Origin of the sequence: Pseudomonas sp. PARCl1 (assembly GCF_947311875.1) — a bacterium.
In the GTDB taxonomy this organism is placed as follows: domain Bacteria; phylum Pseudomonadota; class Gammaproteobacteria; order Pseudomonadales; family Pseudomonadaceae; genus Aquipseudomonas; species Aquipseudomonas juntendi.
Map to the genome: position 1 here is coordinate 1 of NZ_CAMZMX010000030.1, position 57,671 is coordinate 57,671.

Annotated in this window: 49 protein-coding genes (1 of these 49 running past the window's edge); 35 read left to right on the forward strand and 14 right to left on the reverse strand. The window is 64.3% G+C overall.

The genetic code is table 11. The features are described from left to right. Positions 1–138: 138 nt before the first annotated feature. Positions 139–1,632 (reverse strand): CoA-acylating methylmalonate-semialdehyde dehydrogenase, encoded by a 1,494-nt coding sequence (locus QME24_RS16165; RefSeq protein WP_009685805.1) that lies wholly within the window; start codon positions 1,630–1,632, stop codon positions 139–141. 73 nt (positions 1,633–1,705) lie between these two features. Then, a complete protein-coding gene (locus QME24_RS16170; protein ID WP_009685804.1) occupies positions 1,706–3,052 on the reverse strand; it encodes an aspartate aminotransferase family protein in 1,347 nt (448 codons plus the stop codon). A 118-nt stretch (positions 3,053–3,170) separates the two neighbouring features. On the opposite strand from QME24_RS16170, the gene QME24_RS16175 reads away from it, so the two are divergent. The 5 genes from QME24_RS16175 (at position 3,171) to QME24_RS16195 (ending at position 7,476) form a co-directional block, all read left to right on the forward strand. Beyond that, positions 3,171–4,088 (forward strand): LysR family transcriptional regulator, encoded by a 918-nt coding sequence (locus tag QME24_RS16175; protein ID WP_009685803.1) that lies wholly within the window; start codon positions 3,171–3,173, stop codon positions 4,086–4,088. Positions 4,089–4,178: 90 nt separating this feature from the next. Further along, positions 4,179–4,841, forward strand: coding sequence for a TetR/AcrR family transcriptional regulator (locus QME24_RS16180; protein ID WP_009685802.1), 663 nt, complete (start codon positions 4,179–4,181; stop codon positions 4,839–4,841). 9 nt (positions 4,842–4,850) lie between these two features. Beyond that, a complete protein-coding gene (locus QME24_RS16185) occupies positions 4,851–5,435 on the forward strand; it encodes a YigZ family protein (protein WP_029885178.1) in 585 nt (194 codons plus the stop codon). A 320-nt stretch (positions 5,436–5,755) separates the two neighbouring features. Beyond that, entirely contained in the window at positions 5,756–6,442 is a 687-nt protein-coding gene (locus tag QME24_RS16190) for an SDR family oxidoreductase (RefSeq protein WP_192441600.1), read from the forward strand. Positions 6,443–6,528: 86 nt separating this feature from the next. Continuing rightward, positions 6,529–7,476, forward strand: coding sequence for an adenosine deaminase (locus tag QME24_RS16195; protein WP_154211895.1), 948 nt, complete (start codon positions 6,529–6,531; stop codon positions 7,474–7,476). Positions 7,477–7,484: 8 nt separating this feature from the next. Here the strand turns inward: QME24_RS16195 and QME24_RS16200 are convergent, their stop codons facing one another. Beyond that, complete coding sequence (locus tag QME24_RS16200) at positions 7,485–8,198, reverse strand: helix-turn-helix transcriptional regulator (RefSeq protein ID WP_054904330.1); 714 nt, start codon at positions 8,196–8,198, stop codon at positions 7,485–7,487. Between the two features lie 474 nt (positions 8,199–8,672). On the opposite strand from QME24_RS16200, the gene QME24_RS16205 reads away from it, so the two are divergent. Then, positions 8,673–8,870, forward strand: coding sequence for a hypothetical protein (locus QME24_RS16205; RefSeq protein ID WP_082414567.1), 198 nt, complete (start codon positions 8,673–8,675; stop codon positions 8,868–8,870). On the opposite strand, the gene QME24_RS16210 is transcribed toward QME24_RS16205, so the two are convergent. Both QME24_RS16210 and QME24_RS16215 read right to left on the reverse strand, forming a co-directional pair. Continuing rightward, positions 8,821–10,002, reverse strand: coding sequence for a multidrug effflux MFS transporter (locus QME24_RS16210; protein ID WP_280091673.1), 1,182 nt, complete (start codon positions 10,000–10,002; stop codon positions 8,821–8,823). The two genes, QME24_RS16205 and QME24_RS16210, sit on opposite strands and share 50 nt — an antisense overlap. A 155-nt stretch (positions 10,003–10,157) precedes the next feature. Beyond that, the gene (locus QME24_RS16215; protein WP_009685795.1) at positions 10,158–10,355 is read right to left on the reverse strand and encodes a cation transporter; all 198 of its coding nucleotides are present in this window, start codon (positions 10,353–10,355) and stop codon (positions 10,158–10,160) included. Between the two features lie 144 nt (positions 10,356–10,499). Here QME24_RS16215 and QME24_RS16220 point away from each other — a divergent pair, with 144 nt between their 5' ends. From QME24_RS16220 to QME24_RS16235, 4 genes are all read left to right on the forward strand, one after another. Then, a complete protein-coding gene (locus QME24_RS16220) occupies positions 10,500–10,886 on the forward strand; it encodes a hypothetical protein (protein WP_280091674.1) in 387 nt (128 codons plus the stop codon). A gap of 52 nt (positions 10,887–10,938) precedes the next feature. Beyond that, complete coding sequence (locus QME24_RS16225; RefSeq protein ID WP_280091675.1) at positions 10,939–13,338, forward strand: heavy metal translocating P-type ATPase; 2,400 nt, start codon at positions 10,939–10,941, stop codon at positions 13,336–13,338. Further along, positions 13,335–13,745, forward strand: coding sequence for a Cu(I)-responsive transcriptional regulator (gene cueR / locus QME24_RS16230; protein ID WP_009685791.1), 411 nt, complete (start codon positions 13,335–13,337; stop codon positions 13,743–13,745). The genes QME24_RS16225 and cueR overlap by 4 nt, the downstream gene beginning before the upstream one ends. A gap of 156 nt (positions 13,746–13,901) precedes the next feature. After that, entirely contained in the window at positions 13,902–15,845 is a 1,944-nt protein-coding gene (locus QME24_RS16235) for a methyl-accepting chemotaxis protein (RefSeq protein ID WP_115293333.1), read from the forward strand. A 73-nt stretch (positions 15,846–15,918) separates the two neighbouring features. Here QME24_RS16235 and QME24_RS16240 read toward each other — a convergent pair whose 3' ends face one another. Continuing rightward, positions 15,919–16,698 (reverse strand): helix-turn-helix transcriptional regulator, encoded by a 780-nt coding sequence (locus QME24_RS16240; protein WP_009685789.1) that lies wholly within the window; start codon positions 16,696–16,698, stop codon positions 15,919–15,921. 107 nt (positions 16,699–16,805) lie between these two features. After that, positions 16,806–18,083: an acetyl-CoA C-acetyltransferase gene (locus QME24_RS16245; RefSeq protein ID WP_280091676.1), complete on the reverse strand. Its 1,278-nt coding sequence runs from the start codon at positions 18,081–18,083 to the stop codon at positions 16,806–16,808. Between the two features lie 119 nt (positions 18,084–18,202). On the opposite strand from QME24_RS16245, the gene QME24_RS16250 reads away from it, so the two are divergent. The 8 genes from QME24_RS16250 to QME24_RS16285 all read left to right on the forward strand — a co-directional run bounded on the left by QME24_RS16250 (position 18,203) and on the right by QME24_RS16285 (position 24,334). Beyond that, positions 18,203–19,555, forward strand: a complete 1,353-nt coding sequence (locus QME24_RS16250) for a 3-oxoacyl-ACP reductase (protein ID WP_280091677.1) — start codon at positions 18,203–18,205, stop codon at positions 19,553–19,555. 2 nt (positions 19,556–19,557) lie between these two features. Then, positions 19,558–20,409 (forward strand): MaoC/PaaZ C-terminal domain-containing protein, encoded by an 852-nt coding sequence (locus tag QME24_RS16255; protein ID WP_054904338.1) that lies wholly within the window; start codon positions 19,558–19,560, stop codon positions 20,407–20,409. Between the two features lie 91 nt (positions 20,410–20,500). Then, positions 20,501–20,806 (forward strand): MazG-like family protein, encoded by a 306-nt coding sequence (locus tag QME24_RS16260; protein WP_009685784.1) that lies wholly within the window; start codon positions 20,501–20,503, stop codon positions 20,804–20,806. Then, on the forward strand, positions 20,803–21,552 hold the full coding sequence (locus tag QME24_RS16265; protein WP_054904339.1) for a methyltransferase domain-containing protein: 750 nt from the start codon (positions 20,803–20,805) through the stop codon (positions 21,550–21,552). The genes QME24_RS16260 and QME24_RS16265 overlap by 4 nt, the downstream gene beginning before the upstream one ends. Positions 21,553–21,573: 21 nt before the next feature. Then, positions 21,574–22,197: a DUF4136 domain-containing protein gene (locus QME24_RS16270; protein ID WP_054904340.1), complete on the forward strand. Its 624-nt coding sequence runs from the start codon at positions 21,574–21,576 to the stop codon at positions 22,195–22,197. Positions 22,198–22,216: 19 nt separating this feature from the next. Then, the gene (locus QME24_RS16275) at positions 22,217–22,786 is read left to right on the forward strand and encodes a DUF4136 domain-containing protein (protein WP_054904341.1); all 570 of its coding nucleotides are present in this window, start codon (positions 22,217–22,219) and stop codon (positions 22,784–22,786) included. Positions 22,787–22,966: 180 nt separating this feature from the next. Next, the gene (locus QME24_RS16280) at positions 22,967–23,437 is read left to right on the forward strand and encodes an A24 family peptidase (protein ID WP_054904342.1); all 471 of its coding nucleotides are present in this window, start codon (positions 22,967–22,969) and stop codon (positions 23,435–23,437) included. Positions 23,438–23,557: 120 nt separating this feature from the next. After that, complete coding sequence (locus QME24_RS16285) at positions 23,558–24,334, forward strand: response regulator transcription factor (protein WP_280091678.1); 777 nt, start codon at positions 23,558–23,560, stop codon at positions 24,332–24,334. A 54-nt stretch (positions 24,335–24,388) separates the two neighbouring features. Here the strand turns inward: QME24_RS16285 and pbpC are convergent, their stop codons facing one another. Then, positions 24,389–26,743 (reverse strand): peptidoglycan glycosyltransferase PbpC, encoded by a 2,355-nt coding sequence (pbpC, locus tag QME24_RS16290; protein ID WP_280091679.1) that lies wholly within the window; start codon positions 26,741–26,743, stop codon positions 24,389–24,391. 77 nt (positions 26,744–26,820) lie between these two features. Here pbpC and QME24_RS16295 point away from each other — a divergent pair, with 77 nt between their 5' ends. Continuing rightward, a complete protein-coding gene (locus tag QME24_RS16295) occupies positions 26,821–27,114 on the forward strand; it encodes a hypothetical protein (protein WP_009685776.1) in 294 nt (97 codons plus the stop codon). Between the two features lie 137 nt (positions 27,115–27,251). On the opposite strand, the gene QME24_RS16300 is transcribed toward QME24_RS16295, so the two are convergent. Beyond that, the gene (locus QME24_RS16300; protein ID WP_280091680.1) at positions 27,252–32,153 is read right to left on the reverse strand and encodes an alpha-2-macroglobulin; all 4,902 of its coding nucleotides are present in this window, start codon (positions 32,151–32,153) and stop codon (positions 27,252–27,254) included. Positions 32,154–32,354: 201 nt separating this feature from the next. On the opposite strand from QME24_RS16300, the gene QME24_RS16305 reads away from it, so the two are divergent. Next, a complete protein-coding gene (locus tag QME24_RS16305) occupies positions 32,355–33,692 on the forward strand; it encodes an MATE family efflux transporter (protein ID WP_192441584.1) in 1,338 nt (445 codons plus the stop codon). A 120-nt stretch (positions 33,693–33,812) separates the two neighbouring features. Further along, on the forward strand, positions 33,813–34,268 hold the full coding sequence (locus QME24_RS16310; protein ID WP_280091843.1) for a transposase: 456 nt from the start codon (positions 33,813–33,815) through the stop codon (positions 34,266–34,268). Between the two features lie 109 nt (positions 34,269–34,377). On the opposite strand, the gene speA is transcribed toward QME24_RS16310, so the two are convergent. From speA to QME24_RS16330, 4 genes are all read right to left on the reverse strand, one after another. Then, entirely contained in the window at positions 34,378–36,291 is a 1,914-nt protein-coding gene (gene speA, locus QME24_RS16315) for an arginine decarboxylase (protein ID WP_029885908.1), read from the reverse strand. A gap of 149 nt (positions 36,292–36,440) precedes the next feature. Further along, positions 36,441–36,812, reverse strand: coding sequence for a translation initiation factor Sui1 (locus tag QME24_RS16320; RefSeq protein WP_054904347.1), 372 nt, complete (start codon positions 36,810–36,812; stop codon positions 36,441–36,443). A 316-nt stretch (positions 36,813–37,128) separates the two neighbouring features. After that, positions 37,129–37,665, reverse strand: a complete 537-nt coding sequence (locus tag QME24_RS16325; protein WP_009685767.1) for an NUDIX hydrolase — start codon at positions 37,663–37,665, stop codon at positions 37,129–37,131. A gap of 2 nt (positions 37,666–37,667) precedes the next feature. Then, positions 37,668–38,735 (reverse strand): DUF2333 family protein, encoded by a 1,068-nt coding sequence (locus tag QME24_RS16330; RefSeq protein ID WP_009685766.1) that lies wholly within the window; start codon positions 38,733–38,735, stop codon positions 37,668–37,670. 248 nt (positions 38,736–38,983) lie between these two features. Between QME24_RS16330 and QME24_RS16335 the strand changes: the two genes are divergently transcribed. The 6 genes from QME24_RS16335 (at position 38,984) to accC (ending at position 46,902) form a co-directional block, all read left to right on the forward strand. Beyond that, positions 38,984–40,339, forward strand: coding sequence for a diguanylate cyclase (locus QME24_RS16335; RefSeq protein WP_054904349.1), 1,356 nt, complete (start codon positions 38,984–38,986; stop codon positions 40,337–40,339). A gap of 154 nt (positions 40,340–40,493) precedes the next feature. Then, positions 40,494–42,455 carry a methyl-accepting chemotaxis protein gene (locus QME24_RS16340; protein WP_280091842.1) on the forward strand — a complete coding sequence of 654 codons (1,962 nt, stop codon included), beginning with the start codon at positions 40,494–40,496 and terminating at the stop codon, positions 42,453–42,455. A 103-nt stretch (positions 42,456–42,558) separates the two neighbouring features. After that, the gene (locus tag QME24_RS16345; RefSeq protein ID WP_235768431.1) at positions 42,559–44,331 is read left to right on the forward strand and encodes a protein-disulfide reductase DsbD; all 1,773 of its coding nucleotides are present in this window, start codon (positions 42,559–42,561) and stop codon (positions 44,329–44,331) included. A 179-nt stretch (positions 44,332–44,510) separates the two neighbouring features. Then, positions 44,511–44,966, forward strand: a complete 456-nt coding sequence (gene aroQ, locus QME24_RS16350; RefSeq protein WP_003255330.1) for a type II 3-dehydroquinate dehydratase — start codon at positions 44,511–44,513, stop codon at positions 44,964–44,966. Positions 44,967–45,064: 98 nt separating this feature from the next. Continuing rightward, on the forward strand, positions 45,065–45,529 hold the full coding sequence (gene accB, locus QME24_RS16355) for an acetyl-CoA carboxylase biotin carboxyl carrier protein (RefSeq protein ID WP_029886935.1): 465 nt from the start codon (positions 45,065–45,067) through the stop codon (positions 45,527–45,529). 17 nt (positions 45,530–45,546) lie between these two features. Next, positions 45,547–46,902 (forward strand): acetyl-CoA carboxylase biotin carboxylase subunit, encoded by a 1,356-nt coding sequence (gene accC, locus QME24_RS16360; RefSeq protein ID WP_054904351.1) that lies wholly within the window; start codon positions 45,547–45,549, stop codon positions 46,900–46,902. Between the two features lie 201 nt (positions 46,903–47,103). Here the strand turns inward: accC and QME24_RS16365 are convergent, their stop codons facing one another. After that, positions 47,104–48,957, reverse strand: coding sequence for a sigma-54-dependent Fis family transcriptional regulator (locus tag QME24_RS16365; protein ID WP_280091902.1), 1,854 nt, complete (start codon positions 48,955–48,957; stop codon positions 47,104–47,106). Between the two features lie 283 nt (positions 48,958–49,240). Here QME24_RS16365 and QME24_RS16370 point away from each other — a divergent pair, with 283 nt between their 5' ends. From QME24_RS16370 to QME24_RS16405, 8 genes are all read left to right on the forward strand, one after another. Beyond that, a complete protein-coding gene (locus QME24_RS16370) occupies positions 49,241–50,296 on the forward strand; it encodes an NAD(+)/NADH kinase (RefSeq protein WP_047149809.1) in 1,056 nt (351 codons plus the stop codon). A 22-nt stretch (positions 50,297–50,318) separates the two neighbouring features. Beyond that, positions 50,319–51,296, forward strand: a complete 978-nt coding sequence (locus QME24_RS16375) for a thiamine pyrophosphate-dependent dehydrogenase E1 component subunit alpha (protein WP_029886938.1) — start codon at positions 50,319–50,321, stop codon at positions 51,294–51,296. Between the two features lie 33 nt (positions 51,297–51,329). Continuing rightward, complete coding sequence (locus QME24_RS16380; RefSeq protein ID WP_009685756.1) at positions 51,330–52,352, forward strand: alpha-ketoacid dehydrogenase subunit beta; 1,023 nt, start codon at positions 51,330–51,332, stop codon at positions 52,350–52,352. After that, on the forward strand, positions 52,349–53,461 hold the full coding sequence (locus QME24_RS16385; RefSeq protein WP_054904353.1) for an acetoin dehydrogenase dihydrolipoyllysine-residue acetyltransferase subunit: 1,113 nt from the start codon (positions 52,349–52,351) through the stop codon (positions 53,459–53,461). The genes QME24_RS16380 and QME24_RS16385 overlap by 4 nt, the downstream gene beginning before the upstream one ends. Before the next feature lie 52 nt (positions 53,462–53,513). Next, positions 53,514–54,578 carry a 2,3-butanediol dehydrogenase gene (locus QME24_RS16390; RefSeq protein ID WP_223809663.1) on the forward strand — a complete coding sequence of 355 codons (1,065 nt, stop codon included), beginning with the start codon at positions 53,514–53,516 and terminating at the stop codon, positions 54,576–54,578. 444 nt (positions 54,579–55,022) lie between these two features. Then, positions 55,023–55,289 (forward strand): hypothetical protein, encoded by a 267-nt coding sequence (locus QME24_RS16395; RefSeq protein WP_235768429.1) that lies wholly within the window; start codon positions 55,023–55,025, stop codon positions 55,287–55,289. Positions 55,290–55,558: 269 nt separating this feature from the next. Continuing rightward, complete coding sequence (locus tag QME24_RS16400) at positions 55,559–57,292, forward strand: C13 family peptidase (protein ID WP_054904354.1); 1,734 nt, start codon at positions 55,559–55,561, stop codon at positions 57,290–57,292. Between the two features lie 27 nt (positions 57,293–57,319). Next, a protein-coding gene (locus QME24_RS16405; RefSeq protein ID WP_009685749.1) for an oxidoreductase crosses the window boundary here: on the forward strand, positions 57,320–57,671 show its 5' portion. Its footprint extends 293 nt past the window's final position; 352 of the gene's 645 nt are visible here — the first part of the coding sequence; it begins with the start codon at positions 57,320–57,322; the stop codon falls past the right edge of the window.

A 57,671-nucleotide genomic window follows, 5' to 3' on the forward strand; every position in this document is an offset into this window, starting at 1 on the left:
CAAGGAGTTTGTCGTTCCGTTGTCGCTGGAAGTGGGGCGCATTATAAGGGGATTCGAGAGGGCGTCAACCTTTAATTTCAAGAAAACCCTAAAAAGCAAAACGGGGAGGCCTATCGGCCTCCCCGCTCCCCTCACCCCTTACAAGCTTGGGAACGCAAACTGCGATGCTTCATGGCTGGCCCGCTGCGGCCAACGCTGGGTAATAGCCTTGCGACGGGTATAGAAGCGCACCCCGTCCGGCCCGTACGCATGCAGGTCACCGAACAACGAACGTTTCCAGCCACCAAAGCTGTGATACGCCACCGGCACCGGCAGCGGAACGTTGACCCCCACCATGCCCACTTCGATTTCGTCGCAGAACAAACGCGCGGCCTCACCGTCACGGGTGAAGATGCAGGTGCCGTTGCCATATTCATGATCGTTGATCAGTTGCATGGCCTGTTCCAGGCTGTTGACCCGCACGACGCACAATACCGGGCCGAAAATCTCTTCTTTATAGATACGCATCTCTGGCGTGACCTTGTCGAACAAGGTACCGCCCACGAAGTAGCCATCTTCATTCCCGGCCACTCGGAAGCCACGGCCATCCACCACCAGCTCGGCCCCCGCTGCAACGCCCTCATCGATGTAGCCCACCACCTTGTCACGCGCAGCGGCAGTGACCAATGGCCCCATGTCCAGACCGCACGAGGTGCCTGCACCGATCTTCAAGGCTTTGATCTGCGGTTGCAGCTTGGCGATCAGCGCATCAGCCACCTGGTCACCCACGCACACCGCCACCGAAATGGCCATGCAGCGCTCGCCACACGAACCGTAGGCCGCCCCCATCAGTGCGCTGACCGCGTTATCCAGGTCGGCGTCCGGCATCAGTACCGCATGGTTCTTGGCACCACCCAGGGCTTGCACACGCTTGCCGCGCTTGGTGCCCTCGGCATAGATGTACTCGGCAATCGGCGTAGAGCCCACAAAACTGAGCGCTTTTACTTCCGGCGCTTCGATCAACGCATCCACCGCTTCCTTGTCACCGTGCACCACGTTGAGGATGCCCTTCGGCAGACCGGCCTCCAGCAGCAACTGGGCGATGAACAGGGTTGAGCTAGGGTCACGTTCGGACGGCTTGAGAATGAAGGCGTTACCACAGGCAATCGCCAGCGGGTACATCCACAGCGGCACCATGGCCGGGAAGTTGAACGGCGTAATACCGGCAACCACACCCAAAGGCTGGAAATCAGACCAGGCATCGATGTTCGGGCCCACGTTGCGGCTGTACTCGCCTTTGAGCACCTCAGGCGCGGCGCAGGCAAACTCGACGTTCTCGATACCACGCTTCAGTTCGCCAGCGGCGTCTTCCAGCGTCTTGCCATGCTCTTCGCTGATCATTTGCGAAATGCGCGCTTCATTCTGCTCCAGCAGTTGCTTGAAGCGGAACATCACCTGAGCCCGCTTGGCCGGTGGCGTATTGCGCCAAGCTGGGAACGCCGCCTTGGCCGAATCGATTGCTTCCTGCACGGTCGCGCGGCTGGCCAGCTCGACTTTGCGCACGGCCTGGCCGGTGGATGGGTTGAAGACATCGGCGGTGCGCTCACCCTTGGTAACCAGCTCGCCGTGAATCAGGTGCTGAACAATGCTCATGCAAAACTCCAGATGAAGAAAAGTAGAGGCCGGCGCGCGTCTGCGCACGCGCCGCGCAGCAAAATCAGAAAGATCAGTCGATCAGGTTCAGGGTTTCGCCGACAGCGTCGAACAGGCGGTCCAGTTCATGCGGCTGGGTGTTGAAGGTTGGACCGAACTGCAAGGTGTCGCCACCAAAACGTACATAGAAGCCCGCGCGCCACAGTTTCATCGCCGCTTCGTAAGGGCGAACAATGGCATCACCGTCACGGGCGGCGATCTGGATCGCGCCAGCCAGGCCATAGTTACGGATATCGACGACGTTCTTGGTGCCCTTCACGCCGTGCAGCAGCTTTTCGAAGTGCGGTGCCAGCTCGGCGGAGGCCTGCACCAGGTTTTCCTTCTGCAGCAGGTCCAAGGCAGCGATACCCGCGGCACAGGCCACCGGGTGGGCCGAGTAGGTATAACCGTGCGGGAACTCCACTGCGTACTCTGGCGTTGGCTGGTCCATGAAGGTCTGGTAGATCTCGCTGCTGGCAATCACCGCGCCCATCGGAATGGCGCCGTTGGTCACCTGCTTGGCGATGCACATCAGGTCCGGGGTTACGCCGAAGGCCTGCGAGCCGGTCATGGCGCCCATGCGGCCGAAGCCGGTAATCACTTCGTCGAAGATCAGCAGAATGTTGTGCTGGGTGCAGATTTCACGCAGGCGCTTGAGGTAGCCCTTCGGCGGCGGCAGCACACCGGCGGAACCGGCCATGGGCTCGACGATCACCGCGGCGATATTGGACGCGTCGTGCAGCTCGATCAGTTTGAGCATTTCTTCGGCAAGGGCGATGCCACCCTCTTCGGGCATGCCTTTGGAGAACGCGTTCACCGGCAATACGGTATGAGGCAGGTGGTCGACATCCAGCAGTTGGCCGAACATCTTGCGGTTTCCATTGACCCCACCCAGGCTGGTGCCGGCGATGTTCACGCCGTGGTAGCCACGGGCACGGCCGATGATCTTGGTCTTGGTCGCCTGGCCTTTCAGGCGCCAGTAGGCCCGCACCATCTTCAGCGCCGTGTCGGCGCACTCGGAGCCCGAGTTGGTATAGAAGACGTGGTTCAGGTTACCTGGCACCAGGTCGGCGATCTTTTCCGCCAGCTGGAACGACAATGGGTGGCCGAACTGGAACGCCGGGGAGTAATCGAGCGTGCCCAACTGGCGGGTCACCGCGTCGGTGATTTCCTTGCGGGTGTGCCCGGCGCCGCAGGTCCACAGGCCGGAAAGCGCGTCAAAGATCCTGCGCCCCTGGTCATCGACCAGGTGGTTGCCATCGGCCGCCACGATCAGGCGCGGGTCCCGCTGGAAGTTGCGGTTGGCCGTGTACGGCATCCAGTGGGCGTCAAGCTTGAGCTGGCTGGCGATACCCACGGGGGCGGTTTCAGGCATGTTCATCGGTGGTTCCTCGAAAGACGATCAGGCAACGATGGATGTGGTTGCAGCTAAGTTGGCACGCGGATAGAGTCTGAAAAAGCCTACATTTCTAATCTTTACACAGGCCGCTACTAAACTAATGAGCCGACGCCCCGATCCACTTGCGCAGGTCAGCGACTTCGACATCCGCCTGCTGAAGATCTACCGCAGCGTAGTCGAATGCGGTGGTTTTTCGGCCGCCGAGAACGTGCTGGGCATCGGCCGCTCGGCCATCAGCCAGCAAATGAACGACCTCGAGCAACGCCTGGGGCTGCGCCTGTGCCAGCGCGGCCGCGCCGGTTTCTCGCTGACCGAGGAAGGCCGCGAGGTCTACCATTCAGCCCTGCAACTGCTCAGCGCACTGGAAAGCTTCCGTACCGAGGTCAATGGCCTGCACCAGCATCTGCGCGGCGAGCTGAACATCGGCCTGACCGATAACCTGGTCACCCTGCCGCACATGCGCATCACCCATGCCCTGGCCGAACTCAAGGACCGTGGCCCCGATGTGCGCATCCAGATCCGCATGATCGCGCCCAGCCAGGTCGAACACGGCGTGCTCGACGGCAGCCTGCATGTAGGCGTGGTGCCACAGACCAGCCCGCTTTCGGGCCTGGAATATCAACCGTTGTACAGCGAGCGTTCCTTGCTGTACTGCGCGGTCGGTCACCCACTGTTCTATGCCGACGACCAGCAGATCGACGACGAGCGCCTCAACAGCCAGGAAGCCATCACCCCCACGTTCCGCCTGCCGGCCGAAATCCAGGCGCATTACCAGGCGCTGCACTGCACGGCCAGTGCTTCGGACCGGGAGGGCATGGCGTTTCTCATCCTTACCGGGCGCTACATCGGTTACCTGCCCGACCACTACGCCACGTTCTGGGTCCAGCAGGGCCGCTTGCGGGCACTCAAACCGCGCGAGCGCTTCTACGACCTGAGCCTGAGCTGGGTGACACGCAAAGGCAGGCGACCCAACCTGGTTCTGGAAAGCTTTCTCGACAGCCTAGCTGCGACACGCTGATGCCTGTCTCTGCCGCAAACGCTTGTCACCTTGGCACAGGCAGGTAATCTTGTCCGACAGCCGCAGCCACTGACCCGTACGGAATCGTCCATGACCCTAGAAGTCCCTGCGCATCGCCTATCCGCCTCGGGCAAGCCCGCGGGCCGCATCCGCCAGAAGAACGAACAGGCCATTATCCAGGCCGCCGAAGACGAGTTTGCCCGCCATGGCTTCAAGGGCACCAGCATGAACACCATTGCGCTGAAGGCAGGCTTGCCCAAGGCCAACCTGCATTATTACTTTACCAACAAGCTGGGCCTCTACATTGCCGTGCTCAGCAACATCATCGAGCTGTGGGACAGCACCTTCAACGCCCTGAGCGTCGAGGACGACCCCGGTGCAGCACTGAGCCAGTACATTCGCACCAAGATGGAGTTCTCGCGGCGCAACCCCCAGGCATCGCGTATTTTCGCCATGGAAGTGATCAGCGGCGGCACCTGCCTGACCGAGTACTTCAGTGCCGACTACCGCGAATGGTTCCGTGGCCGCGCCGCCGTATTCGAGGCGTGGATGGATGCCGGCAAGATGGACCGGGTAGACCCCGTGCATCTGATATTCCTGCTATGGGGCAGCACCCAGCACTATGCCGATTTCGCCACCCAGATCTGCCAGGTTACCGGCCGTAGCCGCCTGACCAAGCAAGACATGGAAGAAGCGAGCAACAACCTTATCCACATCATTCTCAAGGGCTGCGGCATCAAGCCGGCTGCCTGACCCACATTTATGCCCTCTACCCTGCTCGACCTCTGCGAATACCGCGAGGAAATCCGTAAAAGCCGCTTCATCACCCTGGCCGGGCCGATCACCAGTGCCGCCGAAGCGATGAGCTTCATCGAACGCCACAGCGACCTGGCCGCCACCCATAACTGCTGGGCCTGGAAGCTCGGCGCGCAGTACCGCAGCAGCGACGACGGCGAACCCGGTGGCACTGCCGGGCGGCCCATCCTGGCCGCGATCGAGGCGCAGGACTGCGATCAGGTCGTGGTCCTGGTGATTCGCTGGTACGGTGGTATCCAGCTGGGTACGGGCGGCCTGGCCAGGGCCTACGGTGGGGGCGCCAACAAATGCCTGCAACAGGCCCCCAAGCGGCTGCTGGTGCAGCGCAGCGAGTTCGCCTGCAGTTGCAGCTTCAGCGAACTGGCACTGGTAAAACTGCGCCTGGCCGAGGTCGATGGGCTGGTGCTCGACGAGCAGTTCACAGCCAATGGCGTGGACCTGTTGATCGCTCTGGGTGAAGCCCACCTCGCAGCGTTGCAGCAGCAACTGGCCGACCTTAGCCGCGGGCGTATACTGCTGCAAGCGCGCTGAATCTGCCCACAACTGCTGTGGGCGTGCCTGTGGATAAGCTTGGGGCATCATGCTGCAAGCCAGAGCAGGCATGGCCTGTAGCGCTTTGATCATTATTTGATCGGCACTATCGGCAGGCTCAAGGCATTGAATGAATTCAGGTTATCCCCAGCCTCACACCCGCCACAACCGGCAGGGTCAGCCCGTGTTTCACACATTAACTGTGGAGCAGCCTGTGGATAACCCGTGCGCCACCGTGCAAAGCCCCCAGCGGCACGGGGTTTACCGCTGCTGCACATTTTTTAACCACCTCCATCCGAAAAACCAACAAGGAGCGCCCCATGGCTGACGCAAAGCACGCACTTATCATCGGCGCCTCGCGCGGGCTCGGCCTGGGCCTGGTGCAACGCCTGCAGGAAGACGGCTGGAGCATTACCGCCACCGTCCGCAACCCTCAGCAGCCCGGAGCCCTGGCAGCTGTGCCTGGTGTGCACATCAAGCAACTGGAAATGAACGACACCGCCCAGCTCGATGGCCTGAAGCAACGCCTGCAAGGCCAGGTATTCGACCTGGTATTCGTCAACGCCGGGGTCATGGGCCCACTGCCGCAAGACCTTGAAAGCGTGCACAAAGACGCCATCGGCGACCTGTTCATGACCAATGCCGTGGCCCCGATTCGCGTCGCCCGCCGTCTGGTCGGCCAAGTTCGCAACGGCAGTGGCGTGCTGGCCTTCATGAGTTCGGTCCTGGGCAGCGTCACTGTCCCCGACGGCGGCGAACTCTGCTTGTACAAAGCCAGCAAGGCGGCGTTGAATTCGATGATCAACAGCTTCGTCGTCGAACAACAACGCCCCGACCTGTGCGTTCTGGCCATGCACCCTGGCTGGGTGAAGACCGACATGGGTGGCGAGCACGCAGAGATCGACGTGCTCACCAGCACCCGCGGCATGCTTGAACAAATCAAGGCGCAAAGCGGTACAGGCGGCCTGCGCTTCATCAATTACAAAGGCGAAACCCTGACCTGGTGATTCATCAGGTCGCAGCCCGGCCGGGCGCAATACCCGGCCAGCCCCTGTAGAATGCCGGCAACCGTACCTGATCGAGATATGCCCTTATGTATGACTGGTTGAACGCCCTGCCCAAGGCGGAGCTGCACCTGCACCTCGAAGGCTCGCTGGAGCCTGAGCTGCTGTTCGCCCTGGCCGAGCGCAACAAGATCGCCCTGCCATGGGCCGATGTGGAAACCCTGCGCGGGGCCTATGCCTTCAACAACCTCCAGGAGTTCCTGGACCTGTATTACCAGGGCGCCGATGTATTGCGCACAGAGCAGGACTTCTATGACCTGACCTGGGCCTACCTGCAGCGCTGCAAGGCGCAGAACGTGATCCATACCGAGCCGTTCTACGACCCGCAAACCCACACCGACCGGGGTATCCCCTTTGAAGTGGTGCTCAACGGTATCAACCAGGCGCTCAAGGATGGCCGCGAGCAGTTGGGCATCAGCAGTGGCCTTATCCTGAGCTTCCTGCGCCACCTGAGTGAAGAGGAGGCGCAAAAAACCCTCGACCAGGCGCTGCCCTTCCGCGATGCGTTCATTGCCGTTGGCCTGGACAGCTCGGAAATGGGCCACCCACCCAGCAAGTTCCAGCGTGTATTCGACCGCGCGCGGAGCGAAGGCCTGGTTGCCGTCGCCCACGCTGGCGAAGAAGGCCCGCCCGAGTACATCTGGGAGGCGCTGGACCTGCTGCAGATCAAGCGAATCGACCACGGCGTACGCGCCATCGAAGACGAGCGGCTGATGCAGCGCATCATCGACGAACAGATCCCGTTGACCGTGTGCCCGCTGTCCAACATCAAGCTCTGCGTGTTCGACCACATGAGCCAGCACAACATCCTCGACATGCTCGAGCGTGGCGTGAAAGTCACGGTGAACTCGGACGACCCGGCGTACTTCGGCGGCTACGTCACGGAAAACTTCCACGCCCTGCACACTCACCTGGGCATGACCGAAGACCAGGCCCGCCGCCTGGCCCAGAACAGCCTGGACGCCAGGCTTGCCTGACGCGCGGCTCAACCCACCTGCAAGGTGGCAACGCGGGCTATGCGGTTGATCTGCTGGATGCCCAGCGCCGAGATATGCAATGCCCGCGTGTCCTCGGCCTCGCGCATCCAGCCAGATTGCAGGAACAGCCTGAACAGGGCCTGGCCCAACACGCCCCCCAGGTGCGGCGCCTGGTCGTTCCACTCGGTACAGCGGCAGATCACGCAGCCGCGCTGCTGGTGCGGCGCCAAGGCATCGATGTACACCCCTACCAGGGCCAGCTGCGCCCGCCCTTCATCGCTGACCATCAACAGGCGGCCACTGCCTTCCAGCCAGCCCGCGACCACCATGCGGTGGTATAGCTCACTGGCCAGCTCGCCCCCCAGGTGATCCCCACAGCGACGCGCCCGGCGCAGCGACATGGGCAGCGGTGACATCGGCGCCTTGGCCCGCTCCCCCCTGGCGCTTTCCAGTTGCACGCTGGCCAGCGCCTCTACCGCCGCCCCGACCTGCGGGGTAGCCAGGCGAAAATAGCGTTTGCGGCCACGGGCTTCATGCCTCAGCAGCCCAGCCGATGACAGCAACGACAAGTGCGCGCAAGCCGACGACGAGGTCAGGCCGGTCATCATCGCAAGCTCGTTGGCCAGGCGCGGCGTACCGTCGATCAATGCCCACAACATGGCACTGCGCTTGGGGTCTGCCATCAGGCTGGCGATCTGGCTGATACTGCTGACTGCGTTCATGTCCCTGTAACTCCCTGCAAGTTCACTGTGTGGATGCGATGGCCAACCCTGGCAGGGAAGCACCTCTCGCTGGCACTGGCCTGGATCGCCAGTATAAGCCGCAGAAATGCCCAATCTGGCAGCCCCACACCGCCCAGTCCTCGTAAAAAAGCCACTGGGTATACCTACCCATTGCAAGGCGGGAACAGGACCGACGCGACCGGCGAAAACCCTGCGCGTAGGCGTTTTCGGCCCGTTGAGACAGGGGGCTTGTTAACTCAGCAGGAAAAAAACCTTCGGCACGTTCGGACGTAGCCGACAGCCAGGTACTACAAGTAGCGCAAACTAAAGCGAACGTTTCCCGGCCTTGCAGGCATTGCAGCGCAACCGGCAAACACACAATCAGGCACCGCCAGTCAGGACACTGACCCAGCGCATGGCAGACGAGAACAGCAGCGCTAAACTGATGCCGCTCCCTTCTGGAGGTAAGCCGCGATGAAAATTGTCGTCAGCGCTTCACGCCGAAACCCCGCCTGCCCCTGGCAGGTCCAGCTCGATCAGCATGTGGTCGGGTTCCGCAGCGAGGCCGAGGCACGGGCCTTTGTCGCCACGCTGGAAACCCGCCTGCGCGCCCCGCACCCGCTCAAGTGCGAACCCTGGCCTGCAAACGGCGGGTCAGTACCGCGGCACTGACTGCCAATACACCGCAAAGGCAGATCACCAGGGCCATCGGCACGGCACTGCCATCGTGCAGCAGCCCCACCAGCGCCGCTGCGCCCGCCGCCACGCTGAACTGGACACAGCCCATCAGCGCCGAGGCACTGCCGGCACGCGCGCCCTGGCCGCTCATGGCGCAAGCCGAGGCATTGGGGATGATGCAACCGAGGCTGGCAATGCAGACGAACAACGGCACCAGCAGCGGCCACAACGCGGTCGGCCGCCACGCCGCCACCGCGAGCAGCGCCAGCCCGGCCCCCAGGTACAACCACACGGCACGGGCCAGCAGGAAGGCCGGCCCGCGCTTGGCCAGCAAGCGGGCGTTCACCTGCGCCACCAGGATAAAGCCCGCTGCGTTGGCACCAAACAGCCAGCCATAGTGCTCGGCTGGCACGCCATACAGTTTGATGAACACGAAAGGTGAACCGGCGATATAGGCGAACATGCCGGCAATGGCGATACCGCCCGTCACCGCATGGCCGAGGAACACCCGGTCTGCCAGCAGGCGCAGGTACTGGCGCAAAGCGCCGGACAAGGGCTGGCGCGGCATGTCCTCAGGCATGCTCTCCGGCAACCCCAGGCTTACCGCCAACAGGCAAGCGGCACTGAACAGGCCCAGGGTAAGGAAAATCGATTGCCAGCCGGCCACATTCACCAGCACCCCACCCAGCATCGGCGCCAGGATCGGGGCCAGGCCCATGACCAGCATCAACTGCGAGAACACCTTGGCCGAGGCGACCGGGTCGCACTTGTCGCTGACGATGGCCCGCGACAGCACCATGCCCGCACAACCGCCAAGGGCCTGGACGAAGCGTGCCAGCACCAGGGTGTCGAGGTTGGGGGCATAGGCACAGGCCAGCGACGCCAGGGTGAACACGGTCACGCCAAACATCAGCGGTTTGCGCCGGCCGAAACGGTCAGCCACTGGGCCGTAAGCCAACTGGCCGATGGACAAGCCAAGGAAATAGGCGGCCAATGTGGCCTGGACGTGTTTTTCGTCGGTGGCGAACGCCTGCGCCATGGCCGGGAAGGCCGGCAGGTAGAAGTCGATCGCCAAGGGCCCGAACGCACTGAGTGCGCCCAGGATGAGCACCATTCGCAGGTTCATCAGGAATCCATAGCAGGCTAAGCAAGTAGATGATTCTACCTGCTGTCGCCCCTAGGAATGTGAAAACATTTGCAACAAACCTAGGCCCTGTCGCGATGGGCCGCACAGCGGCACCACCGTCAGGGCCTCAACCCTGAACCCGGGTCGACACCCTGTTACCCCACCTCAGCCTGATACCCTTCCTCGCGGATGGCCGCCAGAACCTGCTCCTGCACCAACTCACTCTGCACTCGCACCTGCTTGGCCGCCAGGTCGACTTCTACCTTGGCGGACGCATCCAGCTGCTGCACTGCCCGCGTCACGGCCTTTACACAGTGGCCACAGGTCATGCCTTGTACATTGAACACTTGCATAGGGTTGCCTCCTTCAGGTTTTCCACAAGTTTCAAGCTTGCCATCAGGGCAAGGTCAAGTGCCGTGTGGAACAGCTGGGGTGGAAATCCGCACGCGCGTCGGCCAAGCTGCGCCTTTGACGATCAGCCAAGCAGGAGATTTTTCATGTTCAGGGCATCATTGGGCGTCGTCGGGTTGGTCAGCGCACTGGCTGTGGTGCCACCGGCCAGCGCAGAGGACAACTCGGCCTACAGCGTACTGATCATTTCCCGGGAGCGCCTGGAAGTGGCTACCAGCTGTGAAATCGGGGTGTACCTCAATGATCAGCTTTCCGGGCGGGTGTTTCAGGAGCAATCCACCTCGTTCAACCTGCCGCCTGGCCCGGTCGATGTGCGCCTGCGCCGGTTGCCTGGGCAAACCCCGGGTTGCGCGCCAGGCATCGAGGACCAACGCAGCACACGTTTGAACCTGCAGGCGGGCCAGATCAACAAATATCGCATCACCATGGGTCAATATGGGCTGGAATTGAAGCGCGCCGATCTAGGCTATTGACCTTCCCTGCATGGCAAGGTTGATGCTGGAGCCCTGTCCAAGGAGGAGAGCCATGCCCGCAGCCACCACCTATGACCTGCCGATCTCCGGCATGACCTGCGCCAGCTGTGCTGGCCGGGTCGAGCGCGCACTGCGCAAGGTCAGCGGCGCTGAACACGTCAGCGTCAACCTCACCACTGAAAAAGCCCGTGTCCAGGCCCCGGCCGACCGCCTGCCAGCCTTGGTCGATGCGGTACGCGAAGCCGGCTACGGCGTGCCCACGCGCACGCTGGAACTGCAGATCGGCGGCATGACCTGCGCCAGTTGCGTGGGCCGCGTGGAGCGGGCCCTTGGCAAAGTGCCCGGGGTGGAGCGGGTTAGTGTCAACCTGGCCAATGAACGTGCCCACCTTGAAGTGCTGGCCGCCCTCGACGACAACCTGCTGATCGAAACGGTACACAAGGCCGGCTACAGCGCCAGCGTGCCGCAAGCCGCCATAGACGAGCAGGCCACCGCCCAGCGCCGCCTGCGTAATGAACGCCTGGCAGTGGCTGCAGCATTGCTGCTGGCGCTGCCTTTAGTGCTGCCCATGCTGGTGCAGCCATTCGGCCTGCACTGGATGCTGCCCGCCTGGGCGCAATTCCTGCTGGCCACCCCTGTGCAGTTCATTCTCGGCGCCCGCTTTTATATCGCCGCCTGGAAAGCCGTGCGTGCCGGCGCCGGCAACATGGACCTGCTGGTTGCCCTGGGGACCAGCGCTGGTTACGGCCTGAGCCTCTACGAATGGGCCCAGGCCCCCGCCGGCATGGCCCCGCACCTGTACTTCGAGGCCTCGGCGGTGGTAATCGCCCTGGTGCTGCTGGGCAAGTACCTGGAAAGCCGTGCCAAACGCCAGACCGCCAGCGCCATTCGCGCGCTCGAGGCACTGCGCCCGGAGCGCGCAGTGCGCGTGGTTGGCGACCGGGAAGAAGATGTGGCGATCGCCCAGCTGCGCCTGGGCGACCTGGTGCTGGTCAAGCCCGGCGAGCGCTTTCCGGTCGATGGCGTGGTCGAGGATGGCAGCAGCCATGCCGATGAAGCCCTGATCAGCGGCGAGAGCCTGCCAGTGCCCAAACAACCCGGCGACAGCGTCACCGGTGGCGCCATCAATGGCGAAGGCCGGTTGCTGGTACGTACCGAAGCCCTGGGCACCGAGACTGTGCTGGCGCGCATCATCCGCCTGGTGGAAGACGCGCAGGCCGCCAAGGCGCCGATCCAGAAGCTGGTCGACCGGGTCAGCCAGGTATTCGTCCCCGCCGTGCTGGTACTGGCGCTGCTGACCCTGCTCGGCTGGTGGCTGGCTGGCGCGGCGCTGGAAACCGCCCTGATCAACGCCGTGGCCGTGCTGGTCATCGCCTGCCCTTGCGCCCTTGGCCTGGCCACACCCGCAGCGATCATGGCCGGCACCGGCGTCGCCGCCCGCCACGGCATCCTCATCAAGGATGCCGAGGCGCTGGAGCGCGCGCATGCGGTGAACCGTGTGGTGTTCGACAAGACCGGTACCCTGACCTCGGGCAGCCCGCGGGTAGTCCACAGCCAGGCCCTGGTCGGCGACAGCGCCAGCCTGCATCGCCTGGCCGGCGCCCTGCAACGGGGCAGTGAACACCCGTTGGCCAAGGCGGTGCTGCAGGCCTGCGCCGAGCAAGGCCTGCAGGTACCCAGCGTCAGCGACAGCCAGTCGCTCACCGGGCGCGGCATTGCCGGGCGTGTCGAAGGCCGTGAGCTGGCACTGGGCAACCGCCGCCTGCTCGATGAAAGCGGGCTGCAGCCCGGCGGCCTGGCCGACAAGGCACGCACCTGGGAAGCCGAGGGGCGTACCCTGTCGTGGCTGATCGAACGCGGTCAGCAAACTCAGGTGCTGGGCCTGTTCGCCTTTGGTGACAGCCTCAAGCCCGGGGCCGCCGAGGCCATCGACACCCTGCATGCGCAGCACATCAGCAGCCATCTGCTGACTGGCGATAACCGGGGTAGCGCCAAAGTGGTCGCCGAAGCCTTGGGCATCGACGATGTGCACGCCGAAGTGCTGCCGGCCGACAAGGCCGCAACTGTGGCGGCCCTCAAGCAGGCTGGCGTGGTCGCCATGGTCGGCGACGGCATAAACGACGCGCCGGCGTTGGCCGCCGCCGACATCGGCATCGCCATGGGGGGTGGCACCGACGTGGCGATGCAGGCAGCCGGCATCACCTTGATGCGCGGCGACCCGCGGCTGGTGCCCGCTGCCCTGGAAATCAGCCGCAAGACCTACGCCAAGATCCGCCAGAACCTGTTCTGGGCATTCATCTACAACCTGATCGGTATCCCGCTGGCTGCACTGGGCTACCTCAACCCGGTACTGGCGGGCGCCGCCATGGCCTTGTCCAGCGTCAGCGTGGTCAGCAACGCGCTGTGGCTAAAGGCCTGGAAACCCGCCCGCGCCCCCCAGGAGGCAAAATGAACATTGGCCAGGCCGCCCGCCGCAGCGGGCTCAGCACCAAGATGATCCGTTACTACGAGTCCATCGGCCTGCTCAAGCCGGCCACGCGCAGCGACAATGGCTACCGCCTGTACCGGGACGAGGACTTGCACAGCCTAGCGTTCATCAAGCGCTCCCGCGACCTGGGGTTTTCCCTGGAAGAAGTGGGCAAGCTGCTGACGCTGTGGCAAGACCGCCAGCGGGCCAGCGCCGATGTGAAGGCCTTGGCGATGCAGCATATCGATGAACTGAACCGGCGCATCGAGGAACTGGTCAGCCTGCGCAACACCCTTGGCGAGCTGGTATCCCACTGCCAGGGGGACGACCGCCCGGACTGCCCGATCCTCAGCGACCTGGCCAATGGCACTGCTGGCAACTGCTGCCACTAGCGTTTGGTATGCCAAAAGCGTCCATACACGACCGAATAGTCACCAATCACGACTTTATCCAATAAATACGGGCGCTTCGGCTACATAAAACCCGGCTGCTGCCGATGCACTGGTTACCTGCCTCGTGTGTCGACTACAACAATTCCGGGAGCGTCGATGAGCATCAAACAGAAACTGACCTGGGCATTCGCGGTCATCGCCGGTTTGCCCATCGTGCTGGTGGCCACCCTGGTGGTCCTTAACCTGCGTGGCGAAGCCCGCGATGGATTCCTTGACGGCAGCAGCCGGGAAATCCGCCAGGTCAGCAACGCGATGAACATCTTCTTCCAGGGCATCAACCAGAACGTCGAGTACCTGGCCGCGCAACCGATGGTGGCCGCCACAGGCAGCAACCTGAACAAGTTCCTGAGTGCCAACCCGTCCTACGAGCTGGGCGATCAGGACAAGCAAGTGCTGGACTTCTTCACCCGCCTGGCAGATTCGCACCCCAACTATGCCTACGTGTCCTACGGCGTCAATGACGGCGGTTACATCGGCTGGCCAGCCGGGCAGAAGTTCGTCAACTACGACCCACGCACACGGCCGTGGTACCAATTGGCCATGGCCAACCCGGGCAAGACCGTGCGCACCGGCGCCTATTACTGGGCTGCCGATGACGCGGTGCTCATCAGTACCGTGCGCACGGTAGCCAACCAGTTGGGCAACCCCGGCGGTGTGGTCAACATCGACGTTTCGCTCAAAGGCCTGACCGAGATCGTCAAGCAGATCAAGCTGGGCGAGAGCGGCTTCCTGATGCTGGTGGAAAGCAATGGCAACGTGATGGTCGACCCACGCGACGCCAGCCACAACTTCAAGCAACTGGCCAGTTTTGGCGACGGCTATGCCGAGTTGGCCAAGGCCGGCAAGGGCCTGGTCGAAGTCGAGCTCAATGGTGTGCGCTACATGGCCAACGTCTACCCCGACGAGCGCCTGGGCTGGACCTTCATCGGCCTGATCGAGCAAGGCGAAGTGATGCAGACCACTACCCGCCTGACCTGGCTGATCGGCGTGGTCGCCTTGGTCCTGGCCGCCCTGTTCGCCGTGGTCGGCGCCGCCTTCGCCAAACTGATCGTGCGCCCGATCAACAGCGTCACCAACGGGCTGGAAGACATTGCCCAGGGTGAGGGCGACCTGACCCGCAGCCTGGAAATTCGAGGCCGCGACGAAACCGCCCAGCTGGCCAACTGGTTCAACCAGTTCCTCGGTGCCATTCGCAGCCTGATCCAGCATATCGGTGCGGCGGCCAGCAAGATCCTCAGCACCTCGCACAGCTCGACCCAGGTGTCCAGCAACATGGCCGAAGCGGCCGGCCGCCAGCGCGAGGCCGTGGACATGGTGTCCACCGCCTTCCACGAGATGGTTGCCACCGCCAACGAAGTGGCGCGCTCGTGCAGCCAGGCGGCCCAGTCTGCGGACAGCGGCCAGCAACAGGCCCGTGAAGGTCAGCAGCAGATCGATGCGGCGGTCCACAGCGTTGACCGCCTGAGCCAGGAAATCGAGCAGTCGGCGCAGTCGATCCAGCAACTGGAGCGTGACAGCAATGCCATCCAGTCGATCCTCGGCACCATTCGCTCGATTGCCGAGCAGACCAACCTGCTGGCCCTGAACGCCGCCATCGAGGCCGCGCGGGCCGGCGAGCAAGGCCGTGGCTTTGCCGTGGTAGCCGATGAAGTGCGGGCGCTGGCCAAGCGCACGGCCGACTCCACCGCAGAAATCGACGGTTTGCTGGGCAACCTGGCCAACCGCACCTCCGAGGTGGCTGCACAGATGCACGCCAGCCTGGAAGTTTCGCAGCAGTCGGTCAGCCGTATCGGCCTGGCCCGCGACAGTTTCGGGCAGATCCGCGAGTCGGTGGACGTGATCCGTGACATGAACACGCAGATTGCAACCGCAGCCGAGGAACAGCACCAGGTAGCCGAAGATATCAACCGCCACATCAGCCAGATTCATGGGGATGCGCAGTTGGTGGCCGAGTTGGCCCAGGCAGCACGCCAGGATTCGGAAAGCCTGGCCGGGTTGTCCAATGAACTGGACGTACTGGTGCGCAGGTTCCGCACCTGACAAGGCGCCGGTGCAGGCCGCCCCGTACCGGGGCGGCTTCAGCTACACATAGGCCAGCACCGGCAACCCCTGGTCAGAGCCTCAACTCCCCCGGCGTTGCCCCAAACAGCTGCTTGAACGCCGCAATGTACGCGGATGTGGAATCATACCCACAACCCAGCGCCGCCTCGGTCACGCTCTCCCCCGCCTCCAGCAAGGCCAGCGACGACAGCAAGCGCATGCGCTGGCGCCAGTTGCGAAAGCTCAAGCCGGTTTCACGCTGGAACAGGCGCATCAGCGTTTTTTCGGAACACCCCAGTTGCCGCGCCCATTGCTGCAAGGTCTGCGCCTGGTCCGGCGCTGCGATCAAGCCATTGCACAGCGCCAGCAAACCTGGGTGGCGCGGCAACGGCAAGGAAAAGCCGACTTCCGGCAGGGTTCGTAACTGGTCGAGCAGCACCGCCACCAGCCGCGCCTGCGCACTATCGCCCTCAGGGTAATCGGCTGGGTACAGGCAGAACTGCTTGATCAACTCACGCGCCAGCGGCGTCACCTCCAATACCCGACACTGCGGGGCAGCCCAGGGGCAGGCGTCCCGGCGTACATACAGGCTGCGCATTTCGGCCTGCATCGAGGTCACCACCGCATGCTCGGCGTCAGCCGGGATCCACACCCCCCACTGCGGTGGCGCAAAGTAGCTGCCTGCGTCGGTGTAAACACCCAGCACGCCGCTGATAGCGTAGGAAAACTGTACCCAGTCGTGCTGGTGGCGTGTGGTCCAGGAACCGGCGCCCAGGCTTTCGGCACGTGCGTACAGTGGCCTGGGCAACTGCTTGAGTTCAGGAATGGGACGGGGCTGTCCGATGATCGGCATGGCGGCTTCTGTTAGTGCTGACCAGACAAGCCTAACAGTTACGGTCGACGCCTGCGGGATATCTGCCGCCTGCTTCGCGGGCATGCCTGCCAACAGACGGCGGTTCTTCACCGCTCGACGATGACCGTGACCCCTTGCCCGCCCGCCGCACAAATGGAAATCAAGCCGCGCCCCTTCCCTGCCGTTGCCAGCAATTTCGCCAGGTTGGCCAGTATTCGCCCGCCGGTCGCGGCAAACGGGTGCCCGGCAGCCAGCGAACTGCCCCTGACGTTGAGCTTGCTGCGGTCGATGGCCCCCAACGGCGCATCCAGCCCCAGCCGCTCACGGCAGTACCCAGCGTCTTCCCAGGCCTTGAGCGTACACAACACCTGGGCCGCAAAGGCTTCGTGGATTTCGTAGTAGTCAAAGTCCTGCAAGGTCAGGCCGTTGCGGGCCAGCAAGCGTGGCACTGCATACGCCGGTGCCATCAGCAGCCCCTCGCGGCCAGTGACGAAGTCCACTGCTGCGGTTTCACCATCGACCAGGTAGGCCAGCACCGGTAACCCCTGTTGCGCGGCCCACTCTTCACTGGCCAGCAGCACCAGCGACGCACCATCGGTCAAGGGCGTGGAATTGCCTGCCGTCAACGTACCCTGGCCACTGCGGTCGAAGGCCGGCTTGAGCTTGGCCAACTGCTCCAGTGTCAGGTCCGCGCGCAGGTTGTTGTCGCGCATCAGCGACAGAAATGGTGTCAGCAGGTCATCGTGCCAACCTTCGGCATAGGCAGCCGCCAGCCGCTGGTGGCTGAGCAACGCCAACTCGTCCTGGGCGGCACGGTCAATCTTCCAGGCCTGGGCCATGCGTTCGCAATGCTCGCCCATCGACAACCCGGTGCGCGGCTCGCCGTTGCGTGGCAACTCAGGGCGCAGATGGTGCGGGCGCAACTGCAGAAAAGGCTTGAGCCGTTCGCCCAGGTTTTTGCCACGGTTGGCCTGCAGCAGGATATGACGCAGGCCTTCGTTGACCGCAATCGGCGCATCCGACGTGGTGTCCACGCCACCGGCGATGCCGCTGTCGATCTGCCCCAACGCAATCTTGTTGGCCACCAGCAGCGCCGCCTCCAGGCCGGTGCCGCAAGCTTGCTGCAGGTCGTAGGCAGGGGTTTGCGGCGAAAGCCGCGAGCCCAGCACACATTCGCGGGTCAGGTTCATGTCGCGCGACTGCTTGAGCACCGCGCCAGCGACCACCTCACCCAAGCGCAGCCCATGCAGGCGATAGCGCTCGATCAGCCCTTCGAGGGCCGCGGTCAGCATCGCCTGGTTGCTGGCGGTGGCGTAGGCCCCATTGGAGCGGGCAAAGGGAATTCGGTTGCCGCCCAAGATCGCGACCCGGCGAAGTGAACGCATATGCCTGTTCCTCCTGAAACAAATTGAACCGTACTGCCTGGGTGTTCTTACCCATGGTCGAACGACCATGCCACAAACTTGGTCCACACTTTCAAGCTTGCCTTTGCGGAGACCTACTCATGAGCGATCGCTACCTCGGTTTTGCCAACTCCAACCTTGGCCGCCGCCTGGTGGATGCCCTGGGCCTGCCACGCCCTGCGCCTCTGGAGCGCTGGCAGGCTGGCCGCCTGCGCCCGGTGGAGGGGGCGCTGGTGTTGGGCGGCGGCCCCCTGGCAGGCCAGGTCGAAGCCTTCGCCGCGCGCCTTACCGATAACGTATACCGTTTCAATGCCGACCACCTGCAGGGCGAGCCTTGGGTCGCTGGCCTGGGGCCGAAAATCAAAGCCGTGGTGTTCGACGCCAGTCACTTGTCCGACAGCGATGAGCTGAAGCAGTTGCGCGAATTTTTCCAGCCGCTGCTGCGCAGCCTGGGCCCGTGCGCCCACGTCGTGCTGCTGGGCCGGTCACCGGAAAGCCTCGACAACCCGCAGGCCAGTATCGCCCAGCGCGCCCTGGAGGGCTTCAGCCGCTCGCTGGCCAAGGAACTGCGCAATGGCGCAACCGCTCAGTTGCTGTACGTCGGCCCCGGCGCTGAAGACCAACTGGAAGGTGCCTTGCGCTTCTTCCTCTCGCCCAAGAGCGCGTTCATCTCCGGCCAGGTGCTGCGCCTTGGAGCCTGCGCCAGCCAGGTCGAGGACTGGACCCGCCCGTTGGCTGGCCGCCGTGCACTGGTTACCGGCGCCGCGCGCGGTATCGGTGCGGCCATTGCGCAAACCTTGGCACGTGACGGTGCCGACGTTCTGCTGCTGGATGTGCCACAGGCCAGCCGAGAACTCGATGCGCTCGCTGCCCGGCTTGGCGGCAAGGCCCTGGCGCTGGACATCTGCGCCAGCGATGCCGCCTCACAACTGCTGGCTGCCCTGCCCGACACCATAGACATCGTTGTGCACAATGCTGGCATCACGCGCGACAAGACCCTGGCCAACATGACCCCGGACTATTGGGACGCCGTGCTCGCGGTCAACCTGCAGGCGCCACAGGTGCTGACCCAGGCGCTGTTTGACGGTGGCGCGTTGGGTGAACATGCGCGCATAACCTTGCTAGCCTCGGTCAGCGGCATTGCCGGCAACCGCGGCCAGGCCAACTATGCCGCCAGCAAGGCCGGGCTGATCGGCCTGGCCCAGGCCTGGGCGCCGAGGCTCGCCGAGCGGGGCGCGAGCATCAACGCCGTAGCCCCCGGCTTCATCGAAACCCACATGACCGCAACCATGCCCATGGGCCTGCGCGAAGCCGGGCGACGCTTGAGTTCGCTGGGCCAGGGCGGTCGCCCGCAGGACGTGGCCGAGGCCATTGCCTGGCTCAGCCAGCCGGGCTCGGGGGCGGTCAACGGCCAGGTGCTGCGTGTTTGCGGCCAGGCACTGATGGGGGCCTGACCATGAGCCGACAATGGCACGACCTGCATAGCCCGGCTGCCCGCCCCAGCCTGTACCTGCGTGCCGCCAGCAAGCGCACGATCAGCGGTGAGCACCTGCCCGACGATGGCCTGCGCTGTTTCATCCAGGTTGAGCCGGCCAACCTGGACGCCTATCGGCGGCTTTGCAACTTCCCCGACGATGGCCGCCTGCCGGCTACTTATCCACACGTCATGGCTTTTGCGCTGCAATTGCAGCTGATGACCGCCCGTGACTTTCCCTTCCCGCTGCTGGGGCTGGTGCACCTGCAAAATCGCATCGAAGTGCTGCGGCCACTGGGCGCTATCGAAGGGCTGCGCTTTGCGGTGTATGCGCACAACCTGCAGGCGCATGACAAAGGTGGCACCTTCGACCTGGTCACCGAAGCCGAAGATGGCATCGGCGTGCTCTGGCGTGAAACAAGCCGCATGCTGGTACGTGGACTGAAGCTGGATGGCCAGGCCGGCGGGCGTGCCGACGACGAACCGCCCTGCTTGCCCGAGGCCACCCGCTGGTATGCCGACAGTGACATCGGTCGGCGTTATGCCAAGGTGTGCGGGGACTACAACCCTATCCACCTGAGTGCGGTGAGTGCACGGTTGTTCGGCTTTCCCACGGCCATTGCCCATGGCATGTGGACAAAGGCCATGGCACTGGCCGCATTGCGCGGGCACCTGCCGCACAGCGGCTATGCCTTTGAGGTGGCTTTCCGCAAGCCGGTCAGGTTGCCCTCCGAAGTGGTGCTCAGTGCCAGCGAGGCGGGGCCTGCAGGTGTGCTGCGGCTGGATGGGCATGGGGGCATACTGCATATGCTCGGCCGCTGGGATCAGCTCTAGAGCTCATTGCCGGGCCCAGGGGCCGCAACGCGGCGGCCCCTTGCTTTGCATCGGGCCAGGGCAGAAGCTATGCAGCATTTGGAGAAACCCGATGAACCTGCAAGAGCTTACCCAACGCCTGCACCAGATCCGTGACAACAACGACTGGCGTGGCTTTCACAGCCCGAAGAACCTGGCCATGGCCGCCAGCGTCGAAATGGCCGAGCTGGTCGAGATTTTCCAGTGGCTGAGCGAAGACGAATCGCGCCAGCTGCCTGCCGACAAATTGGCCCACGCCGGGCAGGAAGTCGGTGACGTGGTGCTCTACCTGCTGCTGTTGTGCAGTGAGCTGGGCCTGGACATGGACCAGGTGGTGCGAGCCAAGCTGGCCGACAGCGAGAGGCGTTTCGCTCGATGAACGACCGTCATTTCGATGAACTGGCCACCCGCTTCGCGGAAAAGATCTACGGCGGCGCCAAGGGCGCGATCCGCCTGGCCGTCTTGCAGGCCGACCTGGCCGAGGCGCTGCCTGATCGCCCGTTGCGTGTTCTGGATATCGGCGCCGGCCTGGGTCACATGGCCTTGTGGCTGGCCGAACGTGGTCACCAGGTGACCCTGGCAGAACCGGCTGCACCCATGCTCGACGGCGCCCGGGCCCGTTTTGCCGAAGCCGGCCAGACGGCCACCTTCGTCCAGGCCCCCTGGCAAGACCTGCTCGGCCAATTGAACGAGCCCTACGACCTGGTGCTGTGCCACGCTGTGCTGGAATGGCTGGCCGAACCCGAGAGCATCCTGCCCGTGCTGCACCAGCTCACCGCCACGGGTGGCTGGTTGTCGCTGGCGTTCTACAACCGCGACGCCCTGGTCTATCGCAACTTGCTCAAAGGCCATTTCCGCAAGCTGCGCAGCAACCGCCTGGAAGGTGAAAAGCAGAGCCTGACGCCACAGAAACCGCTTGATCCACGCGAGCTCAAGGCGCACCTTGAACCCTTGTGGCAGGTGCAAAGTGAAAGCGGTGTGCGGGTGTTCCACGACTACATGCCCAAGGAGTTCCAGGCCAAGGCCGAACTGCTCGACCTGCTGGAGATGGAGCTGGCGTACCGCCGCCACCCTGGGTTCGCCCGGCTCGGGCGCTATCTGCACTGGGTTTGCCGCCCTCGCTGAGCGGCCTGCCGGGAGGAATACATGCCATACCGTCTGTTGTACCTGGCCCTGCTGCCGCTGGCCCTGGCTGGCTGCCAGAGCCCCAATCCGTATGTTGCCAGCAGCCGGCCGTTGCCCCCGGCGCCGGCCCAGGCGGCCGCTATCTTCGATGCCAGCGCCTACCCGGCACCGGCACGGGACTATGGGCGCTACCGCAGCTGGAGCTGGCGTAACGGCCGGTTGCCCAGTGGCTCGGCGGGGGCCGACCCGGCGCCCCTGGCCGATGCCGTTGGTGGTGCCCTCGACCAGCATGGCCTGCGCCCGGCGCGGGGCGGCCCCGGCGACTTGCTGGTAAGCGCCGACATGCGCCTGGAAAGGCGCTTGCGGCAAGTGCGCGATTACGACACCTATGACCCTTACCCCTACGGCAGCGTGGGCTATGGCGGTTACCGCCATGGCTACGGCGGCTATGCCAGCGTGCCAGTGGTGCGGACCTACGAGGTGCAGGTGATGGTGGTGCGCATCGACCTCTACGACGCCCGTACCGGCCAACCGGTATGGAGCGCCAGCGCCGAAAGCGGCAGCGACAAGGACTCGCCACGCGAACGCGAAAACGCCGTGCGCGATGCTGTGCACAAGGCGCTCAGCGGCTATCCTCCCAGTTAATAGCCAACGGAGAACCATCATGTTGCGCCGTCTCGTTCTACTGTCATTCGCGCTGGTATTGTCAGCCTGCTCGAGCACTAACGTTCAGCAGGATTTCGATGCCAGCCGCGACTTTGCCGCCTACCGCAGCTGGGCATGGCAGGAGCCAGGTTTGCAGTACCGCCCGGATGACCCTCGCATCAAGAGCGACCTGACCGAGCAGCGCATTCGTACGGCAGTGGCCGAGCAGCTCGACCAGCGCGGCCTGCGCCCGGTGCAGGGCGGCGCGCGGCCAGACCTGACCGTACGCACCTACCTGATCGTCGAGCAGCGCCAGCAACAGATCACCACCAATTACGGCGGGGGCTGGGGTGGTTATTGGGGCGGGTACTGGGGTGGCCCCATGTACAACGAAACCCGCAGCGTCGATTACAAGGTGGCCACCATTCAGATCGACCTTTTCGATGGCCGTGACGGCAAGCTGGTCTGGCGCGGCAGTGCCGAGCAGATCATGAACAACTACCCACCGGGCCCTGAAGAGCGTAACAGCGCCATTCAGAACACCGTGGCCAAGGTGCTGGGCAATTACCCGCCGGGTAGCCGGAAATAACCTCCAAAAGCAGCCAGGGGCTCAAGCGCAGCCCCCGGTGACAGCTACGACAAAATCCGTTCCGACTACGCCTTTTTCGGTTGCAAGGCCTACTCGTGCGCACGTTCCGGTCTATCTTCAGTCAAGGAAACCTGACTGACCGGGTAGAAGTGTTCAACTTTTAGGAAGGGCGACCTGCCAATGCAAAGCATTGTACTGCTGCTGTGGCTTGCCTTGTGCTCCGAACAGGATGTGCGTCAACGCCAGATCTCCAACCTGCTTACCCTGGGTGTGGCCAGCTGTGCCCTGCTCTGGCTGTTCGCCACTGGCCATAGCTGGATGGGGGCCGATGCCAGCGATGCCGGATGGGCGCTGGCCATCGTCATGCTGTTGACCCTGCCCGGCTATATGTACGGCCACTTCGGCGCCGATGATGTCAAGCTGATGGGCGCCCTGGCCTTGGCCAGCGGCACGCAATACGTGCTTGGCACGTTCATTGGCGCTGGGGTCAGCGTGCTGGTCTGGCTGCTGGCCCGTCGGCGTCTATGGCTGCTGCTCAACCCCAAGATCAAGAAGCGCCTGCAAGCCCTGGCCGAGGAAATGGGCGACAAGCAGGCGTTCGTCCCCTATGTGCTCACCGGCTTTCTGCTGACAGCCGTATGGATCCAATAGCGATGCCTGTGGTCGGACAATGTGTACAGGTTTTGTACAGAATCGCCGTGTGCGACTACTTTTTACATTGCCAGAGCGTCTGGCCCGGGAGCAGGGCCGTATACGAACAGGGAGTTGATCGTGTCCAGACCAGTGAGTGAAGTGAAGGTATTGGTGGTCGACGACCAACCGGTCATTGTCGAGCAGCTATGTGAATACCTTGAAACCGCGGGTTACACCTGCGTACCCGCCTATTCCACCGACGAAGCCATAGAGCGGTATACGTCGGACCCCGCAGTTGGCCTCATCATCTGCGACCTCGAAATGCCCGAACGGGACGGCATCGAGCTGGTGCGCGCCTTGAAGGAGATCGACGGCAGCCAACGCATGTTCGAGGCCATCATGCTGACCGGCCGGGGGGAAAAACAGGACGTGATCCGCGCCCTGCGCGCAGGTTTTGCCGACTATTACCAGAAACCCATGGACCTTGAGGAACTGCTCGAAGGTGTGCGCCAGCAGGAGCAGGCCTTGCTCGAGCGCCGGCGCAACCTCCGCAACCTGGGCGGCTTGAACCAGCGTTTGCAAGACTTGGCCGAGTCTGTGGACGAGCTCTATCAGGAGCTGGAGAAAGCCCGCGGCCAAGGCGCCCACCGGCGTGCCACGGATGGCGAAGAGAGCGAGAGCGAGCTCCCCGCAGCGTTCGAGAAACTGTCGCCCCGCCAGTTGGAGGTCGCGCGGCTGGTGAGCAAGGGCAAGACCAATTACCAGATTGCCTGTGAACTGGGGATCACCGAGAACACCGTCAAACTGTACGTGTCGCAGGTGCTGCGGTTGACACATATGCATAACCGTACCCAATTGGCGCTGGCGCTGACGCCCAGCTCATCGCCAGTGCATCAACGCTTCACTACCCACTGACCGGCGGCCTGTTGTACCCGGGGCGTATTACCGCTCCACATTGCGCTCGGGCACCTACTCACTGACCTGAAACGCCACCCGGGCAGTCTCACCGCTTTCATCCAGGGCGCTGAGTTCGGCCTGGCCAACCTGGGGCAAACGCAGCAGCAGGCTGTCCTGCCCCTGGGTCTCCCCCAGCGGCTGGCCATTGAGGAACCACCAACGCCGGCCGCCGCCTCCCAGGGCCGAAACATGCAACTGCAAAGGCTCGCTGCTGGTGGCCGGCCGCCGCAGATTGTCGCCTGGGCGCACCCCCACGATCGACAGCGGTGGTGCGCTGGCCGGTACCTGTGGCGGGCAGTTTGGGTCGATGGCCGGCAACCGTGCGGCACGCCGCTCCATCCGCGGTAGCCAAGGCTCCAGCGGTGCCGGCCACAGGGCAATATCGCGGGCCGTGGCGCCTGGGCAACTCCCATCCACACGCAAGCCATGCGGGTTGACCCACACCGTCTCGCGCAAGCCCAGGCCCAGCGGCTGGTCGGCGGCCTGCAAGGTTGGCGGCGTGGTGCCGTCCAAGGTCCAGGCAAACCGCTGGCGCCGGCAGTTAGTGTCCTGCCTGGCCATGGGCTGGCCAAGCGGCCAACAGATCGCGGCCACGCCGACACTGGCGGGCACCGGCAAGACTGGCACGCTGATACCCCGCTGGCTGTCGCGATTGCTCAACAGGTCGTGCACCTGCAACATCAGGGGGGCGGCCGATGCCAGGCCGAACTGCCCGGCTACCGGCGTACCGTCTGGGCGACCGATCCACACACCAATCAAGTAGCGCGGGCCCACGCCAATCGACCAGGCATCGCGAAAGCCATAGCTGGTGCCGGTCTTCCAGGCCAGTTGCGGGCGCTGCACCAGTTCGGCATGCGGGTCGCGGTCGGGGCGTGCCTGGCCGCTGAGAATACGCCGCACGATCCAAGCTGCACCCGGCGACAACAGACGCCGCTCGAGCAGCGGGTCCTGCGGTTGCAGGCGTACCTGCGCGCTATTGCCGCCCCGGGCAAACGCCGCGTAGCCGCCAACCAGGTCTTCCAGGCGGCTGCCGGCGCCGCCCAGGATCAGCGACAGGTTGGGCTCTGCCAAAGGCGGCAGTGCCAGTGGCATACCCGCCATACGCAGTTGCGCGGCAAAGCGCTTGGGGCCGTAGGCTTCCAGCAGCTGCACTGCCGGCAGGTTCAGCGACAGCGCCAACGCCGAGCTGGCCGACACCGGGCCGCTGAAACCCATGGAGAAATTGCCGGGCCGGTAGTCGCCGTAGCGTCGCGGTACATCCTGCAGCAGCGATTCGGAATGGATCAGGCCGTCGTCCAATGCCATGCCGTACAGGAAAGGCTTGAGCGTAGAGCCGGGCGAGCGCAGCGAACGCACCATGTCGACATGGCCAAAGCGGCGCTCGTCGGCCAGGTCGATCGACCCCAGGTAGGCACGCACGGCCATGGTCTGTGCTTCGACCACCAGAATGGCGGCAGACGTGCGCTCTGGCAGCCGTGCGCGCCAGCCCAGCAGCAAGTCTTCGAGGCGCCGTTGCAAGGCGGCATCGAGTGTGGTGCGGATCAGCGGTGGGCTGTTGGCGCTGTTCAAGCGCCGCGCCAGCAATGGCGCCAGCGCTGGCTCTTGCCGTGGGGCCAGCACCAGCGGTTCTTCGGCCGCTTCACGAATTTGCCGTGCCGGCCACACCTGATACTCCGCCAGGCGCTGCAGTACCTTGTCGCGTGCGCGCTGTGCCCGCTCGGGGTGGCGGTCGGGGCGCAGGCGGCTGGGTGCCTGCGGCAACACCGCCAGCAACGCGGCTTCGGCCGGGGTCAGGTGCCGCGGCGACTTGCCCAGGTAGGCCCAACTGGCTGCGGCCACCCCCTGCAAGGTACCGCCGAACGGCGCGCGGTTCAGGTAGATTTGCAGGATCTCGCGCTTGGACAGGTGCCATTCCAGTTGCAACGTGCGCCACAGCTGGCGCAGTTTGCCAGCCAGGGTGCGGTCGTGCGGGTCGAGCAGGCGGGCCACCTGCATCGACAGCGTGCTGCCGCCCGACACCACTCGCCCACCGCGCAGGTTCAGCCAGGCAGCACGGGCCAGCGCCAGCGGGTTGAACCCGGGGTGGTGATAGAACCAGCGGTCTTCGTAGGTCAACAACGCCTGCAGATACAGCGGTGAAACCTCATCAGGGCTGACCGGGTAACGCCACACGCCATCAGTATCGGCAAACCGCCATAACGGTGTGCCATCCTCGGCCAGCACTACCCGCGCCAGGTCGTCGCCCGGCATGGGCACGGGCCAGATGCGGTCTGCCAGCCACAACAGGCCAGCCAGCAACAGCAGGCCGAGCAGCACGGCGCGCAACAACCTGCCCGCACGGCTGCGTGGCCGCGCTAAGCTTGGCATCGGGAACCGACCTGGCCAGGTAATGGCCAAAGGCTTTGGGACGGCAAACTCGCCGGCTCGTTCATCAGGAAGCAACTATGCATGTAGAAGGTTTTTTCGAGTGGCTGGGCCAGGCACTGGGATCGTTGATTCGCTTCATCGTCGACGCATTGAGCGGGCTGTTCAACCTGCTGGCCAATGCCGGTGGCAATTTCATCGACGGCCTGGCGCGCACCTTGGGCATGGACACCTCGCTGGTCAGCATCCTGGCCCTGATCATCGGCCTGATGCTGCTGTACTCGGCCATCCGCGCATTCATGCGTGCGTCGATCATCCTTGGGATCATCTGGCTGGTGCTGGGGTTGTGGGTAATGAGCTGGGTCATCCACTGAGCCTTCCCGGGGGCCGCCCGGGAAGCCGCACGGCGGTCCGATCGCCAGCAAGCCGGCTGCCACGGTGACCGCAGCGGCATCGAAGCCAGGTGCAGCACCTGGCTTGCCAGCATGAGGCCAATAACAGCAGCACAAGCCTAGCGGGCTTTTACCGTCATCTCGCCTTGCCCATCACCCACCGCCTGCAGGTTCGGCCGATACATCGACTCAACCTGCGGCGGCGGTACGCGGTAGGTGCCCGGGGTCACCGCCCGCGCCAGGTACAACAGGTGCGTGGTGCCATAACCGTCGAGCTTGAGCGCCGCCACATAACGGTCATCACGGTACTCCTGATGCACCACGCTGGCGTTCTGCATCGATTCGCGCCATTCCTTCACCGCAGTGCTGGCGTTGTCCAGGCTGGCGGCACTTTGCGCCAGGTTCTGGTTCTCCAGCTCCAGGCCAGCCGGCAGCAGGTCCACTACCAGCGCGTCGGGCACGCGGTCCTGGGCCTTGAGCGCCAGGTGTACCAGGACCAGATCGCCACTGCGCAGGTTGTGCAGGTCCAGTGGCTGGCCATTCATGCCCAGGTATTCGCGGCGGATCTGCATGCCGTTACCGCCGGTGGCAGGCGCCTGGCGCGGGTAGCCAGACAATGTCAGTTGCTGGTAGAGGGTCGCGCTGCCTTCATTCTGCACGCTCAGCGGCGAGGCCAGCAGCGGGCCCTCCAGCTTCATGCCAGACTCGGCGTTGTTCAATTCGCGCACTTCGCCGGCACTGTCCAGGCGCGCCTGCCACTGGCCCTCGGGCTTGCCCAGCAGGCCACGGCCGGCGAGGAACAAGGCATTTCGCTCCTGGGTCGACAGCCAGCGGTTGGCCGCCAGTTCATCCGACAGGGCAAACAGACGCTGGTCGACCTGGTTGGTGGCCAGGTTGCTTTCCTGCAGCAGCGCCAGGATCAGCGCCTGATCACGCAGCGGGCTGCCATAGTCAGCCATCCACCCCTTGCTGCGGCTGATGCCAAGCCCGGCTTGCAGGGCTTGCTGGGCACGCGGTTTGTCGCCCATCTTGTCCAGTGCCACCGCCAGTTGCACCAGCGGCAGCCCAGAGCGGGCATCGGCCCGGCGCTCGAACAAACCACGCAACGCGCCCAGCGGCGCTTGCTGGCTGCGCGCGAGCACCAGCGCGGCATAGGCCTGCACGGCGAAGCGGGTATGTTCGGCGTTTTCGCTGTAGTCGACCTCGATCAGGTTGCGCTCCTGCAGGTAGCGCAGCAGGCGCTCGCTGGCCTTCTTCAGCGCTTCGGCCGGTACCCCATAACCTTGGTCGCGGGCCCGCAGGAGGAAGTCGGTGACATAGGCGGTCAGCCAGTATTCCTCCTCGCTGTCCGAACTCCACAGGCCAAAGCTACCGTTGTAGCGCTGCATGCCCAGCAGGTGCTCGATGCCCATCTCGATCTTGCGCTTGCGCACATCTGCCGGCTCACCCTTGATGCCCAGGCGCTTGAGGCTTTGGGCATCGGCATACAACGACGGGTAAAGGCCACTGGTGGTCTGCTCCAGGCAACCGTACGGGTACGCCTCCAGCGCGCGGATCTGCTCGGCCAGGTTGAGCGGTGGCCGGCTCGACAAGGCCAGGCTGGCTTCCAGGCCCGCCGGTTCGAAGGCCGCCAGGTCTGCTTCGGGCAGCGTCCATGGCTGGTCCTTCAAGGCCACGCGGTAGTGCTTGAGCATCGCCGGGTAGGCAGGGCGCACGCCCAGCGCCCACTCGCGCTCGAAGGCGGTGCTTGGCTCGTTGGGCAGTTGCAACCCGGTGACACGCACCCGGACCTTGCCCTGCCCCAGGCCGCCCTGGGCCTGCACTGGAATCAGCAGCGTCGAGCGCTGGCCTTCGGCCAGGGCCACGGTATGCAAGGCATTGGCGGCCAGGCTCAGTTGCCCTTCGCTGCTGACTTCAACCTGCAACTGCTGGGCCCGGCCCGACAAGTTGGCCAAATCCAGGGCCAGGTTGGTGCGGTCGCCGCCGGCGAGGAAACGCGGTGCCGACAGCTCGGCGATCAGCGGCGCAGCGACTACCGTCTTGCCTTCGGCCATGCCGAAGTGGTCGTCGGTCCAGGCTTGGGCCATCAGGCGCAGTTCACCATTGAAGTCGGGGATATCGACCGTTACCTGGCCCTGGCCGTTGTCATCCAGGGTAACCGGCACGCTTTGCTGGGCGACGATGGTCACCGTGGTGTTGGGGCGCTTGCCCCCCTTGGCCATGGCCGCGTCACCGCCGAATGCCAGGCTGGCCAGGCGGCCTTGCCCGGCCTCGATCAACTGGCCGTAGATGTCCAGCTGGTCGGCACCGTAGGCCTTGCGCCCGAACAGGCTGGCGAACGGGTCAGGGGTCTTGAAGTCGGTGATATTGAGAATACCTACGTCCACTGCAGACACCAGCACATGCACTTGCCGCGGCACACTACCGTCGGCGTTGGCGGCCTTGACGTTCACCGTCAGCGGCTGTTTGGGGCGCATTTTCTCAGGGGCTTGCAGGCTCACCGCCAGCTTGCGGCCGGCGCGGTCCAGCGGCAGGTGCAGCACACCGACCGAACGCTTGGGCGTGGCATTGGCCTTGCGCTCGCCAGGGCGGATTACCAGCGCACTGATGTACAGGTCGTGGCGGGCCCAGGCCTTGTCCAGTTGCACGTCGAACGTCTTGCCCTCGGCGGGCACGTCGATTTCCTGCCACCACAGCGGGCCGTCACTGGACTCGATCATCAGGTAACCGCTGCCCGCAGCCGGGGGGGTCACGGTGACTTTGGCCGTGGCGCCATCAGCATAGGCCGGCTTGTCCAGCGCCAGTTTGACCTGGTCGGGGCGTACGGCACCGCCTTCGGCGTTGTCCTGGGCACGGTAACCGGCCCAGAAGCGCTCGCTGGACACCAGGCCGGTCTGCGGGTCTTCCACCTCGACCCGGTAAGGGCCCCATTCCACCTGGAAGCTCAGCTTGGCCGTGGAGCCGGCCTTGACGCTGACCGTCTCTTCGTTCTGGGTCAGGAACTTCTCGTTGTAGGCATAGCTCCAGCCATCGCTTTGCGAGTAGTTCCAGTAGTAATCACGGCGCTCACGCACCAGGCGCACCTTGAGGTCGTTGGCCGCCAGCTTGTTGCCGTCGTGGTCGGCCACCAGTACCTCGAACTCCACCGGCCCGTCGCTATCGGTTTCCTCACCGTCAAACAGGCCGCGCAAGCCTGGCAGGCGCTCGCCCGGCCAGATCGGCTGTTCCAGGCGCCGGGTGATCGGCCGGCCGCCGGACTCCTGCAAGCTGGCCTGCACGGTCAGTTGCAACGGCGAGCGGGCTTCGGCCCAGCGGCTTTCGATATCGACCACGGCCTTGCCCGCCTGGTCGAGGGTGACTTCATCCAGCTCCAGGTCCTGGTTCAGTTCGGTTTCGGTGACCGAGCCGAACTGGTAACCCGGCAACGCCGGCACCGCCTCGCGCAAGGGGCGCACGTAGGCTTGGCCACTCAGGCGGTTGCCGGCCGCCGGAGCGCCGTACAGGTAACGGCCAGTGACCTGGATACGCGCGTTTTCATCCGGTGACAGTGGCTGGCTGCTGCCCTTGAGCTCCAGCGCAAGGCGCTCGGGCAGGAAGTCTTCAACCAGGAATTCATAGACCTGCTGGCGCCCACCGCCGAGGTCGAGCAACAGCTGCCAGCGACCGGTGGGGGCCTCGCTGGCCAGCTGCAACTGGTACTGGAACAGGCCATTGGCATCGGCCTCCCAGACGAACTTGCGGCTGACCTGTTCATCCGGGCGGCGCACTTCCACGTTCACCGGTTGGGCCTTGACGGGCTTGCCGTCCTGGTCACGCAGCAGGCCGTTGAGCAGCACTGTTTCGCCCGGGCGATACAGATCGCGCGGGCCGAAGATGAACAACTGCAAGGGGTTGGCCTGGGGCCCGGTGATGTCGAACTCGGCGAGGTCCAGCGCGGCCGTGTTCAAGCGCAGCAGCGTGGTGTGCACACCCTGGGTGGCGATCAGGGTGTCGGCCTTGGGCGTGATCGGCAACTGGGCGTGGCCCTTGCCATCGGTGGCGGCCTGGGCCAGCAGCTTGCCCTTGTCGTCATGGATTTCCAGGTTGACGCCGCTCATGGCCTTGCCGCCTTCCAACGCCTGGGCGAATACGTCCAGGCGGTCACGGTAGCGGTGCGCGGAAACGCCAATGTCGCTGAGGGTGAACAGGGTGGCCGGCTGCGAGTAATCGTAGGTGCCGGAGGCACGCATCACCGCCAGGTACACGCCAGGCGCCTGCAGCGGCTTGATGCCAGCGATGGGCAGCAGCACGGTCTCGCGCGTGTTGCGTGCCGGGTTCAGGTCGAAGCGGCCACTGTAGACCAGTTCGGCCATGTCCAGGGTTTCCTTGGACTGGTAGTAGTACAGGCTGCTGTTGCGCCCCCAGCTGGCCAGGAAGTTCGAGAGCATCTCCGGCTTGACCCGGAAGAATTCGACATCGACCTTGTCGACGTTCAGGGCGATGACCGGCAGGCCCTCTGCCAGGCGTGTGGGCAGCAGCGAACCGCGGCTGGCGAAGCCGATGGTCGGCTGCATGTCGCGGGTTTCCAGGCGGGTCACCGACTCACTGGCCAGTTGCTCGCCGTTCACCGCCAGCAGGCCTTTGTCCACGGTCAGCACCAGCTTGCGCTGGGGTTCGAGGTGGCGCAGGCGCAGCTCCATCTGGTTGTCGGAGAGCTCCCAGGCGCCATCGAGTTTGCCTTTGACGGTATCGACCAGGTGCACTTTGGTGGCGAAGTCCTGCTTGGCATCCAGCGGGGCAGAGAAGCTGATCGACAGCGTCGCGGCGCCGTCGAGCTGCACTTCGGAAACGTCGAGCACAGTCAGCTCGCGGCCTGCATAGCGCTTGGCGAGCACAGCAGGGTCTTCGCGTTTGGCAGCGGGGGCCTCGGCGGCCGCGGTGGCTGCCGGCTTCTCGGCCGGCGCCGGTTTGTCCGGCGTGGAAGAGTCACAGGCACTGAGCAAGGCCAGCGCGCAGGCCAGCAACAATCCTTTGTTGAACATGGAGTAGGAACTCTTTGGCAGCGGGTACTTAAGGGCCGCAATTATAGCTGGCCGGAATCATGTTCGCGCGGTTTGCTTGCCTGGCCGTTACACTGTGCCCATTCAGAATAGCCCACAAAGGCCTGCGTACGCCGATCAATGTGGGAGCGGCCTTGTGTCGCGATTGGGCTGCGCAGCAGCCCCAGATTCCCAGGGACCGCAATGACTGCACTGACCGCCGACTGGCGCCACCGCCCCACCCACCACAAGGTCTGGGCGCTGGCCGCGCCGATGATCCTGTCCAACATCTCCGTGCCCTTGGTAGCCCTGGTCGACAGCACCGTCATCGGCCACCTGCCCCACGCCCATCAGTTGGGCGCAGTGGCCGTGGGCGCCACGTTGTTCACGTTCATGGTCGGGCTCATGGGCTTCCTGCGCATGGGGTCCACCGGTTTCGCCGCCCAGGCCGCAGGGCGGCGCGACGGCGCGGCGTTGCGCCAGGTGCTGGTTCAAGGGCTGCTGCTGGCGGTCGGCTTCGCCCTGTTGATTGGCCTGCTGGCCATTCCCTTCAGCCAATTGGCACTGCATGCGATGCAACCCAGCGACGCGCTGCAGCAAGCCACCGAAGACTTCTTCCACACCCGCCTGCTCGGGCTGCCTGCGGCGCTGGCCAGCTATGCCTTGGTCGGCTGGTTCCTTGGCACGCAGAACGCCCGCGCGCCGCTGGCGATCCTGCTGACGACCAACCTGCTGAACATCGCGCTGAACCTGTGGTTCGTTCTGGGCCTGGACTGGGGTGTGCTGGGTTCAGCGCGGGCCTCGGTGATTGCCGAGTGGAGTGCCGCCCTGCTTGGCCTGGCCCTGACCCGCCCGGCGCTGCGCGCCTACCCGGGGCAGGTCGCATGGGCAGCACTGAAGCACTGGCACGCCTGGCGACCGCTGCTGGCCGTGAACCGCGACATTTTCCTGCGCAGCCTGGCGCTGCAGTTGGTGTTCCTGCTGATCACCCTGCAAGGCGCACGCCTGGGCGAGGCGACCGTAGCGGCCAACGCATTGCTGCTCAATGGCCTGCTGCTGACCGCCTATGCGCTGGATGGGCTGGCGCATGCGGTGGAGGCACTGTGCGGCCACGCCATCGGTGCCGGTGATCGCCTCACCTTGCGCCGCTCGCTGGTGGTGGCCTGCGGTTGGTCACTGATCACCAGTCTCGGGTTTGCCGGGATGTTCCTGCTGGGTGGGCACCTGTTCATCGATCTGCAGACCGACATCGACAGCGTCCGCGCAGCGGCTTACCCGTACTTGCCTTACCTGGCGTTGCTGCCATTGATTGCGGTGTGGAGCTACTTGCTGGACGGTTTGTTCATCGGCGCCACCCGCGCGCGGGAGATGCGCAATGCGATGCTGGTTTCGGTGCTGATTGCGCTGCCGGTGGCGGTGGCCATGAGCGGGTTTGGCAACCATGGCTTGTGGTTGGCGTTTCTCGGGTTCATGGGGTTGCGGGCGGTGACGTTGGGGTGGGTGGGGTGGCGGTTGCAGCAGCGGGGGCTGTGGGTTGGCTGAGCGGGGATAGCCCATCGACCGGATAACGCGGCTCCAACTGTCATAGTCAGTAATGATCCACCTGCGCCGATCCTTGTCCCGCCTCCTATCCTGCGAACGGGATGTTCAAAGGAAATCGACATGGATCGTCGCGGCAATCACCGTTTGCGCCAAGGGCGCTTCTCAGAGCCGGGCAGACTGTATCTGCTCACAACCATTACTCGCCAGCGGTACCCCTTGTTCCGCAACCTCTGGTTTGCGCGCGCGGTGATCCGGCAGTTGCAACTCAGCGATCAGCAAGGCGACTGCCGGACTCTGGCCTGGGTATTGATGCCGGACCATTTGCATTGGCTGATCGAGCTTGGGCCAACCCATCTGAGCAAGCTCATGTGCGCCTTCAAGTCGCGGAGCAGTTGTGCCCTCTACCGTACCGGTGCTGCGCGCCAGCACATATGGCAGCCAGGCTTCTACGACCGCGCGCTGCGCAAAGACGAAGATGTGAGAGTTGCCGCACGCTATATCATCGCCAACCCCATTCGCGCCGGTCTGGTGCGCAAGGCGGGTGAATATCCACATTTGGATTGTGTGTGGCTGTGACAGCGCCGGTGAGGGCTTCGCCCTCATTTCGCGACACAAGGCCGCTCCTACAGGGATGAGCTGTAGGAGCGGCCTTGTGTCGCGATGGGCCGCAAAGCGGCCCCGGCATTTACGACGACAGGTACGACGACCGGGTCAGACCAAGCCGCAAGGCATCCAGATACTGCGTGCGCTCACGGGCCGTGATCTTGGCGCTGGCAACCTTGTCACGGTAGTGGGTCATCAACTCTTCGGGCGACAGGTGCACGTAGCGCAGCATGTCCTCGATGGTGTCGTGGGTTTCGATGCCCGCGTGGTACACGCTGCCATCGGCGTTCTGGTAGATGTTCACCGAGTCGGTGTCACCAAACAGGTTGTGCATGTCACCCAGAATTTCCTGGTACGCACCGACCAGGAACACGCCCAACAGGTAATCCTCGCCCTCCTGCACCGCATGCACCGGCATGCTGGTCTCGATGCTCTGCTCGTCGACGTACTGGTTGATCTTGCCGTCGGAGTCGCAGGTCAGGTCCTGCAATACCGCACGCCGCAGGGGCTCTTCGTCCAGGCGGTGCAGCGGGATGATCGGCAGTACCTGGCCAATGGCCCAGGTGTCGGGCAGGCTCTGGAACACCGAGAAGTTGCAGATGTACTTGTCGGCCAGCTTGTCGTTGAGTTCGTCCAGCACCTGACGGTGCGAACGCTGGCGCGCCTTCAACGAGTTGTGCAGGCGGCGGCAGACCGCAAAGTAGCACTGCTCGGCCAGGGCCTTCTCGCTCAGGGTGAGCTTGCCATCGGCATACTGCGCAGCCACGTCACCCATATAGTGGGTGGCACGCCAGTAGGTTTCGGTCACCATCTCGATGTCGGTCGGGCCAAGCAGGTCGACCAGCCACTGCACGGTCTCGGGCAAGGCTTCCTTGTTCTCGATGGTCGGAACCTGGTCGTTGTGCTTCTCGACGTCGGTCACCTGGATCACCAGCATGGCGTGGTGCGCGGTCAGCGAACGGCCGCTCTCGGAGAAAATGTGCGGGTGCGGCAGGCCCTGCGCATCGCAGAACTCCTTGAGCATGCCCACCACCACGCCGGCGTAGTCGTCCATGTCGTAGTTGATCGAACTGGCATTGCGCGAGTGGGTACCGTCGTAATCGACACCCAGGCCGCCACCCACATCGATGTGGTCCACCGGCAGGCCCAGCGCACGCAACTCACCGTAGTAACGGATGGCTTCCTTGAAGCCGTGCTGGTAGTCGGCCAGGTTGGCGATCTGCGAACCCATGTGGAAGTGCAGCAGGCGGATACCCTGGTCCAACCCGGCATCGCGGAAACGCTGGACAACAGACAGCAACTGCGCGGCCGACAACCCGAACTTGGACTTTTCACCCCCGGTGTCGGCCCACTTGCTCGAAGCCAGCGACGACAGGCGTACGCGCAGGCCAACCTGGGGTTTGACCTTGAGCTCGGCGGCCTCTTCGATCACCAGGGCCACTTCCGACTCTTTCTCGATGACGATGAACACATTGTGGCCGAGCTTCTGGCCCATCAGCGCCAGGCGGATGAATTCACGGTCCTTGTAGCCGTTGCAGACAATGGTGCCGCCTTTCGGCGCCAGCGCCAGCACCGCCAACAGTTCTGGCTTGGAGCCGGCCTCCAGGCCAATCGACACGTTCTGCGTGGCGATGATGTTCTCCACCACCGCTTCCTGCTGGTTGACCTTGATCGGGTACAGCGCGGTGTACTGGCTCTGGTACTCCAGGCGCGCGATATTGGCGTCGAAAGCGCCGGTCAGCTGGCGAACGCGGTCCTGCAGAATGTCGGGGAAGCGCACCAGCAAGGGCAACGACAAGCCGCTCTGGCGCAGTTCGTCGACCTGTTCGAACAGGTCGATCGGCGCGCTGTTCGGGCCGTTGGGGCGCACTTCGACGCGCCCGGCCTCATTGATGGCGAAATAACCAGCGCCCCAATGGCGGATGCCATAAACACTGCGGCTGTCGGCCACGGTCCATTGGCTACCATCGTCTTTGCGTGTGCGTCGTACGGACATTCAAGTCCCCTATAGATAAGTCGAAGACACTGCCCTGCATGCTGGCGGGCGCAGTGTAAAAGCCGAAAATGACGATTCGTCCGTGCCCCAGGGTAGACCCTGGCCACGGCAACGAGTTTAGAAAGCACTGGGCAAAAATGCGCGCCGGCTCAGCCGCCGGACTTTTTCGCCTTGAAGCCCTGCTTGATCAGCTCGGCGATCAGCAGCTCGACATGCTCGCCCTGGATTTCGATGACCCCATCCTTCACCGCGCCACCGGTACCGCAACGGCGCTTCAGGGTGGTGGCCAGCTCCTTGAGCTGATCGGGCGGCAATGGCACACCGGTGACGGTCGTCACGGTCTTGCCGCCGCGGCCTTTGCTTTCACGGCGCACACGGGCAATGCCATCGCCTTCGGGGATGACCTGCTGCTTGCAGGTACAGGCACCCACCGGCTGGCCACAGTCGGGGCAGTGCCGACCGGCGTCGGTGGAGTAAACGAGACCGCCAAGGGCGGCGAAGGAAGAAGCTTTCTTGGCCACTTTTGTTCCTCGGTGCAGAGGACAAAAACTGGTCGTACCTTGGGGATGAGGCCGACCGCGAAGCCCCACTCTGGCAGGGGCGGCGCTACTGCTGCAAGACATGCGGCAGCCCGAAAAGGGCGCGCAGTGTAACGATAAATGCGGCGATTGCTAAGTACAGGATTGCGGCATTTTGCGAATGTTTTGCGACTACCCGGGAACTGGGGCTGCTTTGCAGCCCTGTCGCGACGCAAGGCCGTTCCCACTAGGTCCTGCATACACCGATCGATGTGGGAGCGGCCTTGCGTCGCGAAAGGACCGCAAAGCGGTCCCCACGTCATCCCAGGCTGGCTTTGTAGCGCTGCAACGCCGCCAGCGAATCCGGGCAATACGGCTTCATCAGGCTTTCTTCCTCAGCCTGCGCCAGGCCAATGAACCGCGCCTCGATCACCTCTTCCGGCTGCAACCGCAGCGGCGCATCCGACACCGCCGAATACACCGCACACCACAAACGGTTATCGGGCTGGTCAAAGTAGAACCGCTCATGAAAACGCAGTGCCGCGCCTTCAATGCCCAGCTCCTCGGCCAGTTCACGCGCCGCCGACTCGGCATACCCTTCGCCGGCCGTGACCATGCCACCCGCTGCCACATCCCAGTACCCTGGGTACAGCGCCTTGCTCAAGGTACGCCGGTGTACACACAACTCACCAGCACTGTTGAACAGCAGAATGAACGTGCAGCGGCCAATCAGGCCGCGCTCACGCAGCTCGGCGCGGGGCAAGGCGCCAAGTACCTGGTCGGCTTCGTCGACCCAGGTGACCAGCTCACGGTCGGAAGCCGCCCGGTGGGCGGCCTCGTTGGCGCTGATGGCCATGCTCAACCCTGCGACAGCAACTGGCGCAGGTCGATGACCGCCGCGTTGGCCCGGGAAATGTAGTTGGCCATGACCAGCGAGTGGTTGGCCCACATGCCGAAGCCGCTGCCGTTGAGCACCATCGGGCTCCACAGCGGCTCTTGCGAGGCTTCCAGCTCACGAATGATCTGCCGCACGCTGACCGTGGCATTCTTTTTCGCCAGTACATCGGCAAAGTCGACCTCGATGGCACGCAGCAAGTGCGACAGCGCCCAGGCCTGGCCACGGGCCTCGTAGAACACGTTGTCGATCTGCAGCCATGGGGTTTCCACCAGCTCTTCGTCCACTTGCGGCGCCTGGCCGGCAACCACCGACTCGGTCTTCAGCGTGGTGTTGAGCTTGACCCGGCCAACGCTGGCCGACAGGCGCTGCGACAGCGAACCCAGGCGGGTGGCGACGTCACCCAGCCAGTTGTTCAGGTTGTCGGCGCGGGTATAGAAGATCGCGCCCTTGTCGCCAGCAGCCAGACGGGTCTGGTAGCGCGACAGCGACTTGATGCCCTCTTCGAACTCCGACTCGCTCGAGGGCAGGATCCAGCTCTTGTTGTCGAAGTTGAAGCGCGGCTCGGCCTTGGCCAGGTCGGCGTCTTCGGTAGATTGCGACTGCGAACGGGCGAAGTCCTTGCGCAAGGCGCGGGACAGGTCGCGCACCTGGACCAGCACGCCGTACTCCCAGCTCGGCATGTTGTCCATCCACAGCCCTGGCGGGAAGCGGTCGTTGGAAATGTAGCCGCCCGGCTTGTTCAGCAGGGTGCCGGCCACGGTCTTGAGGGTTTCCACGGTGGTGTAGCCAATCACCATCTGCTGGCCATTGCGCTCGGCAGCAGCCTGGGCATTCTGCTGCACCGGGAACAGCGCAGGTTCCTGGCTCCAGTACCAGCCCAAGCCGATGCACACCAGCAGATACAACCCGATCAGGGTTCCCAGGGCTCGGCTCCAAAGGCCGCCAAGGTAGCTACGGGCGGCAGCGCCGCGGCCGTCGACACGCTCACGGGGCTCGGCTTTGGCCTCGCGGTTTTTCCAATCCAGCATGGCTTTGTCCTTAATCAGTCACGACGGTTCAGGGGCTTTGACCACAGGCCTGCGCCAGGGTGCCACGGCAAGCCCGCGTGGCAGCACTATAAAGCAGACACCGCCTTACGCATAAGCGACCAATCAGTCGGTAACTGAATATTCGTTCTGAACGCAATGTTGATACAGGGCACTCATGCGAGGGAAAAGAGCTGCTAGCATAGAGCCATCATTGCCCCTGCATATCCCAACCTACAAGTAGCCAGGTCATGAGCCAAGCCGTCGAGCCAAGCCCGCTGTGCCCCGACCCGCAACTGTCGCGTAGCGGCCTGCGCAAGGACGACTCCCTTGACGAGGTACTGGTGCCCCTGCGCAAGCCGGTGTACATCCTGTTGCAGGACCACGAGCGGGCCCAGCGCCTGGCCCAGCAACTGGAATTCTTCGGGCTGCTGGTGCAGGCGCTGCCCAACGCTGCCGCGTTTCTGGCTTCGGTCGGCGAATACCCGCCTGCGGCCATCATCATGGATGTCGACTTCACCGGCAGCGGCCAGGGCCTGCTGCTGGCCGCCCAGGTACAACACGGCCTGGCGCAGAACATTCCGCTGCTGTTCTTCAGCCACCACGAAGCTGACACACCGACGCGCCTGGCTGCCGTGCGCGCCGGTGGGCAGGACTTTCTGACCGGCAGCCTGGAAGCATCCAGCCTGCTGGAGAAGGTCGAATTGCTGACCAACGCCGGCCCGCACGACCCATTGCGAGTGCTGATCATCGACGACTCACGCACCCAGGCGCTGCACACCGAACGGGTGCTGGCCAGCGCCGGCATGCTGACCCGCAGCCTGACCGACCCGATCCGCACCATGGCCGAGCTGGCCGACTTTCAGCCCGACCTGATCATTCTCGACCTGTACATGCCGGCTTGCACCGGCCCGGAACTGGCCAAGGTGATCCGCCACAGTGACCGCTATGTGAGCGTGCCGATCATCTACCTGTCCGCCGAAGACGACCTGGACAAGCAACTGGATGCCATGAGCGAAGGCGGCGATGACTTCCTGACCAAGCCGTTTCGCTCGCGCCACCTGATCACCACCGTGCGCAACCGTGCGGCCCGCGCGCGGCACCTGAAGGCACGCATGGTGCGTGACAGCCTGACCGGGCTGTACAACCACACCCATATTCTGCAATTGCTTGAGGATTGCAGCTTCCGCGCCCGCCGTGAGCAGCAGCCGTTGAGTTTCGCCATGCTCGACATCGACCACTTCAAGAAGATCAACGACCGCCACGGCCACCCCATGGGGGACCGGGTAATCAAGAGCCTGGCGCTGTTCCTCAAGCAGCGCCTGCGCAAGACCGACTTCATTGGCCGTTACGGCGGCGAGGAATTTGCCATCGTCATGCCCAATACCGCGCTGGAGGCCGCCCACAAGGTGCTTGACGAGATTCGTCGGCGCTTTGCCGAGATCATCTACCCGGCACAGCCGCAGGATTTGCAGTGCACCTTCAGTGCCGGGGTGGTGCAGATGGATGAGGGGCTGGACGCGTTGACCATGGCCAGCGCGGCGGATGAAGCCCTGTACCGCGCCAAGCATGCCGGGCGTAACTGTGTAGTACGGGTAGAGCGCTGAAACGGCCCTGCCTGCGAGGAATCGATAGCGCCATAAGATAGAGGCACTCTGCCACTTTTTTCTGACGCCAAGCCCTCGGCGTCATCATCCGGTCACACAATCGCAATAACTTCAGCCGCCTACCCCCACTCCCCTCCGCAGGAAGTTCGCGGCTATGCGCCTGAAGTGGCTGACCAATTTCAATACGCTGTTGCTGGTGACTGTGTGTTTCACCCTGGCCGCTACCCTATGGTGGTCGCAACGGGCGCTGGAACGGCCCTATCAGCTGATGGAGCGCTACCTGGGCCTGTCCCAGCAGTTCCAGCAGCAGGTGGCGGGCAATATCCACGCCTACCTGGGCAGCGGGGATGCCCTGCGCCATGCCGCCGCCACGCAGGCCATCCAGCAACTGCAAGGCGCCCTGGCCGACTGGCCCGCCGAACTGGCGGCCAACCTGCGCCCCAGCCTGGCCAGCCTGCAGGCCTTCACCGGCAACGAGTTGCTGGCGGCCGGCAAGCTGGCTGGCGACCCGCAAGCGCTGCTGTTGCAGGCCGAACGGGAATTGGGGGCCAATTTCGAGCAACTGGCCGGATACGCCCGCGACAGCGGCACTGCCGAGGCCGACCGCTATTTGCTCCCGCTGCTCGACGCCAGCGTGCACCTGGGCCGGCTGGCACTGGCCCGCGACAAGCTGGTCAGCAGCGGCCGCCCGGAGCTTGCTGACGAAGTGCAGCGTGAGTTGCAACTGATCCGCAGCCAGGCACAGGCCATCGATGGCCTGCCTTTGCTCGGTGTCACCCGCGCTGCTGCCTCCGGTGCCGACGACTTCGCCGCCATGATGGGCCTGCAAACCCAGGCCAGCGCCCGGCAGGAAGACATCGCCGTGGGCCTGAAGCGTGAGCTGCAAAACCTGCTGGGCCGCTACCCGGCCGAATTGCAGCGCACGCGCGAACAGATCGAGCGCCGTGCCGCCCTGGCTGCCAGCACCGGCCAGCGCCTGGAAGCCGTACAGCAGGCCATCGCCGCGCTGGAACCGCTAGTGCGCGCCCAACATGGCCAAATTGCCGGCGAGGTGCGCATCATCCAGTGTTTGATGATCGCCCTGATCCTGTTCATCGCCCTGTTGATCGATACCCTGCAACGGCGCCTGGCGCGCACCCTGACCGGCCTGGCCCCGGCGCTATCGTGCTGGGCCGAGGGCGACTTCGCCCAAGTGATCGCCCTGGGCAAGACCAACCGCGAACTGCATGACATTCAGGCATCGCTCAACCGCCTGCGCCAGTACCTGGTCGAACTGGTGGGCACCATTCGCCACAATGCCGAGCAGGTCGCCGGCAGCAGCCATGCCCTGGCCGGCATGAGCGCCGCGCTGCACGATGGCGCCCACCGCCAGGCCGGCGATACCGGGCAGATCCGCGACGCCCTGGGCGAGCTGGAAGCCACCATTCAGCAAGTGGCCGGTGACGCCAGCGCTGCCGCCCATGCCAGCCGCGATGCCGGGCGTGCGGTGGAACAGGGACAGGCGGTGATTGGCCAGAGCCTGTCGGGCTTGCGGGAACTGGTCGATGAGGTACAGGGCAATGCGCGCATGATCGAGCAACTGGCCGAAGAGTCGGCCACCATCGGCGGGGTGCTGACGGTAATACGCTCGATTGCGGAACAGACCAACCTGCTGGCGCTGAACGCCGCCATCGAAGCGGCCCGGGCTGGCGAGATGGGTCGCGGCTTTGCCGTAGTGGCTGACGAGGTGCGTTCGCTGGCGCAGCGCACCACCGGGGCTACTGGCGAAATCCAGGCACTGATCGACCGCTTGCAGCAGGCGGCGCGGGAGTCGGTGGCCGGCATGCGCACCCAGCTCGAACACGCCGAAACCACCGCCAACCAGGCCCAGGCCGCCGATGGCGCGCTGGATGAGATCGTCAGCGCGATCCGCACGATCGCCGATACGGCGGTACGCATTGCCGACGTCACCGCGCAACAGACTGGCGCGGTGAGTGAGATTCGTGATCATAGCGAGCGGATTCACGCGTTGGGTGAAGACAACCTGCAGCGCATTGGTGAAGGGCGTGAGCAGGGTGAGCAATTGCTGAGCCTCGGCGGGGAGCTGAGCAAGGCGGTGCGGGCCTTCAGGGTCTGAGGCCGGCACAGGCAATACACAAGTGGCGCCAGGTGTCGCCGTCCCTTTCAACCTGCGCCAACTCCGTTATCATGCCCGGCACGTTCCACCTCGCGAGTTCGCCATGCGCCGCCTGTTTTTCCTGCTGTTCCTGCTGCTGGCCAGCCCTGTCTTCGCCACCAGCCTGCTCGACAACCGCCCCAGCGCCACCCTCGGCGCCGCTTCGCTGGCCAACAACGCCGACTTCCTGCCAGTGCACGAGGCGTTCAAGCTCGACCTGATCCAGGCCGATGCGCATACCATCAAGCTGCGCTTCATCGCCACCGACGGCTACTACCTCTACCGCCACCGCTTCCAGTTCCACACCGAACCCGCCGACATCGCCTTGGGCACGCCGAACATCCCTAAGGGCGAGGCCAAGCACGATGAGTTCTTCGGCGACGTGGAGGTGTACCACGGCGTGCTCGATATCGAACTGCCGCGCAATGATCCGCGTGCCTTTACCCTGCTGGTGGGCTATCAGGGCTGTGCCGACAAGGGCCTGTGCTACCCGCCGGAAACCGCCCGGCTGAGCATCGATGGCGAAGCCGGCAAAAACACCCCTGGCGCAATCGAACAGGCCTGGAGCTGGAAATCGCTGCTGCTATTCTTCCTCGCCGGGGTCGGCCTGACCTTCACCCCCTGTGTGCTGCCGATGCTGCCGATTCTCTCCGGCGTAGTACTGCGCGGGCAGGTCGGTGGGCCACGCGGGCTGGCGCTATCGCTGGCGTACGTACTGCCAATGGCCGCCAGCTTCGCCGCACTCGGCGCGCTGATGGGCTTGTTCGGCGCCGGCCTGAACCTGCAGGCACGCCTGCAATCGGCTTGGGTACTGGTGCCCTTCGCGCTGTTCTTCGTTGTGTTCGCCCTGGCCATGTTCGGCCTGTTCGAACTGAAGCTGCCGCAAGCCCTGAATAACCGCCTGAACAACGTCGCCAACCACACCAAGGGTGGTTCGCTACTGGGCGCTGCAGTACTCGGCGTGCTCTCCAGCCTGCTGGTTTCGCCCTGTGTGTCGGCGCCCCTGGCAGGCGCGCTGCTGTACATCAGCGCCAGCGGCGATGCCTTGGGCGGGGCGCTCAAACTGTTCGCCCTGGGCCTGGGCATGGGCGCGCCACTGTTGCTGGTGGCCACCGGTGGCGCAGCCTGGCTGCCGAAAAGCGGCCCTTGGCTGAACACCGTGAAAAACGCCATCGGCGTACTGCTGCTGGGGCTGGCCATCGGCCTGCTCAGCCGGGTGCTGCCCGGCCCGGTAACCCTGTTGTTGGTCGGCCTGCTTGCCGCAGGCGTGGCACTGTTCCTCGGCGCCTTGGAGTTCGTGGTCAAGACTGCGCGCCAGCGCCTGGCGCAACTGCTCGGCCTGGCCTTGCTGGTATACGCGCTGGCTTGCTGGTATGGCGCCCTCAGTGGCCAGGGCGACCCGCTGCGGCCCCTGCCCGTGCCCAGCCAGGCGGCCAGCGCTGGCACTACCGCGGCCACAGCGCAGGCCTGGCAAACCATCACCACCCCGCAAGCCCTGGATGCCGCGCTGGCACAGGCCAAGGCAGCCGGCCAACCGGTGTTGCTGGACTGGTACGCCGACTGGTGCATCAGTTGCAAGGTCATCGAACACGAGGTGCTCAACGCCGCCCAGGTCCAGCCGCAACTGGCGGCGTTCAAGCTGCTGCGGTTCGACATCACCGCAAGCAACGCCGAGCAACGCTCGCTCCTTGACCGGTACCAACTGTTCGGCCCGCCTGCGCTGTTGTTCTTTGCCGCGAACGGCAGCGAAATTACCGCCGATCGGGTGATTGGCGAGATAAATGCCGGGGAATTCGCGCAGATTCTCACGCGCGTGCGCGGCAAACTCGGTCTATAACTTCCCGCGGGCCGGGAAAAATCCTCGATTAGGTGACCAGATTTAAATATTTGGTCACATACTTCGCGCGAATCTCGGACATCGTGCTGGCTATTGCCGGGAACTGGACACTTGCCGTCGCTTTACGGCACACTCGCCGCGCTGTGTCGAATTGCCCTACAAATCCAAGGAATCCACAGATGGCAACGCTACTGGTGCTTCACGGCCCCAACCTCAACCTGCTCGGTACTCGCGAGCCTGGCCACTACGGCGCCGTGACCCTGGCCCAGATCAACCAGGACCTGGAGCAACGTGCCCGCGCCGCAGGCCACCATCTGCAGTACCTGCAGAGCAATGCCGAATACGAATTGATCGACCGCATTCACGCGGCACGCAACGAGGGTGTGGACTTCATCCTGATCAATCCGGCTGCTTTCACCCACACGAGCGTCGCATTACGTGACGCATTGCTTGCGGTGAGCATCCCATTCATCGAAGTGCACCTGTCCAACGTGCACAAACGCGAACCGTTCCGTCACCACTCCTACTTTTCCGATGTGGCCGTAGGGGTGATCTGCGGCCTGGGCGCCAGCGGTTATCGCCTGGCCCTGGAGTCTGCACTGGAACAACTGGCTGCCAACGCACAGCCCAAATGATGAAAACCCCGGCCCCGATGGGCCGGGGTTCCAGAGAAACGTTCTAGATACGTTTTTGTATTTCGCCCCCTGACCGAACCTTTGGGAGTTGATGATTAATGGATATCCGTAAAGTCAAGAAACTGATCGAGCTGCTGGAAGAGTCTGGCATCGACGAGCTGGAGATCAAGGAAGGCGAAGAGTCGGTTCGTATCAGCCGTCACAGCAAGACCCCAGCTGCCCAGCAGTTCTACGCACCGGCCCCGATGGCTGCCGCCCCGGCCGCTGCTGCACCGGTCGCCGCTGCTGCGCCAGCCGCCGAAGCCGCTGCTGCTGCCCCGGCGCTGAAAGGCACCGTGGTCCGTTCGCCAATGGTAGGTACCTTCTACCGCAAACCTTCGCCGACCTCGCCGAACTTCGCTGAAGTTGGCCAGAGCGTGAAGAAGGGCGACACCCTGTGCATCGTCGAAGCCATGAAGATGATGAACCACATCGAAGCCGATGTTGGCGGTGTCATCGACGCCATCCTGGTAGAAGACGGCCAGCCGGTTGAGTTCGACCAGCCGCTGTTCACCATCGTTTGAATCGCGGAGAGCCAACGATGTCTGGGAAGCTCGAAAAAGTCCTGATCGCCAACCGCGGGGAAATTGCCCTGCGGATCCTGCGTGCCTGCAAAGAGCTGGGCATCAAGACCGTCGCCGTGCACTCCACTGCCGACCGTGAACTGATGCACCTGGGCCTGGCAGACGAGTCGGTCTGCATCGGCCCTGCATCGTCGAAGGATTCCTACCTGCATATCCCGGCGATCATCGCTGCCGCCGAAGTGACTGGCGCCACCGCGATTCACCCGGGTTACGGCTTCCTGGCGGAAAACGCCGATTTCGCCGAGCAGGTGGAAAAATCCGGTTTCGCCTTCATTGGCCCGAAAGCCGACACCATTCGCCTGATGGGCGACAAGGTTTCGGCCAAGGACGCGATGATCAAGTCGGGCGTACCGACCGTACCGGGCTCCGATGGCCCGCTGCCGGAAGACGAAGAAGTCGCCTTGGCAATCGCCCGTGACGTCGGCTACCCGGTGATCATCAAGGCCGCCGGTGGCGGTGGTGGTCGCGGTATGCGCGTGGTGCACAAGGAAGAGGACCTGATCGCCTCGGCCAAGCTCACCCGCACCGAAGCCGGTGCTGCCTTCGGCAACCCGATGGTCTACCTGGAAAAGTTCCTGACCAACCCACGCCACGTGGAAGTTCAGGTGCTGTCCGACGGCCAGGGCAACGCCATTCACCTGGGTGACCGTGACTGCTCGCTGCAGCGTCGCCACCAGAAGGTCCTGGAAGAAGCACCAGCCCCGGGTATCGATGAAAAGGCCCGCCAGGAAGTGTTCAAGCGCTGCGTCGATGCGTGCATCGAGATCGGCTACCGCGGTGCCGGTACGTTCGAATTCCTGTACGAAAACGGCCGCTTCTACTTCATCGAGATGAACACCCGGGTGCAGGTTGAACACCCTGTGTCGGAGATGGTCACCGGTATCGACATCGTCAAGGAGATGCTGAGCATCGCCGCTGGCAACAAGCTGTCGTTCCGCCAGGAAGACGTTGTCATCCGTGGCCACTCGCTGGAGTGCCGGATCAACGCCGAGGACCCGAAGAAGTTCATCCCGAGCCCAGGCAAGGTCAAGCACTTCCACGCCCCGGGTGGCAACGGCGTGCGCGTGGATTCGCACCTGTACAGCGGTTATTCGGTACCCCCGAACTACGACTCGCTGATCGGCAAGCTGATCACCTACGGCAAAGACCGCGATGAAGCCATGGCGCGCATGCGCAATGCCCTGGACGAGATCGTCGTCGACGGCATCAAGACCAACATCCCGCTGCACCGCGACCTGGTGCGTGATGAAGGTTTCTGCGAAGGCGGCGTCAACATTCACTACCTCGAGCACAAACTGGCCAACCAGGAGTGATCGTGTAGTGTGATGGACCAGAACCCCGGACTTGTGCCGGGGTTTTTTTTTGCTTAGCCAAGGCTCACACCCCCTGTAGGAGCGGCCTTGCGTCGCGAAAGGGCCGCGAAGCGGCCCCGGCAATATCTGCGGCGAAGCTGAGATCGTGGGGCCGCTGCGCGCCCCATCGCGACACAAGGCCGCTCCTACTGGGACCGCAGGTTACCCCTTCATCCGCGGCATCTCGATACGGTGCTCATGCACCCGCCGATACAGGGTAGCCCGCGAAATGCCCAACGCCCGCGCAGCATCGGCCGGCTTCCAGCGATGGCGAATCAGCGCATCCAGCAACAGTTGCCGCGCCGGGCACGACACCTCGCTTGCGACCGAGCCTACCGCCACACCCCGCACCTCCTGCGGCAAATCCTGCACCCGCACCTGCCCGGCCTCACTGACCGCACAGGCATAGCGCAACACCTGCCGCAGCTGGCGCAAATTGCCCGGCCAGCGATAAACCAGCAGCGCCTGCAAGGCATCGTCCGCCAGTACAACTTCGACGCCACAGGCCGCAGCCTCTTCGGCCAGCAATTGGTGAATCAGCCCCAACCGGTCCTCCCGCTCACGCAGCGGCGGCAACTCGAAGCGGGCATTGGCCAGGCGGAAGTACAAGTCTTCGCGGAAACGCCCGTCTTCTACCATTGCCGCCAGATCACGGTGGGTGGCACAGATCACCTGGATATCCACCCGCTCCCGCCGCGCCGCGCCCAGCGGCGCCACTTCGCCCTCGGCCAGCACCCGTAGCAACCGGGTTTGCAGGTTCAGCGGCATATCACCGATCTCGTCGAGGAACAACGTACCGCCGTGGGCCTGCTGCAACAGCCCTTGCATGCCTTTGCTGGAAGCACCGGTGAAAGCCCCCGCCACATAACCGAACAACTCGCTCTCGATCAGGCTCTCGGGGATGGCTGCACAGTTCAGGGTCACGAAGGGGCCGTCACAGCGCTGGCTCTGCTGGTGCAACTGACGGGCGAACACCTCCTTGCCGGCCCCGGTTTCACCCAGCACCAGCACGGCCAGGTTGCAGTCCTTGACGCGGGTAGCCAAGCGCAGGCGCTGTTCGATGCGGCTGTCCTGGGCCTGCTGCAGCGGTTGCGCCCGCTGGCGTTGCCGAGGGGCGCTGACCCGGCCGTACAAACCACCCAGGCCAGGCAGGCGCTGGGCCGACGACGCGCTGATCCGGCGTAGCTGGTCCATGTCGAACAGCTCGCCAATGTGCGCCGGCAAACGGCCCAGGCGTTCGACCAGGCGCTGCCGGGCCAGGCTGTTGATGGCCTGCAGGCGACCATCGGCATCCCAGGCCAGCAGGTAATCAGGCTGGCTTTCCACATAGCCCGGCGTGCCATGGGCGCGCATCACCCAGTGGCCCTGGGCAGTGTGCATGAAAAAGGCGTTTTCGATGTCGCGAGCGGTTTGCTCGACCAGCTGACGGATCAGGTGCTGGCTGCGGCGGTCATCCGGTGACTGCAAGGCCGACACATCCACCACCCCCAGCAACTCACCCAACGGGTCGAACACCGGGGCCGCCGTGCAGGTCAGGCCGATGAACGCCGCCCGGAAGTGGTCGCGCTTGTGCACCGTGACCGGGGCCTTGCTGGTGAGCACCGCCGCCACGCCACAGGTACCCTCCTCGCCCTCCGACCAGCAAGTGCCCAGGTACAGGCCGGCTTTGCGACAGTCGTTGCGAATGGCCGATTCGACCCGGTAGTCGATGGTGCGCCCTTGGGCGTCGGTCAGCAGCACGCAATAGTCGGCGCCCCGCACGCGCTCGTGCAGGCGGGCCACGGCGTCGCTGGCGATGCGCAGAAACAGCTGCGCGCGTTCACGGCACTCATTGAGCAGGCTTTGGGAAAGAATGCGCGGGCCCTGCTGGGAGGCGGGGTCCAGGCGGTACAGCTCCATGGAACGGCGCCATGAATCGAGGATCAGCGGCGGTACCGGCGCCTGTGGCAGGCGATCGGCATTCTTCAGCACCCTGCTGACGCAATCGACATGGGCTCGGGAGTTCGCGGCAAGCATTCGGGCCCTCCGGTTCTCGTTGCTGTTTTTATCGTTGTTCGGCCATTAAGCGCTTGCGCGCCCGCCCCGACAAGCACTGTGTGGTTACCGGCTGGCTTGAGACGCAGCGTCTCAGCGTCTCGCCCAACGCGGCTGCGCACTGGCACCGCGCGTCTCGCCGTGCCCGCCCTGCAGCCGCCACCAAGGCAGGCCAAAGCGCTCTGTAACGGCCCCTTCGGCGCCCTTGGGCAAAGCTGGCACCGCCCTTGCTCCTGTCTTGGCAAACAAGAATACGAGGTGCGCCATGCCGCTACCCGCCCCGCTTGTCGGGATCATTGCCAACCCTGCCTCCGGCCGTGACCTGCGCCGCCTGACGGCCAGCGCCGGGCTCTATTCGAGCACCGACAAGGCTTCGGCAATCCAGCGCCTGCTGGCCGCCTTCGGCGCCACGGGCATCGGCCAGGTGCTGCTGCCCAGCGACATGACCGGCATCGCCGCCGCCGTGCTCAAGGCCAGCCACGGCCCGGCTGCGCTCGACCAGCACTGGCCAGCCATCGAAATACTCGACCTGCCGTTGTCGCAGACCGTAGCCGACACCCGCCTGGCCACCCGACGCATGGTCGAGCGCGGTGTGGCGCTGATCGCCGTGCTGGGGGGCGATGGCACCCACAAGGCCGTCGCCGCCGAGGCGCAAGATGTGCCACTGCTGACCCTCTCCACCGGCACCAACAATGCCTTCCCCGAACTGCGCGAGGCCACCAGCGCCGGCCTTGCCGGTGGCCTGCTGGCCACCGGCCGGGTACCGGCCAGCATTGGCCTGCGCCGCAACAAGCGCCTGGTGGTGACAGTGCCGCAGCAGCAACTGGCCGAATGGGCCCTGGTGGAAGTGGCAGTGTCACCGCAGCGTTTCATCGGCGCCCGCGCACTCAGCCGCCGCGAAGACCTTGCCGAAGTTTTCGCCTGCTTCGCCGAACCGCATGCCATCGGCCTGTCGGCGCTGTGTGGCCTGTGGTGCCCGGTGTCGCGCCAGGCCCCGCACGGCGCCTGGGTTCGCCTGGCACCCGGCGCTGAACAGGCACTGCTCGCGCCGCTGGCCCCCGGCCTGCTGCAAGCCTGTGGCATCACCGCCAGCGGCACGCTGCTGCCCGATGTTGCCCACCGCCTGAGCCTGGCCAGCGGCACCCTGGCCCTGGACGGCGAGCGCGAAATCGAATTCGCCGAACACGACACCCCCACCATCACCCTCGACCACCGCGGCCCGCTCAGTGTGGACGTCGAGGCCGTGCTGGCGCATGCCGCCCGTCACCACCTGCTGGCCGTGCCTCGCGGCCATCGACTGCACCCTGCAAACCCGTGTTGAGACAACCCCGGAGAACAACAACATGTCCAATCAACTCAGTACCGAACAACTGCTGCATGCCTATGAAGTGATGCGCACCATCCGCGCCTTTGAAGAACGCCTGCACGTGGAGTTCGCCACTGGCGAAATCCCCGGTTTCGTGCACCTCTACGCCGGCGAAGAGGCCTCGGCTGCCGGGGTCATGGCCCACCTGCGCGACAGCGACTGCATCGCCTCGACCCATCGCGGCCATGGCCATTGCATCGCCAAGGGCGTGGATGTGTACGGCATGATGGCCGAAATCTACGGCAAGAAGACCGGCGTATGCGGTGGCAAGGGTGGCTCGATGCACATTGCCGACCTGGAGAAAGGCATGCTTGGGGCCAACGGTATCGTCGGCGCCGGCGCCCCCCTGGTGGCCGGCGCGGCGCTGGCGGCCAAGCTCAAGGGGCGCGACGACGTGGCGGTGGCCTTCTTCGGCGACGGGGCCTCCAACGAAGGCGCGGTATTCGAAGCCATGAACATGGCGTCGATCATGAACCTGCCGTGCATCTTCGTCGCCGAGAACAATGGCTACGCCGAAGCCACCGCCTCCAACTGGTCGGTGGCCTGCGACCACATCGCCGACCGCGCGGCCGGCTTCGGCATGCCCGGGGTGACCATCGACGGCTTCGATTTCTTTGCCGTGTACGAGGCCGCCGGTGCGGCCATCGAACGCGCCCGTTCCGGGCAAGGCCCATCGCTGGTCGAGGTCAAGCTCAGCCGCTACTACGGCCATTTCGAGGGCGACGCGCAAACCTACCGCGCGGCGGATGAAGTCAAGAACCTGCGCGAATCGCGCGACTGCCTGATGCAGTTCCGCAACAAGACCACCCGCGCCGGCCTGCTCACGGCCCAGCAGCTGGACGCCATCGACGCACGCGTCGAGGACCTGATCGAAGACGCTGTGCGCCGCGCCAAGTCCGACCCCAAGCCACTGCCCGCCGACCTGCTCAGCGATGTCTACGTCGCCTACCCCTGAGCCGCGCATTACAAGAACAACAGGAGAACCACCATGGCAAGAAAGATCAGCTACCAGCAGGCCATCAACGAAGCACTGGCCCAGGAAATGCGCCGCGACGACAGTGTGTTCATCATTGGCGAGGACGTTGCCGGCGGTGCCGGGGCGCCCGGTGAGGAAGACGCCTGGGGTGGCGTGCTGGGCGTGACCAAGGGCCTGTACCACCAGTTCCCGGGCCGGGTACTGGACGCTCCCCTGTCGGAAATCGGCTACGTCGGCGCAGCGGTCGGTGCCGCCACCCAGGGCCTGCGCCCGGTGTGCGAGCTGATGTTCGTGGACTTCGCCGGCTGCTGCCTGGACCAGATACTCAACCAGGCCGCCAAGTTTCGCTACATGTTCGGCGGCAAGGCAGTCACCCCGCTGGTGATGCGCACCATGTACGGCGCAGGCCTGCGCGCAGCGGCCCAGCATTCGCAAATGCTCACCTCGCTGTGGACGCACATTCCAGGCCTGAAGGTGGTGTGCCCATCCTCGCCCTACGACGCCAAGGGGCTATTGATTCAGGCGATCCGCGACAACGACCCGGTGATCTTCTGCGAGCACAAGCTGCTCTACAGCATGCAGGGCGAGGTGCCGGAAGAGGTGTACACGGTCCCCTTCGGCGAAGCCAACTTCCTGCGTGATGGCGATGACGTGACCCTGGTCACCTACGGGCGCATGGTGCATGTAGCCCTGGAGGCCGCCAACAACCTGGCCCGCCAGGGCATCGACTGCGAAGTACTGGACCTGCGCACCACCAGCCCGCTGGACGAAGACAGCATTCTGGAGAGCGTGGAAAAAACCGGCCGCCTGGTAGTCATCGACGAAGCCAACCCGCGCTGCTCGATGGCCACCGATATCAGTGCCCTGGTGGCGCAGAAGGCTTTCGCTGCGCTCAAGGGCCCGATCGAGATGGTCACCGCACCGCACACCCCGGTACCGTTCTCCGACGCCCTGGAAGACCTGTACATCCCCGACGCGGCGAAGATCGAGGCCGCCGTGCGCAAAGTGATCGAAGCTGCAAGGAGTGCCGCATGAGCCAGAGCCAGATCCATACCCTGACCATGCCCAAGTGGGGCCTGTCGATGACCGAGGGCCGGGTAGACACCTGGCTCAAGCAGGAAGGCGACCCGATAACCAAAGGCGATGAGGTGCTGGACGTCGAGACCGACAAGATCAGCAGCAGTGTCGAGGCCCCGTTCAGCGGCGTGCTGCGCCGCCAGGTGGCCAAGCCGGATGAAACCCTGCCGGTGGGCGCGCTGCTGGCCGTGGTCGTGGAAGGCGAAGCCGAAGAGGCCGAGATCGATGCCGTGGTGCAGCGCTTCCAGGCCGAGTTCGTCGCCGAAGGCGGCGCCGACCAGGCCCAGGGCCCGGCCCCGCAAAAGGCTGAAGTGGGCGGCCGCCTGCTGCGCTGGTTCGAGCTGGGTGAAGGCGGCACGCCGTTGGTGCTGGTGCACGGCTTTGGCGGCGACCTTAACAACTGGCTGTTCAACCACCCGGCGCTGGCGGCCGAGCGGCGGGTGATCGCCCTTGATCTGCCGGGGCATGGCGAGTCGGCCAAGGCCCTGCAGCGCGGCGATCTGGATGAACTGAGCGAGAGCGTGCTGGCCCTGCTTGACCACCTGGGCATTGCCAAGGCGCACCTGGCGGGGCATTCGATGGGCGGTGCAGTCAGCCTGAACCTGGCGCGCCTGGCACCGCAGCGGGTGGCCAGCCTGAGCCTGGTGGCCAGTGCCGGCCTGGGTGAAGCGATCAACGGGCAATACCTGCAAGGCTTCGTCAGCGCAGCCAACCGCAATGCCCTGAAGCCACAGATGGTGCAGCTGTTCGCCGACCCGGCGCTGGTCACCCGGCAGATGCTGGAAGACATGCTCAGGTTCAAGCGCCTGGAAGGCGTTGACCAAGCCCTGCAGCAATTGGCTGCGGCACTGGCCGAAGGCGACCGCCAACGCCACGACCTGCGTGGCGTGCTGGGGCAGCACCCAGCGCTGGTGGTGTGGGGCGGCAAGGACGCGATCATCCCGGCCAGCCATGCCGAAGGGTTGGAGGCCGAAGTACTGGTGCTGCCCGAAGCCGGCCATATGGTGCAGATGGAGGCGGCCGACCAGGTCAACCAGCAATTGCTCGCATTCCTGCGCAAGCACTGAACCTATTCCGTGAGCCTGGAGAACAACCATGAATGACTTGAGCCACACCCACATGCGCGCTGCCGTATGGCATGGCCGCAACGACATTCGCGTAGAACAGGTCCCCCTGCCAGCCGACCCGGCGCCGGGCTGGGTGCAGATCAAGGTCGACTGGTGCGGCATTTGCGGCTCCGACCTGCATGAGTACGTCGCCGGGCCGGTATTCATCCCGGTCGAGGCGCCGCACCCGCTGACCGGCATCCAGGGCCAGTGCATCCTCGGCCACGAATTCTGTGGTCAGATCGCCAAACTGGGCGAAGGCGTCGAAGGCTTTGCCGTCGGTGACCCGGTGGCTGCAGACGCCTGCCAGCATTGCGGCACCTGCTACTACTGTACCCATGGCCTGTACAACATCTGTGAACGCCTGGCCTTCACCGGCCTTATGAACAACGGCGCCTTCGCCGAGTGGGTCAATGTGCCGGCGAACCTGCTGTACCGCTTGCCGCAGGGCTTTCCGGCAGAGGCTGGCGCGCTGATCGAGCCGCTGGCGGTGGGCATGCATGCGGTGAAGAAGGCCGGCAGCTTGCTGGGCCAGACCGTGGTGGTGGTGGGCGCCGGCACCATCGGCCTGTGCACCATCATGTGCGCCAAGGCAGCCGGTGCGGCGCAGGTGATTGCGCTGGAAATGTCATCTGCGCGCAAGGCCAAGGCCAGGGAAGTCGGCGCCAGTGTGGTGCTCGACCCGAGCCAGTGCGATGCCCTGGCAGAGATTCGCGCGCTTACCGGCGGCCTGGGGGCGGATGTGAGCTTCGAGTGCATCGGCAACAAGCACACGGCCAAGCTGGCCATCGACACCATCCGCAAGGCCGGCAAGTGCGTGCTGGTAGGCATTTTTGAAGAGCCCAGCGAATTCAACTTCTTCGAACTGGTATCCACCGAGAAGCAGGTGCTGGGGGCATTGGCGTACAACGGCGAATTTGCCGATGTCATTGCCTTTATTGCAGACGGGCGGCTGGACATTCGACCGCTGGTGACCGGGCGGATCGGGCTGGAGCAGATTGTCGAGCTGGGGTTTGAGGAACTGGTGAACAACAAGGAGGAAAACGTGAAGATCATCGTGTCACCAGGCGGGCATTGATTGCACCTCAACCTGTGGGAGCGGGCGTGCCCGCGAAGCCGACGATTCGGTTGATGGCACCGGCTTCGCCGGTGTTCGCGGGCACGCCCGCTCCCACAGTTATCGAACAAGGCTCAAGGGATGTAAGATATTTCTGAATCTGAAACCAAATGCTTCAGCTTGGATCATCTAGCGAATTATCCTACGAGCTTGTCGGAAGTCGCTCCATTGTCGGGGAAACACCTCAGGGATACCGTCACAGAGTCGCCATGTATGGTGGCCGGGCGTGAGAAACCCGAAGATGTGTGATTGCGGCATTTGTCATGGCAGCCGTGCGCGGGCAGGCTTCGGTCTGGCCGAGCTCACACGTCCTCGGGTTTCTCACCCCGTGCACGGTCGCCACCCTATCCCGTGAGAAAGGATGCAGTGGTGACTATTTCCTGAACCGACGTGTGAGTTGTGATCATGAAAAAGATTGTCCCCGATCCACCCAAAACACTGACTTCCCGCCCCTTCTACACCATCAACCAGGACATGCCCTCGGTCGACGCAGTAATCCACACCCTGCAGTTGATGGCCGGCATTGAAGACACCCTGGACGAGTACATCTGCGCCAATGCCGGTGAGCCGGGTATCAACATGCTGGTCAATGCGGTACATCACGTACAGATGACCAAGGTACTGGCCGAGTTGCTGTTACATCGCCAGGCCGGGGATATCACCTGGCATTGAGGTTGAGCTGACTGGCTTCATCTCCGGTAAGCCCACAGGTACTGCACAAGACCAAGGGCCAGCACAAATCCTGTAGGAGCGGCCTTGTGTCGCGATGGGGCGCGAAGCGGCCCCGGCGATATCTGCGGCGAAGCTGAAATCGTGGGGCCGCTGCGCGGCCCATCGCGACGCAAGGCCGCTCCTACAGGGGTGTGCGTCAGCGCAGGCGCTCGCTGTTTCAGGATCCCAATCTGCGTCATAATCGGCAGACCTATTGCCCGGTTCTCGCCATGCGTCCACTGCTCCCCATTACCCTGGTCCTGCTGCTCGCCGCCTGTGGCGATGGCGAATCGTTGCTGCCGCCGGATGCCCGCCTGCCCGACGGTGGGCGCTACCGGGGCCAGGTGGTCGATGGCCTGCTGCAGGGTGAGGGGCGGATCGACTACCCCAACGGCAGCTGGTATGCCGGCACCTTCAAGGACGGCCAGTGGCATGGCCAGGGCGAATGGCATGGCCAGAACGGCGAGGTGTACCGCGGCCAGTTCGCCGCGGGGCTGTTCGAGGGGCTGGGCGACCTGACCACACCGGGCAGCCACTATGCCGGCACGTTCAAGCACGGCCGCCGCGATGGCGAAGGCACCCTCAAGCAAGCCGACCAAACCTACCGCGGCCAATTCAAGGACGACCTGTACGACGGCGCCGGCGAGCTGGTGCTGGCCGACGGCAGCCGTTACCAGGGCCTGTTCGCCAAGGGCAAGCCCAACGGCGCGGGGGTGCGCAGCGACGCCAGCGGTAACCGGTTCAGCGGCCATTTCAGCAATGGCCAACTGCAAGGCAGCGGCACCTACGACAGCGTCGATGGCGAGCAGTACATCGGCGAGTTCAAGGACAACCGTATTGAAGGCCGTGGCCGCTACGAGAGTGCCGATGGCGATGTTTGGATCGGCCAATTCAAGGACGGCTCGCTGATCGGCGAAGGTGAATTGCTGGGCAGCGACGGCAGCCATTACAAAGGCACGTTCGCCGACTGGCGGCTGTCTGGCCAAGGCAGCTTGCAACTGGCCGACGGCAGCCAGTACGTAGGCGGCTTCCTCAACGATGCCTACAACGGCAAGGGGCGCCTGATCCTGCCCAACGGCAAGGTCGAAAGCGGCGTGTGGGCCAACGGGGTGCGCGTGCGCGACCAGCATGGCACGCTGCTGCCCGACCCGCTTGACCTGGCCCTGCTCAACCAGGGCCGGCTACTGCAACAGGCGCTGGCCGCAGTGCCGCGCTCGGCCCCGCCGATTCAGCTGTACAGCCTGGTGGTGGGCGGTGATGGGCAACAGAGTGTGTTCCTACGTGAAGCCGACTACGTCAGCAACATGCTCAAGGTACGCTTTGGCGCCCGCGGCCAGGTGACGCTGGTCAACCACCGCGACCACCTGGCCAACCGCCCCATGGCAACCCGCGAGAACCTCACCCGTGCCGCCCGCACCCTGGCCGAGCGCAGCGGCCCGGAAGACCTGGTGTTCATCTACCTCACCAGCCACGGCAGCGCAGACCACCAGCTGGTGCTCGACCAACCCCGCCTGCAACTGGCCGACTTGTCCGCCGACGAGCTGGCAACGGCCCTTGCGCCGCTGAAGGATCGCGACAAGGTCATTGTCATCTCGGCCTGCTATTCAGGGGGGTATATCGCCCCGCTGAAAGATGAGCGTACCCTGATCATGACTGCCGCACGCGCCGACCGTGTCTCCTTCGGTTGCTCGGAGGAAGCTGATTTCACCTACTTTGGCGAAGCCCTGTTCGCCCAGGCCCTGAACCAGACCGACGACCTGAAACAGGCGTTTGAACTGGCACGCGGCAGTGTTGCCGAAAGGGAACAAAGGGAAGGTTTCGACGCCTCTGAGCCTCAGTTGTGGGCGCCGCCGGCGGTGCTTGAGCATTGGCAGCAACTGCGCCGGCAACAGGCCGAAGAAGCATTGCGCAACACGACCCAGGCCAAGGTGGGCGCACAGGCAAAAAACCCGGGCAACCACTAGACTTGGGTGTAACAAGGGAGAGACATCATGTACTTGACGCCTCAGCATGTCCTGCTTGCCGGTGCCACCGGCCTCACCGGTGAACACCTGCTCGACCGCCTGCTCAACGAGCCCACCATCACCCGCGTGCTGGCCCCGACCCGCCGGCCGTTGGCCGAACATCCGCACCTGGAAAACCCGGTGGGTGACCCGGCAGTGTTCCTGCCGCAGCTGGCCGGCAGGGTCGACGTTGCCTATTGCTGCCTGGGCACCACCCTCAAACAGGCCGGCTCCGAGTCGGCGTTCCGCGCGGTGGACCTGGACATGGTGGTGGCGTTCAGCAAACGGGCCCGGGAAATGGGCGCACGGCATTTGCTGGTGGTCAGTGCCTTGGGCGCCG

Bases quoted from the DNA above. Each gene is read 5' to 3' on its own strand.
- QME24_RS16165 (WP_009685805.1), bottom strand. From the start codon at position 1,632: ATGAGCATTGTTCAGCACCTGATTCACGGCGAGCTGGTTACCAAGGGT.
- QME24_RS16170 (WP_009685804.1), bottom strand. From the start codon at position 3,052: ATGAACATGCCTGAAACCGCCCCCGTGGGTATCGCCAGCCAGCTCAAG.
- QME24_RS16175 (WP_009685803.1), top strand. From the start codon at position 3,171: ATGAGCCGACGCCCCGATCCACTTGCGCAGGTCAGCGACTTCGACATC.
- QME24_RS16180 (WP_009685802.1), top strand. From the start codon at position 4,179: ATGACCCTAGAAGTCCCTGCGCATCGCCTATCCGCCTCGGGCAAGCCC.
- QME24_RS16185 (WP_029885178.1), top strand. From the start codon at position 4,851: ATGCCCTCTACCCTGCTCGACCTCTGCGAATACCGCGAGGAAATCCGT.
- QME24_RS16190 (WP_192441600.1), top strand. From the start codon at position 5,756: ATGGCTGACGCAAAGCACGCACTTATCATCGGCGCCTCGCGCGGGCTC.
- QME24_RS16195 (WP_154211895.1), top strand. From the start codon at position 6,529: ATGTATGACTGGTTGAACGCCCTGCCCAAGGCGGAGCTGCACCTGCAC.
- QME24_RS16200 (WP_054904330.1), bottom strand. From the start codon at position 8,198: ATGAACGCAGTCAGCAGTATCAGCCAGATCGCCAGCCTGATGGCAGAC.
- QME24_RS16205 (WP_082414567.1), top strand. From the start codon at position 8,673: ATGAAAATTGTCGTCAGCGCTTCACGCCGAAACCCCGCCTGCCCCTGG.
- QME24_RS16210 (WP_280091673.1), bottom strand. From the start codon at position 10,002: ATGAACCTGCGAATGGTGCTCATCCTGGGCGCACTCAGTGCGTTCGGG.
- QME24_RS16215 (WP_009685795.1), bottom strand. From the start codon at position 10,355: ATGCAAGTGTTCAATGTACAAGGCATGACCTGTGGCCACTGTGTAAAG.
- QME24_RS16220 (WP_280091674.1), top strand. From the start codon at position 10,500: ATGTTCAGGGCATCATTGGGCGTCGTCGGGTTGGTCAGCGCACTGGCT.
- QME24_RS16225 (WP_280091675.1), top strand. From the start codon at position 10,939: ATGCCCGCAGCCACCACCTATGACCTGCCGATCTCCGGCATGACCTGC.
- cueR (WP_009685791.1), top strand. From the start codon at position 13,335: ATGAACATTGGCCAGGCCGCCCGCCGCAGCGGGCTCAGCACCAAGATG.
- QME24_RS16235 (WP_115293333.1), top strand. From the start codon at position 13,902: ATGAGCATCAAACAGAAACTGACCTGGGCATTCGCGGTCATCGCCGGT.
- QME24_RS16240 (WP_009685789.1), bottom strand. From the start codon at position 16,698: ATGCCGATCATCGGACAGCCCCGTCCCATTCCTGAACTCAAGCAGTTG.
- QME24_RS16245 (WP_280091676.1), bottom strand. From the start codon at position 18,083: ATGCGTTCACTTCGCCGGGTCGCGATCTTGGGCGGCAACCGAATTCCC.
- QME24_RS16250 (WP_280091677.1), top strand. From the start codon at position 18,203: ATGAGCGATCGCTACCTCGGTTTTGCCAACTCCAACCTTGGCCGCCGC.
- QME24_RS16255 (WP_054904338.1), top strand. From the start codon at position 19,558: ATGAGCCGACAATGGCACGACCTGCATAGCCCGGCTGCCCGCCCCAGC.
- QME24_RS16260 (WP_009685784.1), top strand. From the start codon at position 20,501: ATGAACCTGCAAGAGCTTACCCAACGCCTGCACCAGATCCGTGACAAC.
- QME24_RS16265 (WP_054904339.1), top strand. From the start codon at position 20,803: ATGAACGACCGTCATTTCGATGAACTGGCCACCCGCTTCGCGGAAAAG.
- QME24_RS16270 (WP_054904340.1), top strand. From the start codon at position 21,574: ATGCCATACCGTCTGTTGTACCTGGCCCTGCTGCCGCTGGCCCTGGCT.
- QME24_RS16275 (WP_054904341.1), top strand. From the start codon at position 22,217: ATGTTGCGCCGTCTCGTTCTACTGTCATTCGCGCTGGTATTGTCAGCC.
- QME24_RS16280 (WP_054904342.1), top strand. From the start codon at position 22,967: ATGCAAAGCATTGTACTGCTGCTGTGGCTTGCCTTGTGCTCCGAACAG.
- pbpC (WP_280091679.1), bottom strand. From the start codon at position 26,743: ATGCCAAGCTTAGCGCGGCCACGCAGCCGTGCGGGCAGGTTGTTGCGC.
- QME24_RS16295 (WP_009685776.1), top strand. From the start codon at position 26,821: ATGCATGTAGAAGGTTTTTTCGAGTGGCTGGGCCAGGCACTGGGATCG.
- QME24_RS16300 (WP_280091680.1), bottom strand. From the start codon at position 32,153: ATGTTCAACAAAGGATTGTTGCTGGCCTGCGCGCTGGCCTTGCTCAGT.
- QME24_RS16305 (WP_192441584.1), top strand. From the start codon at position 32,355: ATGACTGCACTGACCGCCGACTGGCGCCACCGCCCCACCCACCACAAG.
- QME24_RS16310 (WP_280091843.1), top strand. From the start codon at position 33,813: ATGGATCGTCGCGGCAATCACCGTTTGCGCCAAGGGCGCTTCTCAGAG.
- speA (WP_029885908.1), bottom strand. From the start codon at position 36,291: ATGTCCGTACGACGCACACGCAAAGACGATGGTAGCCAATGGACCGTG.
- QME24_RS16325 (WP_009685767.1), bottom strand. From the start codon at position 37,665: ATGGCCATCAGCGCCAACGAGGCCGCCCACCGGGCGGCTTCCGACCGT.
- QME24_RS16330 (WP_009685766.1), bottom strand. From the start codon at position 38,735: ATGCTGGATTGGAAAAACCGCGAGGCCAAAGCCGAGCCCCGTGAGCGT.
- QME24_RS16335 (WP_054904349.1), top strand. From the start codon at position 38,984: ATGAGCCAAGCCGTCGAGCCAAGCCCGCTGTGCCCCGACCCGCAACTG.
- QME24_RS16340 (WP_280091842.1), top strand. From the start codon at position 40,494: ATGCGCCTGAAGTGGCTGACCAATTTCAATACGCTGTTGCTGGTGACT.
- QME24_RS16345 (WP_235768431.1), top strand. From the start codon at position 42,559: ATGCGCCGCCTGTTTTTCCTGCTGTTCCTGCTGCTGGCCAGCCCTGTC.
- aroQ (WP_003255330.1), top strand. From the start codon at position 44,511: ATGGCAACGCTACTGGTGCTTCACGGCCCCAACCTCAACCTGCTCGGT.
- accB (WP_029886935.1), top strand. From the start codon at position 45,065: ATGGATATCCGTAAAGTCAAGAAACTGATCGAGCTGCTGGAAGAGTCT.
- accC (WP_054904351.1), top strand. From the start codon at position 45,547: ATGTCTGGGAAGCTCGAAAAAGTCCTGATCGCCAACCGCGGGGAAATT.
- QME24_RS16365 (WP_280091902.1), bottom strand. From the start codon at position 48,957: ATGCTTGCCGCGAACTCCCGAGCCCATGTCGATTGCGTCAGCAGGGTG.
- QME24_RS16370 (WP_047149809.1), top strand. From the start codon at position 49,241: ATGCCGCTACCCGCCCCGCTTGTCGGGATCATTGCCAACCCTGCCTCC.
- QME24_RS16375 (WP_029886938.1), top strand. From the start codon at position 50,319: ATGTCCAATCAACTCAGTACCGAACAACTGCTGCATGCCTATGAAGTG.
- QME24_RS16380 (WP_009685756.1), top strand. From the start codon at position 51,330: ATGGCAAGAAAGATCAGCTACCAGCAGGCCATCAACGAAGCACTGGCC.
- QME24_RS16385 (WP_054904353.1), top strand. From the start codon at position 52,349: ATGAGCCAGAGCCAGATCCATACCCTGACCATGCCCAAGTGGGGCCTG.
- QME24_RS16390 (WP_223809663.1), top strand. From the start codon at position 53,514: ATGCGCGCTGCCGTATGGCATGGCCGCAACGACATTCGCGTAGAACAG.
- QME24_RS16395 (WP_235768429.1), top strand. From the start codon at position 55,023: ATGAAAAAGATTGTCCCCGATCCACCCAAAACACTGACTTCCCGCCCC.
- QME24_RS16400 (WP_054904354.1), top strand. From the start codon at position 55,559: ATGCGTCCACTGCTCCCCATTACCCTGGTCCTGCTGCTCGCCGCCTGT.